A 57671-nucleotide genomic window follows, 5' to 3' on the forward strand; every position below is an offset into this window, starting at 1 on the left:
AAATTGCTACTTTAGGTTTACCACCAATTAATGGCGACTATGCTCCTCATTTGCATTTTCAAATCATTATCGATATGGAAGAAAAAACTGGAGATTATCCTGGAGTTTGTAGTGAAAAAACACTTTCTTTTTACAAATCAAATTGTCCAGACCCTAATTTACTATTAAAAATTATTTGATAGAATTGGCATTAATTTTGTAACTTTATTTTCATAAAACAAATTCAATCATGAAAAAAATATTTTTAGGAATAGCACTCGTAGCTGTCTTATTGTCTTGTAAAGAAGAAACAAAAGAAAAAGTAAAAGAAGCTTCTAAAGCTGTTGGGGCTGATTTAAAACAAGCCGCAGATTCGGCAAAAGTAAAAGCTAAAAAAGCAATTGATTCTTCAAAAGTAGGTGAAAAAGCAAAAGTAATTATTGCAAAAGGAGCTGAACAAGTTGAAAAAGGAGCTAAAAAAGTAAAAGAATCTGTTGAAGAGTAATAAAAAATCCCAAGTTTTAACTACTTGGGATTTTTTTTATTTTACTTTTTCTCAGTATCATATTTCTTTTCAACCGATTTTTCCTGATTTAATTTTTTAGGTCCAATTGGAAATCTTACGTCAACATGTTTTGAAGCTATTGTTCCGTCTTTTTCAAGTACATCTGCTCTATTGGCTACCATATTCCAAGAAAAAGAAACATTAGATTTTCCGTTTTGTAATTCTTTTACTTTAAAACCATTTTTTGTTTTTTCAGTAACGTAAACTCCTTTACAATCGCCTTCTAATTGAATAAAAACTTTCATTGGATGACTTTCATCAACAAAAATATGGTCGCTCATTAATTCATCAATTTTAATATACGCTTCACCATTTACTAATTTTCCTGTTCCAAAATCTTCAAATAGAATTTCTGGTGTTTCCGTTGCGTGAAGAATTCTATTGTTTCCATTTCTATCTTCAACCATAGTAGATAAAGAACCTCCACCTAAAACTTTATAAGAAGTATTGTTATTTCTTGCTCCTACAAAAACAAAATCTGTTGTTGATGTATTGGCATCAAAATAACCTCCGTAAGTAACATCACGTCTTGCAGCAGTACTTCCAGTGAAATAGTTGACATCTTTGCCCGCAATTCTGGCAAAAGGACCATTACTCGTTCCTAAATTATCATCTTGATCATATTCAAAATAAGCTGAAAAATAATCTACTCCAGCACCTTTCCCTACACCTCTAACATGCAAACCTGTAGTCCCTTGACCAGAAACTCCTACCGATTCACCTGGTAATTCTGTAAATGTTGTTCTTCCTCCTACTCCTAAAACTCCCATAACAGTTGAAGTTGCATTTGCTGCTAAATTGGCGCTAATTCCTATAACACCTCTACCTCCATTTGGATCTAAATTACCACCATCAATTACAAATTGTGTATTGGTAGCATTTAAAGCTCTAATAGTTCGTTGTGAATTATTGCTATTTACAAAAAGACCTATTTGTCCTGCGCCTGCATTAATGGTTGTTAACGTATTAGCAATTGGAGTCGTATTTGTTCCTAAAATAACTTGACCGTCATTTTCAACCGTAACTCTATTCGTATTGTTTGTTCTAATTTGGAAATTTTGATTGTCGGTAGTTCCTAAAAAATTAGTACTTGGATTGGTACCTGCATTTCCTGTTAAAGACCAATCTTGACTTGCTGCTAATGGACTAGATTTCAAAGCAACCCATTCTGTTCCTGACCAATAATAGAACCCGGGAGAAACTGCAGTCATTCCAGCTCCAGCAGTTGCCGTATTAAAAATTAGAACTCCTATTGCAATAGGTGCTGGTCCAACTGGTGCCACAACATTGGTAGCCGTAAGAGCAACTCTAGGAATTAATAATCCTCTCGAATTGCTTTCTATTTGCAGTTCAACTCCGTTTTGAACATTCGTTGTACCTATTCCTACTTGAGAAAATACGTTTAAAGTAAATAAGAAACTTGTAACTAAAAGTAATGTCTTTTTCATGATCTGTAAGTTTTAATTACTTGCAGTTACGAAAAGAATAAAAGATTGGTTTTCTTAATTATTAAAAAAGTGGATTTTTAACTTTTGTTTATTTATTCCTGATTTTCATTTCCCATTTCCAAGCACTTGCTAAAGCTTCCTCTAAAGTAGATTGTGCTTTCCAACCTAAAACAGTATTTGCTTTATCAGTATTTGCATAAGCTTCAATTACATCACCTTCTCGTCTTCCTACAATTTGATAATTTAATTTTTGATTAGCTACTTTCTCAAAAGCTGTAATTACTTCTAAAACTGAACTTCCTGTTCCTGTTCCTAAATTAAACGTCTCTACTTTTTCTAAGTTTTGTTTATTCAACAAACGTTGCAAAGCAATTACATGCGCTTTTGCTAAATCTACTACGTGAATGTAATCGCGAATAGCAGTTCCATCTGGTGTAGGATAATCATTTCCAAAAACAGATAGTTTTTCGCGAAGCCCAAATGCAGTTTGTGTAATAAACGGTACTAAATTTTGAGGAACACCTAATGGTAATTCGCCAATTTCAGCTGAAGGATGCGCTCCAATAGGATTAAAATAGCGTAATAAAATAGAATTGATATTGGTTACTTTAGCAACATCTGTAATGATTTCTTCACCTATTTGCTTTGTATTTCCGTAAGGTGACATCGCAGATTGAATAGGCGCATTTTCAGTAATTGGCATTTTTTCAGCTTGACCATAAACTGTGCAAGAAGAACTGAAAATAAAATGAGCTTCAGGTTTTTTCTGTAATTCTTGAAGTAAATACACTAAAGAATTGATGTTGTTTTCGTAATACAACAACGGATTTTCAACACTTTCTCCTACTGCTTTTGAAGCAGCAAAATGAATGACACCTGAAATATCTAGATATTTAGAAAAGAAATTTTGAACAGCCAATTTATCTCGCAAATCGATATTTTCAAACAAAGGTTTTTTTCCTGTAATTCGCTCAATTCCGTCCAAAACATCAATAGATGAATTAGAAAGATTGTCGATTGCAATTACTTCAAACCCTTCATTTTGTAATTCAACAACTGTGTGAGACCCTATAAATCCTAAACCGCCTGTAACCAGTATTTTCATTCTTTTTTATTAAATTGAGAGACGCGATAAATAGCGTCTCTCAATATGAATTAAACAAATTCTAAAACCGAATCTGTAATAAATTTAATTTGTTCGTCATCTAACTCCGTGTGCATTGGCAATGCGATTACTTCTTTTACCAACTGATTGGTAACTGGAAAATCAGCTTCGTTATAACGAGCATCTGCATACGCTTTCTGACTGTGTAATGGAATTGGATAATAAATCGCACAAGGAATTCCTTTAGCTTGTAAATGTTCTAACAATCCATCACGTTTTCCGTTTAAAATACGGATTACATATTGGTGAAATACGTGACAATCACAAGATTCACAAATTGTTGGCGCCCAAATATTAGGATTCACACCCAAAGCCAAACTGTATTTTCTTGCAGCATCTTGACGTGCTTTGTTGTAAGTATCTAAATGTGGTAATTTCGCTTTCAAAACTCCAGCTTGCATACTATCTAAACGAGAATTTACACCTACTACATCATGATGATATCTTTCATACATTCCGTGATTTACGATGCCTCTGATAATATGCGCTAATTTATCATCATTAGTAAAAATTGCACCACCATCGCCATAACAACCTAAGTTTTTAGATGGAAAAAAAGAAGTTGCCGCTACATGACCAATAGTTCCTACTTTCTTTTTAGAACCATCTTTTGATGTGTAATCAGCTCCAATAGCTTGTGCATTATCTTCAATAACATATAAATTATGTTCGCGAGCAATTTCCATAATCGCATCCATATTAGCAGCGCGACCAAACAAATGTACTGGAACAATTGCTTTAGTTTTTGACGTAATAGCTTTACGAATTCCGTCAAGCGAAATATTCATATTGTTCATATCAACATCCACTAAAACTGGAGTTAATTGTAATAACGCAATCACTTCAACTGTAGCTGCGAATGTAAAATCGGCTGTAATTACCTCATCACCAGGTTTCAAATCCAATCCCATCATAGCAATTTGCAACGCATCGGTTCCGTTAGCACATGGAATTACGTGTTTAACTCCCAAATATTTTTCTAAATCGGCCTGAAATTGGTGAACCAAAGGTCCGTTGATGTATGTATTTGTATCTAAAACCTCTTGAATAGAAGCATTTACTTCTTCTTTTATTTTTTCGTATTGACTTTTTAAGTCAACCATTTGCAATTTTTTCATTTGGAATAAAAATTAAGTCTAGCAAAAATAAGAAATTCTATAGTACAAATTTTATCTAACTTAAAAAGAAACGTATTTTAGCACCATAAAATTCAATTATGCTATTTCTATACAACATAATTACGCTTTTAGCAGCCCAACTTTTGAAGATTGTAGCGCTTTTTAGTCCGAAAATGAAACTTTTTGTTGATGGACGAAAATCGACCTTTCAAACTTTAGCTAATAAAATTCAAACTTCGGATAAAACGATTTGGTTTCATGCGGCTTCTTTAGGTGAATACGAACAAGGCTTACCCGTAATTGAAGCAATAAAAGAACAATTTCCAACACATAAAATTGTGGTTACGTTTTTTTCACCTTCGGGTTATGAAGTCAGAAAAAACAATGCAATTGCTGATGTTACAGTTTATTTGCCTTTAGATACGATTTCGAATGCAAAACAATTTGTTGAATTAGTTCATCCAGAAATGGCATTTTTTATCAAATATGAATATTGGCCAAACTATTTAAACGAACTTAAGAAACAACAAATAAAGACTTATCTAATTTCTGGAATTTTACGAGAAAATCAAGCGTTTTTTAAATGGTATGGCGGATTTTACAGAAATGCCTTAAAAACATTTGATTACTTTTTTGTTCAGAATGAAAGCTCAAGAAACCTTCTACAAAGTATTGGATTCAATAACGTAAAAGTTTCTGGCGATACACGTTTTGACCGAGTGGTTTCCATTTTAGAACGAGATAATTCATTGGATTTCATCGAACAATTTAAAAACAATAAAACCACAATAGTCACTGGAAGTTCTTGGCCAAAAGATGAAAGTTTATTGGTGAAATACATCAATCAGAGTTCAGATGAAGTGAAATTTATTATTGCACCACATAATATTAAGTCAGAACAAATTCAGGAATTAAAAAATGTTATTACTAAAAAAACGATTTTGTTTTCCGAAAAAGATAATGTTGATTTATCAAATTCTAACGTTTTCATTATCGACACTATCGGAATTTTAACCAAAATTTATTCCTACGCCGATATTGCTTACGTAGGTGGTGGTTTTGGAAATCCTGGCGTTCATAATATTTTAGAACCTGCTACTTTTGGAGTTCCAGTTGTGATTGGCCCAAATTACTCGCATTTTGCTGAAGCTACCGCATTAGTAAATATGGAAGGATGTATTTCAATTCAGAATCAAACCCAATTAAATGAAGCTTTTGATTTATTACTTCACAACGAAGACGAACGATTAGAAAAAGGGCACATTTGCAGCACATTTGTTCAAATGAATAAAGGAGCGACTAAAACGATTATGAATCATATTTCAGACTAATGACAACCTTCAAACCATTAGAAATAACAGACATTTCAACCATCACTCAAATGATGCAGGATTTTTATGCAATTGATAATTATCCAATGGATGTTGAAGTAGCTAAAAATTTGTTTCATGAATTTATTTCGAATGAACATCTTGGAAAATCTTGGCTGATTTATTCCGAAAATGAAATTGTAGGTTACATCATTCTAACATTTATTTTCAGTTTCGAATATGGTGGAAAAATTGCTTTTGTAGACGAATTATTCATCAAAGAAACCGCTCGTGGAAAAGGAATTGGGAAAGAAGCTATTCAGTTTATTCAGAAAGAAGTTCCTAAATTATCGTTAAAATTACTGTATTTAGAAGTCGAACCGCATAACGAAAACGCACAAAAATTGTATCTTGCACACGATTTTGAATTTCACAATCGAAAATTAATGAAGTACAAAGTCACTAAATAAAATTAAACCTATGAAATTTTTAAAATTACTACTTGTTTTAGTTGTTTTCCAAGTTCAAGCGCAACAAGGAGGCATGTGGATTCCTTCGTTATTAAAAGGAACCAACGAAAAAGAAATGAAAGCTTTGGGAATGAAAATTAGTGCCGATGATATTTATTCGGTAAATAATTCCAGCTTAAAAGATGCCGTTCCTCATTTTGATGGCGGTTGTACAGCGGAAATGATTTCGCCAAAAGGACTTTTATTAACCAATCACCACTGTGGTTATGACAACATTCAAAGTCATTCTACTGTAGAAAACGATTATTTAACGAATGGTTTTTGGGCTTACAAAATGGATGAAGAATTACCAAACAAAGATTTAACGGTAACCTTCATTATTAAAATTGAAGATGTAACTACTAAAATTTTTGAAGGTGTTTTAAATCTTCCTTCGGAAAGTGATAAACAAAAGAAAATCCAACAAAATATTGCGGCTTTAAATAAAAGCTATGCTAGAGAAGCTTGGCAAGAAACAATGATTCGTGCTTTTTACGATGGAAATCAATATTTATTATTTGTAACTGAAACATTTAAAGATGTTCGTTTAGTAGGTGCGCCACCAAGTTCAATTGGGAAATTTGGTTCGGATACTGATAACTGGGTTTGGCCTCGTCACACAGGAGATTTCTCATTATTCAGAATTTATGCTGACAAAAACAATCGTCCTGCTGACTATTCAAAAGACAACGTTCCGTATAAACCAAAACACTTTTTCCCAGTTTCCGCAAAAGGAATTCAGGAAAACGATTTTACAATGGTAATGGGTTATCCTGGAAGAACACAAGAATATTTGCCATCATTCGCTGTGGAACAAATTGTAAATGATTTAAATCCAGCAAAAATTGAAATTCGTGATGCAGCTTTAAAAGTACAAGATGGTTTCATGAGAAAAGACAATGCAATTAAAATTCAGTACGCTTCAAAATATGCAGGTGTTGCGAACTATTGGAAAAAATGGATTGGTGAAACTAAAGGTTTAAAAAAATCAAATGCAGTTGCTGTTAAAAAAGATTTTGAAAAGAAATTCCAAGAAAGAGTTAACAAGGCTGGAAAACAAGCTGAATACGGAACTATTTTAGCTGATTTCGAGAAGAACTATAAAGACATTAGAGAATACGCTATTGCAAGAGATTACTTTACAGAAGTTGTTTTGCGTAATTCAGAAATTTTATCTTTTGGATACCGTTTGTACCAGTTAGAACAAGTATACAATACAAAAGGAGAACAAGCATTTAATGATAGAAAAAATAATTTAATTTCAGGATTTGAAGGTTTATATAAAGATTATAACGCTCAAGTTGATGAGAAAGTTTTTGAACAATTGATCAATTTGTATGCTACAAAATCACCAAAACAGTTTTTACCTGAAAGTTTAAACAATGTTAATGCTTCTGCTTTAACAGCTAGTGTTTTTAGTTCTTCTAAATTAACTAACTTCAATAGTTTGAAAGAATTACTAAATGGTGATGCTAAATCGGTTTTAGAAAAATTAAATCAAGATAAAGGTTATCAATTGGTAAAATCGATTGCAGATAGTTACCAAAAAAATGTAGCTCCTAAGTTTGATGAGATCAATTTAAAAAATATTGCATTACAAAGAACCTACATGAAAGGTATTATGGAATTCTTCCCTAACGATAGAATTTTTCCTGATGCGAACAGTACATTACGTGTAACTTATGGAAAAGTAAAAGGCTACAAACCTAGCGACGCTGTAATTTACGAACCTGTAAGTTATTTAGATGGAGTTATCGAAAAATATATACCTGGCGATTACGAATTTGACGTTCCAAAAAAATTAATCGATTTGTATAATGCGAAAGATTACGGAAGATATGCCGATAAAAACGGGAAAATGCCTTTAGCTTTTATAGCAACAAATCATACTACAGGAGGAAACTCAGGAAGTCCAGCTTTAGATGCAAAAGGAAACCTTATCGGATTGAACTTTGATAGAGTTTGGGAAGGCACAATGAGTGACATTTATTATAGTCCTGAAATATGCAGAAACATTATGGTTGATGCTCGTTATATTCTATTTGTGATTGATAAATTTGCAGGTGCGAAAAACCTTATAGAGGAGATGACGATAGTATATCCTAAGTCTCAAAAAGCCAAATAATTACAAATATTCTTAAAAATAAAAAGTTTGGCACGCCATTTGAAATAAAGCATTTCGGAATCCAGAGAAAAAAAATAAAAAAAAATGTCTAAAAATATTTTGACATGTTAAAAAATTTATATCTTTGCTCCGAATTAATAATTAACCTTTATAATTTAGTAAGATGAAAAAAGTTGTTTTAAGTTTAGCAATTGTTGCTGCTATGTTCGTATCATGTAAAGAAAATGCTGCTGAAGAAACTCCAGCTGTTGACTCAACTGTAGTTGAAACTCCTGCTGTTGAAGAAGCTCCTGTAGCTGATTCTACTGCTGTAGTTGCTGATTCTGCTGCTACTGCTGCACCTGCTGCTGAAGCTGCACCTGCTAAGTAATTTATTGCTGACAGAAAAAATCAAGCTCCACAATGTGGGGCTTTTTTTTAAATATAAAAAAATACAGAATAGTGAAATTCTATTCAAAAAAATTTTAACCTTTTATAATTAAAACAAAATGAAAAAAGTTGTATTAAGTTTAGCAGTTGTTGCTGCTATGTTCGTTTCTTGTAAAGAAGCTGCTGCTGAAGCAGAAACTATGGTTGATTCTACTGCTACTGAAGTAACTGAAACTATTGAAACTGTTGCTGACTCTACTGCTGTAGTTGCTGATTCTGCTGCTGCTAAAGTTGAAGGAGCTGCTGACGCTGCTGTTGAAGCTGTGAAAGAAGAAGTAAAAAAATAATTTTTAATTATTTTACAATAAAAAGTCCCGAAATTCGGGACTTTTTTTATTCTGATGTTCCAAATATATCTTCAGCAGAAGAAAAGTCTAAAAACTCCGCTTTATCTGCATACTTGATAATTTCATCAATCCCTTTTTGAAGCAACAATTGTGTAGTATATCTTCTACTTACCGCCACCTCATGCTCATCCAATATCAATCGGAAGAAAAACTTTCCGCTAGACGATTTAAAACGCATAAAAACACAACGTTCTAAAGAACATTTAAGTTTTTCTATCTCTTCTTCACATTCAAAACGCAATTCAAAATCGTTGCTTGTAAAAATAGTTTTCCCTTTTCTGGAAACAAACTCATATTTATAAACTCCACTTAATCGTTGTGCGATTACAAATGTACCCATAGCTGTGATTGATAATTTTATAAAGAATTCTTTAAAGATAACAGAAAATTCTAAATGGAGAATTTTATAAACAAAAAAAGCTCCGAACAATGTTCGGAGCTTTTGTACTCAAGGCGGGACTTGAACCCGCACGGGCATTACTACCCACTGGATTTTAAGTCCAGCGTGTCTACCAATTCCACCACTCAAGCAAATATTTTGGTATAGAGCGAAAAACGGGGTTCGAACCCGCGACCTCGACCTTGGCAAGGTCGCGCTCTACCAACTGAGCTATTTTCGCGTTTCGTATTGTAATCTCTTAAAGAACGTCGCTATACTTGTTCCGTATTGCGAGTGCAAATATAGTACATATTTTTATTCTTGCAAGTACTTTTTAAATAAAAATTGAAACTTTTTCATAACCTTTTGATAACGAATATTTTATTTTGAAATTATTTTTTAACCAACATTCGTTTTATTTCGTTTAGCTTCATTAAAGCTTCGACTGGCGTTAAAGTATTAATGTCGATATTCATGATTTCTTCTTTAATATCTTCTAAAAGTGGATCATCTAAATTGAAAAAACTTAATTGCAATTCATCATTAGCCGATTTAATTCCGGATAATTCTTCGCTCGAATGTCTTTTTTCTAATTGCTTCAATAGTTTTTGTGCTTTTTGAATTACAATTTGAGGCATTCCCGCCATTTTTGCTACGTGAATACCAAAACTATGTGCGCTTCCGCCTTTCACTAATTTACGAATGAATAAAACCGTGTCTTTTAATTCCTTTACCGAAACATTGAAATTCTGAATTCTATCAAACGTAACTTCCATTTCATTCAACTCGTGATAATGTGTAGCAAAAAGTGTTTTAGGTTTGTTTGGATGTTCGTGCAAATATTCTGAAATCGCCCAAGCAATTGAAATTCCGTCATAGGTTGACGTTCCTCTTCCAATTTCATCTAACAACACCAAACTTCTTTCGGAAATATTGTTCAAAATGGAAGCGGTTTCGTTCATTTCTACCATAAAAGTAGATTCACCCATCGAAATATTATCGCTTGCTCCTACCCTGGTGAAAATTTTATCCACAACACCCATTCTCACGCTTTCTGCTGGAACAAAACTTCCCATTTGTGCCATTAACACAATTAAAGCCGTTTGACGCAAAATAGCTGACTTACCCGACATATTCGGACCGGTAATCATGATGATTTGCTGGGTTTCTCTATCCAAATAAACGTCATTAGAAATATACGGCACACCAACAGGCAACTGCTTTTCAATAACAGGATGACGTCCTTCTTTGATTTCCAAATCAAAACTTTCATCTAAATCAGGACAAACGTATTTATTATCAATCGCTAATTGTGTAAAAGAAGTCAAACAATCCAATTGCGCAATTAAATTGGCATTCAACTGAACGTGTTTGATATAAGTAGCAATCCAATTCACCAACTGCTCAAACAACTGTGATTCTAATTGATGGATTTTATCCTCAGCGCCTAAAATTTTAGATTCGTATTCTTTTAGTTCTTCCGTAATGTAACGCTCTGCATTCACTAAGGTTTGCTTACGAATCCATTCCGCAGGAACTTTATCTTTATGCGTATTTCTAACTTCAATATAATAGCCGAAAACGTTATTAAACGATATTTTCAACGAAGGAATACCTGAAGCAGCGCTTTCTCTTTGTTCTAATTCTTCCAAATATCCTTTCCCAGTTGAAGAAATCGCTCTTAATTCATCTAATTCGGAATGAACTCCAACAGCGATTGCGTTTCCTTTATTTACACTTACTGGTGCATCTTCCTGAATGGTCGTTTTGATTTTTTCGCGTAACAATTCACAAGCGTGCAAACTATCGCCAATTACTCGCAACGCTTCATTTTCACTAGCCAAAGCTAAGGTTTTGATTGGAATAATCGCATCTAACGAATCTTTCAAAAAATTAACTTCTCTTGGCGAAATTTTTCCTGTTGCTACTTTTGAAATCAAACGTTCCAAATCGGAAATTTGCTTAATTTGATATTGAATTTGTTGTAAAACTTCGGGATTGGTTTTCAAATATGAAATCACTTCATGACGACTTCTTATTTTTGAAATATCTTTCAACGGAAGCGCCAACCAACGTTTCAAAAGCCTTGCTCCCATTGGCGAAAGCGTTTTATCAATCACATCTAAAAGTGTAACTGCATTTGGATTATAACTATGATATAATTCTAAATTTCGAATCGTGAATTTATCCATCCAAACGTAAGCATCTTCAGCAATACGCTGAATATTGGTAATATGTTGAATCTTATTATGTTGTGTTTCCGACAAATAATACAAAATCGCACCCGAAGCTATCAAACCTTCGGTTAATTCCTCTACTCCAAAACCTTTTAGCGAATTGGTTTGAAAGTGTTTGGTCAAACTTTCTAACGCATAATCTTCTTTGTACACCCAATCTTCCAAAAAGAAGGTATGAAAATCATCACCAAAAACCGAATTAAACTGATTTTTAAATTGTTTCGGGATTAAAATTTCACTCGGACGAAAGTTTTGCAACAATTTATCGATGTATTCTTCATTACCTTGAGAAACTAAAAATTCACCTGTAGAAACATCTAAAAATGCTACGCCAAGCGTTTTCTTCCCAAAATGAACAGCTGCTAAAAAGTTGTTTGACTTCGATTGCAACACCTCATCATTCATCGAAACCCCAGGCGTAACTAATTCCGTAACTCCTCGTTTTACAATAGTTTTAGTCATTTTTGGATCTTCTAATTGATCGCAAATCGCTACTCGAAGTCCAGCTTTGACTAATTTGGGTAAATATGTATTTATGGAATGATGCGGAAATCCCGCCAACGCCGTTTCGGTTTCAGAACCTGCACCTCTTTTAGTTAATGTAATGCCTAAAATTTGTGACGCTCGCACTGCATCTTCTCCAAAAGTTTCATAGAAATCGCCTACACGAAACAATAAACAAGCATCGGGATATTTGTTTTTTATCTCGTTGTATTGCTTCATTAAAGGCGTTTCCTTTGGTGTTTTATCGGGAGTTGCTGCAGATTTTTTCGCCACAATTTCAAATTTTAAGTATGATTGCGAAGGTAAGAAAATCAAAGACAATGACAATATGATTTTTAAAAATCGAGTTTTCAAGTTTTATAATTAATCTTTACTTTTGTCACATGAGAAAATTAGCCAACGCAGAATTAGAACGCAAAAACATCGACGAGTTTAAAGAAGCTCAAAAAACACCCATTATTGTAATCTTAGATGATATTAGAAGTTTACACAATATTGGTTCGGTTTTTAGAACTTCGGATGCTTTTTTGATTGAAAAGATTTATTTGTGCGGCATTACGGCTACTCCGCCCAACAAAGAAATTCACAAAACAGCTCTTGGTGCTACTGAAACAGTTTCTTGGGAATATGCGAAAGACGTTTTAGAAGTGGTGAATCAATTGAAACTAGAAAATGTAAAAGTGTATTCGGTAGAACAAACCGAAAATGCGATTATGTTGGATGATTTTCTGCCAGAAACCAATACAAAATATGCTTTAATTTTTGGTAACGAAGTTAAAGGTGTTTCTCAAGAAGCTATTAATTTAAGTGATGGCGTGATTGAAATTCCGCAATTGGGCAGTAAACATTCGTTGAATATTTCTGTAAGTGCTGGAATTGTGATTTGGGATTTATTTCAGAAGATGAAATAAACAATAAATATTAATCTCCATAGATAATTCCCCAAAAACCAATTTTCAAAGTATAATTTACAAATTCCTGACCATCGTATTTTTCTGTTCTTAACTTTATTTTTCGATTTAAGTTTTTATCACTAATTTCAATATCATAATAATTTCCACCTTTTCCAGTATGATGGTAAACATCTGTTACATTACCTGAAACTATTATTTGCTCATTTATTATCAAAGCATTACTTACAATTATTGAAAATCGAGTAAAAAAGAACAAACTAAAAAAAATCAATATTGAATATACTAAAGGAGCAAAAACTCGATCAAACTTTTTTGGCTTCTCTCTTTCTTGTTTTACAACTTTAGAATAAAATTTATAAACAAAAAAAGCTAGTATACCCGACAAAATAATAATTGGAAAAATTAAATTTTGAATCACTAAATCTGTTGCTTTACCAATCTCAATAATATTGAAAGGAGAAGTGTAACTTGCGAAGAAAGCTGTAAAAAGACCAAAAACAATAGGAAAAATTATTTCTTTTTTCATCATTTTCTTCAATTAACTAACTTCTTTTTAATACTACCCAAAACTATTATATAATCCTCCTGCTTTTTCACAAAATCTAAATCCGAAACATCAATAATCAAGACATTTAAATTGGTTTGTGTTTTGATGTAATCCAAATAACCTTGATTAATTTTTTCTAGATAATCTGCCGGAATTTCTTGCTCGTAACTTCTGCCACGCTTTTTGATGTTTTCCAAAAGACGGTCGGTGTTTTGATACAAATACACATACAAATCAGGTTTTGGCATTTCTTTGTGAATGATGTCAAACATAGTTTTGTACAAACGAAATTCGTCTTCTTGAAGCGTTACTTTCGCAAAAATCAAAGATTTAAAAATATGATAATCTGCAACCACAAAATCTTTGAACAAATCAAATTGCGCTAAATCATCGGATAATTGTTGGTATCTATCGGCTAAAAACGACATTTCTAATGGAAACGCATAGCGACTTTGATCTTTATAAAATTTTGGTAAAAACGGATTGTCTGCAAAACGTTCTAACACTAATTTGGCATTGCAATCTTCCGCTAATTTGGTTGACAAAGTCGTTTTTCCAGCACCAATATTTCCTTCAATAGCAATGTAATTGAATTGTTGTAATTGTAATTTTTCAATTGGAGAAATTACAGAATGAACAGCTTTAATTTCGCTTTTATCTTCGGTTTGAAGTAATAGTTGCGCAATAGATTTCTTCAACGTTGGATGTTCCCAATTCAATCCCAAGTCCATCATCGGTTGCAAAACAAATTTTCTGTTTTGCATTAATGGATGTGGAACTTGCAGGGTTTCGGTAGAAATAATTTCTTCATCAAAAGCAATGATATCTACATCAATAATTCGAGCTTGATAACCGAAATTTTTGGAACGAACTCTACCTAATTTCTTTTCCACTTTTAAAACCTGCTTCAGAACTTTTTGAGCCGATTTTGATGTGTGAATTAGAATTGCAGCGTTATAAAAAGGTTCGCTCTCAAAACCCCAGGCTTGCGTTTCATAAATTTTAGAAACCTTTATAACTGTTGCTACTTCATTATGAATCAAATCAATACAAGACTGAATCGTTTCTAATCGATTGCCTTGATTGCTTCCTAAAGATAAAATTACCTGATGTTGACTCATATTGGCAAAATAACAAACAATTTTAGACTTATAATTTACCTTTCTTGTTTTTTTATGAACATGTAACAATTTTATGCTTTTAACTACTAATTAGGTAATTAATAAATAAATTGAAATGAGATTTTTAGGAAATGTATTAGCTACAATTGTAGGTATATTTATTTTTTGCATGATTTTTTTCTTCGGAATTATAATCATTGGTGCCATTGCGGGAAGTGGCGAAGATACTGTTAGTGTAAAAAAGAATTCGGTTATTGAATTGGATTTATCAAAAGTATCTTTAGACTACGCTGGAAAAACAAATTACAAAGACTTCAATTACTTTGAAGCGCATCATGATGGTGTTACCGATATTTTAAATGCGATTGAAGCAGCTAAAACAGATGACAAAATTAAAGGAATTTCTATTTTAAATAATCAATCACAGTTAGGATTAGCGCAAAGCAAAGCCGTTCGTGATAAATTAGAAGAGTTTAAAAAATCGGGCAAATTCGTTTATGCTTATGCAAATTATTATAGCCAAGGCGAATATTACTTGAATTCGGTTGCCGATCAAGTGTATTTGAATCCAATGGGAGAAGTTGATTTTAAAGGTCTTTCTTCTGAAATTATATACATGAAAGATTTACAAGAGAAATCGGGTGTAAAAATGGAAGTTATTCGTCATGGAAAATACAAAAGTGCAGTAGAACCATTCTTAGCACAAGAAATGAGTCCGGAAAATCGCGAACAAATGACGGTTTTATTGAATTCAGTTTGGAATACAATTGTTGCCGATATTTCTAAAAGCAGAAAATTATCAGTTGCTCAATTAAATGCTATTGCCAATACTTTAGGTGCAAGAACTCCAGAATTAGCGTTAGCTAATAAATTAGTAGATAAAGTAGCTTATGAAGATGAGTATCACGATATGATTAGAGCGAAATTAAAAGTAGACAAAAAAGAAAAATACGATATTGTTAGTATTACTGATTATGCTAAAAAAGCATCTTCTACTGTTGAAGATTACTCTAAAAATGACATTATTGCTGTAATTTATGCTCAAGGTGAAATTGCAGGTGGTGAAGGTGATGTTAATGTAATTGGCGAAGGTTCTATTAAACGCTCTTTACAAGAAGCTCGTGAAGATAAAGATGTAAAAGCAATTGTTTTACGTGTGAATAGTCCCGGAGGAAGCGCTTTAACTTCTGAATTGATTTGGAGAGAAATCGAAATCACTAAAAAAGTCAAACCAGTAGTTGTTTCTATGGGTAATTATGCAGCTTCAGGTGGTTATTATATTGCAGCTAATGCGGATAGAATTTTCGCTGAACCAAATACGATTACAGGTTCAATTGGAGTTTTTGGTATGTTACCCAACATGAACCAACTAGGTAAAAATATCGGAATTAATGCCGAACAAGTAAAAACACATGAAAACGCAAGCGGATACAGTGTTTTTGAGCCAATAGACGAAAATTTCAAAGGATTTGTTTTAGAAAGCATCGAAAAAACATACGCTACTTTCTTAAAACGTGTAGCTGATGGCAGAAAAATGACAACAGCTCAAGTAGATGCAATTGCACAAGGAAGAGTTTGGACAGGTGTTGACGCACACAAACTTGGTTTAGTTGATGAAATCGGAGGTTTAGATGCAGCAATCAAATACGCAGCTAAACTTGGGAAAACTTCTTCTTATAGAACAGAAAACTATCCAGAATACGAAAAGAGTTTTGAAGATATGTTAGCTAATTTTACCGGAATGGCGATGTTTAAAACCAAAGAACAATTACTAAAAGAACAATTAGGCGAAGAAGGTTTTCAAATGCTAGAACAAATCAAACGTGTGAAGAGCAGAAAAGGTATTCAAGCAATAATGCCTTACGAAATTCAGATTCATTAATCTATACTACAAACATGAAAATCCCAAAGACTATTTGTTTTTGGGATTTTTTTTATAAGTTTCACACAAAATTAATAGATTTTAAGGCAATTGGTATTAATTTTGTAAGGCTTAAATCAAATTCACTTCAAAAAATACAATTATGTTAAAGAAAGTTTTAAAAGGACTTGGGATATTTCTTTTGGTAACCATCATCGCATTGGCAGCAGCGCCATTTTTATTCAAAGACAAAATCAAGGAAATGATTGCTAAAACTTTGAACGAAAATGTAAATGCCAACATCGCGTTTGAAGATGTAGATTTAAGTTTATTCAAAAGTTTTCCGCAAGCTAATGTTACGATTGAAAAATTGAGCATTATTACAAAAGCACCTTTTGAAAAAGACACCCTTTTATATGCTGGTGAAACCAATGTAACCATGAGTGTAAAAGAACTTTTTAAAGGAGATGGCGAAGCAATGAATTTAGAAAGTTTTAGTGTGGTTGACGGAATTGTAAACATCATTTTTAATAAAGATGGTTTAGGAAATTTTGACATTGCATTAAAAGAAGATGAAGAAAAAAAACCTTCTGATAGCAAACCGTTTGCCTTGAATATTCAGGATTATGAAGTAGAAAATTTAAAATTTACTTACATTGACGAAGGTTCAAAAATGAAAATGGTTTTAGACAGCATTAATCATGAAGGAAAAGGAAATTTTGCTGCTCAAAAATTAGATTTAGAAACTAAAACCACAGCAAAACTATCTTTTGATATGGACAAAATGAACTACATGAACAATGTAGCCATTTCATTAGATGCCATTTTAGGAATTGATTTAGAAAAAAGCAAATACGAATTCAAAGACAACAAAGCCTTAATCAATCAATTGCCATTAGAATTCAACGGATTTATTCAAATGGTGGAAGCGGGTCAAACCTATGACTTGACATTCAAAACACCAACTTCTGATTTTAAAAACTTTTTGGGATTAATTCCAGCAGCTTATTCAGGCGATATCAACAAAGTAAAAACAACGGGGCAATTTTCGGTAGACGGAAAAGTAAAAGGTAATTTAACTGATACTACGATTCCTGCTTTTGATGTAAAAATTGCGTCTAATAATGCGTCTTTCCAATATCCAGATTTACCAAAATCGGTTAAAAATATCGTAATTGACACACACATTATCAACGAAACTGGTTTAATGAACGACACGTATGTGAATTTGAACAAACTTTCGTTTTCAATAGACCAAGATGTGTTTAATGCAAAAGCCAACATTAGAAACATCGCAACAAATGCTTTAGTTGATGCCGAATTAAAAGGAACTATCAATTTAGCGAATGTTACCAAAGCCTATCCAGTAAAATTAGACAAACCGTTAACCGGAATTTTAAAAGCAGATGTTAAAACGAAGTTTGATATGAAATCAGTTGAAACTTCTCAATATCAAAACATTCAAAACTCTGGAATTGTAAGTTTAACAGGATTCAATTACGAAGGTCCAGAGATGGCGAAACCTTTCAAAATCAATCAAGCTGCCGTTGCATTTAATCCGAGTCAAATCCGTTTGAATCAATTTGATGCCAAAACAGGAACATCCGATTTACAAGTAACAGGAACGTTAGATAACTTTTATGGATTTGTATTCAAAAACCAAATCTTGAAAGGAAATTTCAATATGAATTCGACAAAATTAGTAGTTTCTGACTTCATGGCACCAACTACGACCACTACAGAAGAAGGTAAAAAAACTACTGAAGCTGTTAAAATTCCTTCGTTTTTAGATTGTAGTGTTACTGCAAAAGCAAAAACCGTAGTTTACGACAATTTGAATTTGCAAGATGTTTCAGGAAATATGGTAATTCGTGACGAAGCGGTAACTTTAAACAATTTAAAAATGAGTGTTTTTGGAGGAAATATCGGTTTAACTGGAACTGTTTCAACTAAAGGAAAAACACCAACGTTTAACATGAATTTAGGCCTAGATAAAGTCAATATTGCCGAATCGTTTACACAATTAGACATGCTAAAATCGATTGCTCCTATTGCTGGTGTGATTAACGGAAAATTGAATTCGACAATTAAATTATCGGGTGATTTACAACAAGACATGACACCAAATTTAAAAACTATTTCGGGTGATTTATTTGGGCAGTTACTTTCAACTACGGTTAATGATAAAAACTCAGCAATGTTGACTGCATTGAGTTCAAATATGAAATTCATCGATTTAAACAAGTTGAATTTAAACGACGTTAAAGCTGCCTTATCATTCAAAGACGGAAAAGTAAATCTAAAACCAATGGATATCAAATACCAAGATATTACAGTAAATGTTGGTGGAACGCATGGATTTGATCAAACTATGAATTACAATTTAAAATTTGATGTTCCTGTGAAATATTTAGGAAAAGACGTAACTAATTTAATTGCAAAATTAACGCCTGCCGACCAACAAAAAATAACCAGTATACCAGTAAATGGTCTAATGACAGGTAACTTTTCGCAACCTAAATTCAATACCGATTTAAAACAAGCTTCTACCAATTTAACTACGCAATTGGTTAAAATGCAAAAGGATAAATTAGTAAATCAAGGAACAAGTGCTTTAGGAAATTTAATTGGCGGAACAAAACCAAACACGGCAACTGACACCACAAAAACAACTACAACTCCAAAAGAAGATATTAAAACCAAAGCAACCGGTGCTATAAAAGATTTATTAGGAGGGAAAAAGAAAAAAGAATAAACACAAAGTTGTAAAGAAAAAAATAAAACCCTTTCAAATTAGAAAGGGTTTCTTTTTATAAACTCATCTTCACCACATAACCTTCATAGGTTCTTACATTAAAAACAGTTCCGTCTTCAAAAAGTAAATATTGGCCTTTTATTCCGGATAACTTACCAGTAAAATTTGGTGTTTTATCTAAATTCAAACTTGTTACTTTTTTAGGATATTGTAAAACTGGAAAATCGAGTTGAATGATTTTTTCTTCCTTTGGAAAATAATCTTTTACTTCATTGGGTAACCAATCCAATACTTTATTACGTTCTGAAATTAAATCCATGTTAGGTACTTCATTTTTTAGCATTTTCTGCCAATTGGTTTTATCTGCAAAATGGTTTTTCAATGCTACTTCGGTAATTCCAGCTAAATATCTATTTGGCACTTCTACAATTGGAATAGCTTGCACAGCACCTTGGTCAATCCATCGCGTTGGCACTTGGGTTTTTCTTGTAACTCCTACTTTTACTTCACTAGACAAAGCTAAATATACCACATGAGGTTGCAATTGCACACGTTTTTCATAAGCTAAATCTCTATCTTCAATATCTAAATGCGCGGTGCTTAATTCGGGTTTCATAATCCAATCGCCTACTGCTGGGCTGCTCATAAAACAATCGTAACAAAATCCTTGTCGAAAAATCTTTTTAGCTTTTCCGCAATTTAAACATTGGTAGCCTTGAAACTCAATTTCGATGTCTTTTCCTAAAAGTTGGTTGATGTTTAAAAAACTATTTTCAAAAACCAAATAATACTGAATTGGGTTACCAAATTCAGTTTGCATTTTTGAAAGTGTGCCTTGATATATCATTTCGTCTAAAGATTTTCTTTTTTGTACAATTATTTGAAAAAAATACTATTTTTGGTAAAGTTATTATTCCAATTTAATAATTCAAAATTAGCAATAGGTAAATGCCATTACAAATAATAAATTCTTTTGCCACTTGGATTTTAAAAAAGCGAATTCATCAAATGGAATTGTTTTTAAAATATCCGCATGAAGTGCAAGAAGAGTTACTTTTCAGCCTTATAAAATCATCCGAAAATACACAAATAGGGAAAAAATACGACTTTTCTTCTATGAAGAGTTATACTACTTTTTCAGAAAGAATTCCTGTTTCTAGCTATGAAGAATTAGAACCTCTTATTGAAAAAACCAGACAAGGCGAACAGAATGTTTTTTGGCATTCCAATATTAAATGGTTTGCAAAATCGAGCGGAACAACTAATGCAAAAAGCAAGTTTATTCCCGTAAGTTCAGAAGCATTAGAAAATTGTCATTACAAAGCCAGTAAAGACTTATTATGTTTGTACTTGAACAACAACGAAGAGTCGCAAATGTTTACTGGAAAGAGTTTGCGTTTGGGCGGAAGCAAACAATTATACGAAAACAACAATACTTTTTTTGGTGATTTATCAGCAATTTTGATTGATAACATGCCCATTTGGGCTGAATTTAGTTCTACACCAAGCAGTAAAATATCGTTAATGGGCGATTGGGAAACCAAACTTCCAGCAATTATCAATGAAACCATCAACGAAAACGTTACGAGTTTGGCAGGCGTTCCAAGTTGGATGTTAGTTTTACTTCAAAAAGCATTAGAAACCACTGGAAAATCTAATTTATTAGAGCTTTGGCCAAATGCAGAAGTGTATTTTCATGGTGGTGTCAATTTTGACCCGTATAGAGAACAATACAAGAAATTATTTCCAAAAGAGAGTTTCAAATATTACGAAATTTATAATGCTTCGGAAGGATTTTTTGCCATTCAAGACCAAAATGATTCTAACGAATTATTATTGATGTTAGATTACGGAATTTTCTACGAATTTATTCCGATGGATACTTTTGGTACATTAAACCAACGCGTTATTCGATTAAATCAAGTAGAATTGAACAAGAATTATGCTTTAGTAATCACTACAAATTCAGGTTTATGGCGCTATTTAATTGGCGATACGATTCGATTTACTTCATTAAGTCCGTACCGAATTAAAGTTACCGGAAGAACCAAACATCACATCAATGTTTTTGGAGAAGAGTTAATGGTTGAAAATACCGATGCTGCTATTACTAAAACGTGTAAAGAATTTAATTGCGAAATCACTGATTATACCGTTGCTCCTATTTTTATGACTGAGAAAAAGAAAGGAGCTCACGAGTGGATCATTGAATTTAAGACCAAGCCAGACAACATAGAAAATTTCAGAAAAGCTTTAGATGAAAACCTTCAGCATTTAAATTCGGATTACGAAGCAAAACGATACAACAATATGACACTAAATCCGTTAGTATTAAATGTTGCGAGAGAACAATTGTTTTATGATTGGTTAAAACAGCAAGATAAATTAGGTGGTCAACACAAAATCCCTAGACTTTCAAATGAAAGATTGTATTTAGAAAGTCTATTAGCTTTACAATAAAATTGTATGAAAAATAAAACCTTACTTTTATCCTTATTGATTTTACTTGTTTCGACTCTTTCGTGCGGGCCAAGACGCTATAAATGTGGACCATACAGAAAATGTGATAATTTTAAAGAAAAAATCAAAAACAACTCAATTTACAAAGAATTTAACAAAGACTATTACTGTTAATCGGATATAATTACAGAATTCACAATAAAATCGATTTACTTAAAATGCAGTAAATCGATTTTTTTTGCGTTTTATCGAAAAAAAGGAAGAAAATATAACAAAAAAAATATTTTTTGTGTTTGTTTAATAAAAATAACACTAATTTTGCACGCGTTTTAACGAATCATTAACTAATTATTATTTAAGCAATTAAATTTATGAAACTAACTAAAATCCTTACATTATTTTTACTTTTAGGAAGCCTAGTATCTTTTGGACAAGAACCAAAACGTTCAGAAGGAGCCGAAGCTATTGTGAATGCTATTAATAAAAATACAAAAGGAATTAGCTTCATTACAAGTGATACAGGAATCAATTCTGAGTTAAATGAAATAGGCACTACTTTCTTTAAAAACAAATATATCATTTTGTCTAACAAAAAAAGAAGACATGCTGATGTGACAGTTAATCCAATAACTAATACCCCAAACAATAATTTATATTGTGTAGATGTAAAAGAAGACGGAAACTTATCTTTTCCTTTACTTTTCTCTCAAGCATTAGATTCTGAAAATGATGAAGGTTCAATTGGATTTTCTTCTGATCAAAGAACAATTTTCTATACTCAAGAAAACCCAAACAACAAACAATTATTTACCTTACATAAAGCAACTCTTAACGAAAAAGATGCTAAAAAATGGACAAACATTACTAATTTAAATGTAGTTCCAGAGCAATATTCAGCTGAAACTCCTAGTGTTTCTCCTGACGGTAAGAAAATCTATATTGCATCAAATATTCCTGGTGGATTTGGAGGATTTGACATTTACGAAGCTACAATAGCTGAAGACGGAACAGTTGGTAAATTAGTAAATTTAGGTCCAAATGTAAACACAGCTGATGATGAAAAATACCCATATATGTCTTCTGACAACAAGTATTTATATTTTTCTTCAAAAGGTCACTTAAATTTAGGTGGTTATGATGTATTTAGATCGGCTTACGTTGATAATTCATTCTTAACCGCAATGAATTTAGGAACTGATTTAAATTCTAGAAGAGACGATGTTGCTTTTGTAATGACGTCGCCTTCTAAAGGTTATATTTCTACTGATAAAAAACAATCTGGTAATTTTGATATTTTAAAATTCGAAATTAAAAAACAAGAAAACTTACATTTCAACTACACAATTGTTGAAGAAGTTACTAAAACAGCTTTACCAAACGCTATTGTAGTAGTTACAGATGAATTTGGAACTAAATTAACAGAGACACAATCTGATAACAATGGTAAAATCAAATTAACTTTAGAACCATTAACTTTTTATAACGTTGAAGTTATGAAAGATGGTTACGAAACTAAGAAAACAAACATTGCAACTGGTGATACAGATAAAAATATTGCTTTAACTCAGAAGAAAGCTGTAGTTACTGATGATGCGATTGTAATTGAAAACATCTATTTTGATTTTAATAAATCTAGTGTTAAAAAAGAATCAGAATTATCTTTAAATAAAATTGTTGAAGTTTTAACCAACAATCCTAATATGAGTATTACAATCAACGCTCACACGGACAGTAAAGGTTCTGAAACTTACAACCAAACATTATCAGAAAGCAGAGCAAAAGCAGCTTACCAATATTTACTTAAAAAAGGAATTCCTGCAAAGCAGTTAACTTATAAAGGTTTTGGAGAAAGCGAATTGTTAGAAAAATGTGAGAAATGCTCAGCTAAACAAGACCAAACGAATAGAAGGGTTGAATTCAAAATCGTAAAATAAAAAAGTACACTCTCAATTAAATACAACTATAAAAAAATGAAAAAAATCTCTCTAGTATTAGCCTTATCATCAGTAGTATTATTAACATCATGTTCTAGCGGATGGAGTTGTCAAAAAAGATATTGCAACGCCAAACAAACAAAAACAATCGAGCAAAAGAAAAATGCTTAATCATAAAAAAAGGCCGCCAATTGGCGACCTTTTTATTTCTATTACTTTCATTAAGAAACTGCTTTCAAACGTTGTAATAAGTTTTTACTCAAACTGTTTTCTGCATATTCTTTCGTAACTTGAAGATGTTTATCATCAGAACTAGGTAATTCGTACATAGCATCAGTTAAAATGGCTTCACATAACGAACGTAAACCTCTGGCTCCTAATTTATATTCTAAAGCTTTTGCTACAATGTAATTCAAAGCTTCTTCCTCAATTTCCAAGGTTACTTCATCCATTTCAAACAACTTCTTGTATTGTTTTACTAAAGCATTTTTAGGCTCAGTTAAAATAGCTCTTAATGTTTCTGCATCCAAAGGATCCATATGCGTTAGAACTGGTAAACGACCTATAATTTCTGGAATTAATCCAAAATCCTTCACGTCTTTCGGAATCAAATATTGCAACAAATTATCTTTATCAATTTGGTCGGTTCCAATAGAAGAACTATAACCAACTGCTTGTCTGTTTAAACGTTTTGAAATAATTCTTTCAATTCCGTCGAAAGCACCACCTGCGATGAATAAGATATTTTGTGTATTAACTTCGACAAATTTTTGGTCGGGATGTTTTCTTCCTCCTTTTGGTGGTACGTTTACAACCGTTCCTTCTAACAATTTCAACAACGCTTGTTGCACACCTTCACCGGAAACATCACGAGTAATTGAAGGATTATCACTTTTACGAGCGATTTTATCAATTTCATCAATAAATACAATTCCTCTTTCAGCTTTAGCCACATCATAATCAGCCGCTTGTAATAAGCGAGTTAAGATACTTTCTACATCTTCCCCAACATAACCAGCTTCGGTTAAAACGGTTGCATCCACAATAGCCAATGGAACATTCAACATTTTAGCAATGGTTTTTGCTACCAATGTTTTTCCAGTTCCAGTTTGACCCACCATTAAGATGTTACTTTTTTCAATCTCAACTTCGTCTTCTAATTGAATTTGCATCAAACGTTTGTAGTGATTGTAAACCGCTACACTCATTACTTTTTTAGTTTGATCTTGTCCAATAACGTAATCATCTAAAAACGCACGAATTTCTTTTGGTTTTAACAGAATCAAATCGGCAACCAAATTGGAATTACTCGATTGTTTTAATTCTTCTAATACAATTCCGTGAGCTTGTTCGATACATTTGTCGCAAATATGCGAATTAATCCCTGCAATTAATAAATTGGTTTCAGGCTTTTTCCTTCCGCAGAATGAACACTCTAATACTTCTTTAGCCATTTTTTTGTGATTAGTGAAAAGTGATTAGTAAGTAGTTTATCACTATTTACAAATCACTTTTCACTTTTTAAATTATCTTGTTAAAACCTCATCAATCATTCCGTATTCTTTTGCTTCAGCAGCAATCATCCAATAATCGCGCTCAGAATCTTTGTGCACTTTTTCGAACGATTGTCCAGAATGTTTAGAAATGATTTCATATAATTCATCTTTTAATTTCAACATTTCTTTCAAGTTGATTTCCATATCAGTTGCAACACCTTGTGCGCCTCCTGATGGTTGGTGAATCATAACTCTTGAATGTGGTAAAGCTGAACGTTTTCCTTCTGCTCCAGCACATAATAAAACAGCACCCATTGAAGCCGCCATTCCTGTACAAATTGTAGCTACGTCTGGTTTTACGAATTGCATTGTATCGTAAATTCCTAATCCAGCATACACACTTCCTCCTGGAGAATTGATATAAATACTGATATCTTTAGAAGCATCAACACTTTCTAAAAACAATAATTGTGCTTGAATAATATTTGCCACATAATCATCAACTCCAGTTCCTAAGAAAATGATTCTATCCATCATTAAACGTGAGAAAACATCCATTGAAGCTACGTTTAATTGGCGTTCTTCAATAATATATGGAGTCATACTTCCAACAATTTTATCGTAATATAAACTGTTTACTCCGTGATGCTTAGTAGCATATTTTTTAAATTCTTTTCCGTAGTTCATTTTTGTATGGTTTAAATAATTAATATTTAGAAATTCTGCTCTTGAATACAGAATAAAAAAGCGCCAAAACTAGTCTGACGCTCAAAGATAATTATTTTTTGTGAGATATTATTCTCCGTACATTTCTTTGATGAATTGCTCGTAATTAACTTCTTTAGTTTTTGTTTTTACTTTTTCTTTGTAAAGACCTAACATTTTTTCGCTCATTACTTGCTCTGATAAACGTTTTACCTCATCTTGGTTAGACATAACACGAGCTACAATTCCGTTAATTTCATCTTCTGAAGGATTTAACTGACCAAATTGCGCCATTTGTTTCTTGATTAATTCAGCAGTATGTGCCTTTAAATCTTCGAAAGTAATTTGTAAATTATTATCAGCCATTACTTTTCCTTCGATTAATTGGAAACGTAATCCTTTTTCAGCTTTTGCATATTCTTCTTCCGCTTGTTCAGCAGTTAAAGGAGTTTCACCTACATTTTGAATCCATCTTTTTAAGAAAGCTTCTGGCAAATCAAATTTTGTAGTTTCAATTAAGAAATCAGTAACATCATTTAAGAATTTTTGATCTGCTTGTTGAGCAAATTGTGCTTCAGCGTCTTCTTTGATTTTAGCTTTAATTTCTTCTACAGACGAAACAACTCCAGGTCCGAATAATTTATCGAATAATTCTTGGTTTAATTCAGCTTTTTCAATTTCATTGATTTCTTCAATTGTAAAATCAACATTGATATCCAAACCATGAACATCATCATGACCTACTTTTAAGTAATCCATTAATTTGTGATCGTCATCGAATAAACCTTTAGTTCCGATAGTTACTACATCACCTACTTTTTTTCCTATGAATGATTTTGCTACTTTTTTATCAGCAAAAATATCTAAACCGAAGTTAGCTGGAGCGTTGATTCCTTTTTCTTCGTTTGTAAAAGTTCCTCTAACTTCAAAGTCAGCTTTTACTTCTGCTTGAGAAATTAATTTTCCGTATTGTTTTTGGATTCTTTCTACTTGATCATTCAACATTTTATCATCTGCAATAACGTTGAATTTTGTAACGTTGTTTTTAGCTGTTAAATCAACTGAAAACTGAGGTGCTAAACCTAACTCAAAATCAAAAGAAAAATTTTCCGCATCCCAATCGATACTATCTGTTACTTTTGGAAGTGGATTTCCAAGAATATCTAATTTTTCAGTAGTTAAATAGTTATTAAGAGAAGTTTGTAATACTTTGTTTACTTCTTCTAACAAAACAGCTTTACCATATTGTTTTTGGATTAAACTCATTGGAACAGCTCCTTTTCTGAAACCAGAAATAGCAGCATTTTTTCTATAGTCAGCTAATACTTTTTCTACTTTATCCGAATAATCTTCTTTAGTGATTGCTACTGTTACAATAGCATTTAATGCATCAACTTGCGTTTTTGTAATGTTCATTATCTGTTTATTTAAGTACCATAAAATTTGGGTTGCAAAATTATAGAATTTTTACAACCCAAACAAGTTTTTAATTTATTGAAATTCAATTCGCTATAAATTTATTTTTCGTCGATAAAGATTTTATTCAAAATTGATTGAGTAATTGACAATAAAACACTAAACAATAAGGCATCTAAAAAACCATCAACACTAAATTCTACTATAAAATAATCGCAAATTATAATGATAATTGCGTTGATTACTAATAAAAAAAGGCCTAATGTAAAAAAGGTAACTGGGATTGTAAGTAGCACGAGTATTGGTTTTAGAAAAGTATTTAATAAACCTAACACGACAGCTACCATTAAAGCCCCTGTTAAACTAGTAACATGCACACCTGGTAAAAAATAAGAAAGTACAAAAACTACAACTGTACTAATAAAAAGTTTAATTATTAAATTCATTTTTATCTTTTTTAGAAATTTAAAGTTACAAAAAAAGGCATCAATAATGATGCCTTTTTTAAATATTTATATCAAACTTAGTTTGAACCTACAATATTAATTCCAGGGAAATAAGATGGGTTATGTAAAGGTAAATTTGCATTGTAGTATCTATTGATAACTTTTAATACTTCGTTTGCAATTACTGCATAACCTCTCGCATTTGGATGCACACCATCTAACGAGAATAATACAGTTCCTTCAGTAGCTGAACCACTAAAATAATTTGCTGTATACACTTGACCTGTTTCAATTCTTAATCCACTAACCAATTGACCTAAAATTGCATTCATATCTGCAACAGCTAAATCATTAGCGTCGGCAATAGAAACAATAGCTGCATTGTAAGACGCTGTAGCGTTAGCTACTTTTAATTTTTCATTTGCAGTTAAAACCCATTTGTTTGCCATTGGATAAGAAACTCCGTTAATATTAATTAATGTTGATGGAGAAGAAGTGTTTGGTGTACCAATAACAGAAGAAGCTGGTAATACAACTAAATCTGCAGCAGTAGTTTGACGTGCTTTTCCAAAAACAGCACCAAATGCAGCAGCAGTTGGCGCCCCAAGAGTACCTGTCAATGCTGCAGTAATTTCCGCACTTCTGTCAATTGCATCGGCATCATATATTAATATTGGATTTGCCGATGTTGCTGAAAGTAAATTCACACGATTTGGCTCTCCATAAGCTGAAAAAATACCGTCTAAAGGACCATATAATTGAGCGTTCAAAGCATTAATATTTGTAGCTCCACCTAAAGCTGTTGGAGATAATGGTGCAAATGGAACCGTTGTAAAATATGGAATAGACGTTACACTTGGAACTGTTGCTACAACTCCCTTAGCGCCACCTGAAATTAAAGTATTAATAATTGTTGAATAAACACTTGCAAAAACTCCCGAATTTGTTATGTCATTTCCTCCATAAGTAGCTGGATTCATATTACCTGTAGAGTTGTGATCTGCCGCTGCAGTTACACCATCAGATTGTGCCCCACCATTAGTTGCATAAGATAAAACATCATTTGCTCCAATCCAATTCGTGAAAAATGTAGGGTTTTTTGTCATTGCGTCACCTAACACTGTAGCAGTAGGAGATGTAGCATGTCTTACAAAATAAGGATTAGACTGCCCTAAAGCCACACCAGCAATATTTCCATAACCCGGCGCAACTAAATGGAACGATTTTGCCCCAGGAACTCCCATGTTATTATAGGCAGTTGCTTGTAAATTAGAAACCTCAATTGTTGAAGTCCCGGCGATAATTTCTACTGCACCAATAGAACCATTTGGATTAACTTGAGTTGCATCAAGAACTCTTCTTCTGTCAGCAATTGGAATACCTCCTAACATTAATCCACCTAAATTATTAACATCCTCTGCATAAGATGGCTGAGTAAATTCACCTCCACCCACTAATGCAAATTGTTGTGCTAATAAATTTGGAAAAGAATAAGTCTGCCCTACTCTAGAAACCGTTCCGTCCATATAACCAGCAGTTAATGAATTTCCGATTGCAACGTATGAAGTAAAATCAGCATCCCCTGAAGTGTATTCAGCATTTACTTCGTTTTCAAATTCTGGCTCGCAAGAAGCGAAACCAGCAGCTAAAATAGCTAAGTATATAAAATTATTTTTCATTTTTCTGTTTATTAAAATTAGAAACCGTAAGTTATACCAATACCTGGTGAGAAAACTGAAGATTTATAAGTTCCACCAAATGGCAGTGTATTTCCGTTTTCTTGATAGTAATTATAAGAATTATCTGTTTCGTCAAAATGTAAATATAAGAATGAGAAATCAATTCCTAACTTGCTATTTACTTGGTATGTTAAACCTCCTGTATAACCCATTGAATCGTTTCTAGGTGTTTCAGGTGCGAAATAACCATCTTGAACTGGACTTTCATCAAAATACCAACCTGCTCTGAAAGTAAACTTATCATTAGCTTTGTATTGAGTACCTACTCTATAAGTACTTGCGTTCTTATAATTTCTTGGATTATTTGAAGTGTTTCTAATTGACCCATCAGCGTTAAGAAAATCAACTGTTAAAGCCTCATAAACACCCCACATTGCTCTATTATAATCAAAAGCTAACATCCATTTGTCTGTAACTTGATACGACATACCTACTGTTAATTCTGCAGGCAAAGGTAAGTCTGCGTTAAAAGTAGTGTTTTGCAATGTTGGAGAAGTTGAAGCAAAATCAGGCACATCGTTAAAATTTGCATCACCATCACGAGCTTCCATAATGATTTCAGAACGGTAATTCATACCAATTCGCAGCTTATCAGTTGGGTTAAACATAAAACCTGCTGTATAACCAAATGCAGTAATTCCTTTAGCATCTAAAGTAACATCTGTACCACTTCCATCAACTGACAATAATGGATTAATTGCCACATTTCTATTAAAATTAACCGAACCTGAAGCAAAAATCGGACCACCACCTACACTAAAATGCTCCCCAACTCTTATAGAGATTGAAGGTTGAACAAAAATAGCAGCCAAATCAATATTATTTACTAAATGTGCTCCTTGCCAATCCTGATCCCATTCTACAGAACTTCCATATGGAGTATAAACAGCTAAACCAGCCGTAAACCAATCGTTTAATCTATAAGTTGCATAAACACTAAATGGAGTTCCAACGTTTTTAGTTTCCGCTTCCCAATTGTATTGAGAATTTTGAAATTTTGTATTTGCAAATAATCCGTTTCCACCTACTGATAAGTTGAATTTTTTATCTAAATAAGCCATCCCTGCCGGATTGAAAAAAGCAACCTCTGCACTATTCACCACAGCAACACCCGTGTGCCCCATAGCCAATTGCTTTTGTCCTTGAATGCTTACTCTATATCCACCTGCAAAAGCAGTAGAGCCAGCCAAAGCCAATAATGTTAAAGAAAGTAATTTTCTCATAATGTAAAAATGTGTTAGTTTTTTTCTTTGTTTGTTATAATCAATACTTCAAAATTATAACAAAATATGAATTTTACAATTTTTTTAACTAAAAAATTATGCATGCATAATTTTTTAGCTGTTTTATTTAATAAAATCTAGTACGAATGAATAAAAATCTTTTGGATTTTCAGCATGCAACCAATGTCCTGCATTTTTAACTGTTTCAATCCTCGCCATTGGAAAATGATGGTAAATAGTTTCAAAATCACTATCTAAAATATAATCTGATTTATCACCTCTTAAAAACAATGTTTCATTAGAAAAAACATTTTCAAATGGTAAAGCCGTTCCAATAGTTTCTATTTTTTCATTGAAAACTTTTAAATTAAATCGGAATGCCAATTGCTCTGAAGTTTCCCAGTATAAGTTCTTAAGTAAAAACTGTCTTGTTCCAAAGTCTTTAATATAACCTGAAACCTGTTCTTCCACTTCTGCTCTACTTGGTTTTTTTGAGAAATCGACTGCATTTAATGCTGCTAAAATCGTTTGGTGATGTGGCGCATAATATTTTGGACCAATATCAGCCACAATTAATTTGGAAACCAATTCAGGATAAGTTGTAGCTAAAAGCATCGCAACCTTTCCGCCCATAGAATGTCCAATTATTGTGATATCTTTTAATTGATGAAATTCGCAATATTGTTTTACATCCTCTACCATGATTTCATATGAAAAATCTTCAGAATGGAAACTTTTTCCATGATTCCTTAAATCTAAAGCATGTACTTGAAAACCTTCATTAGCAAATTGCGTTCCTAATGTTTTCCAGTTATCAGACATTCCTAAAAAACCGTGAATAATTACTAGTGGCTTGCCTTCGCCTTCTATTCTTGAGTGCAACAACATCTTATTTTAATTTTTGAAGATACATATTCACTACATTTTCTAAACCTAAATATAAAGATTCGGAAATTAAAGCATGACCAATGGAAACTTCAAGCAATCCTGGAATATTATCTTTAAAAAATTTGATATTATCCAAACTTAAATCATGACCTGCATTAATTCCTAATCCTAATTCATTCGCTTTTACAGCTGCTTTTACATACGGCTCGATTCCGTTTTTATTTCCTAAGCCATATTCATGAGCGAATGATTCGGTATATAATTCGATACGTTCAGTGCCAGTTGCTTTTGCTCCTTCAATCATTTTTTCATCAGCGTCTACAAAAATGGAAGTTCTAATTCCGTTTCTTTGAAATTCTTGAATTACTTCTAATAAATACGATTGATGTTTAACTGTATCCCAACCTGCATTTGAAGTCAAAGCACCAATAGCATCAGGCACCAAAGTAACTTGAGTTGGCTTACATTCTAAAACCAAATCAATAAAATTGTGTTGCGGATTTCCTTCAATATTGTATTCGGTATACACAACCGATTTTAAATCACGTGCATCTTGATAACGAATGTGTCTTTCATCTGGTCTTGGATGAATGGTAATTCCATCTGCTCCAAAATGCTGAATGTCTTTTGCAACTTTCAATAAATCAGGCACATTACCTCCTCTTGAATTACGAAGCGTAGCTATTTTATTAATATTTACTGATAACTTTGTCATAATAATTTTTAATTTATACAAAAATACAAAGTATAAGTTAGCTAGCATGTGGTATTTTTTGATTATTTTGCGATATATTTTCATCACATCCACAATGAATAATCTTACAAGCTACATAAACAACGAAATAAAACCTCTAAAGCACACCGATTCTATTGCTGAAGCTCAGGATTTGTTTTTGGATTTTCCTTACACGCATTTCCCAGTTACCGAAGATGGTATATATATAGGATGCGTGAGTAAAGAGAACGTTGAACTTTTAAATAGCGATGCCATTGTAAACGAAACTCGCTTTCATTTTGAACGCTTTTTTGTTCGCACATCTACTATTTGGCTTGATGTGTTGGAAATTTTTGCTAAAAATGAAAGTAATTTGATTCCGGTTTTAGACGATAAAAACACCTATTTAGGTTATTATGAATTAGAAGATGTTATTCGGTTTTTCCATGAAACTCCTTTCTTAAAAGAAGAAGGCGGCATTATTGTCGTAGAAAAAGAAACAGATAAGTTTTCTATGAGTCAAGTGGCTCAAATTATCGAGAGTAATAATGCGAAGATCTTAGGTTTATTCATTTCGAATGTAGTAGGAAACAAAGTAGAAATTACTGTAAAAATTAGCCAAAGCGGTTTAAACGATATTATTCAAACTTTCAGACGTTATGAATATGAAATTATTTCAGAACATCAAGATGATTCTTACTTAAACAGTTTAAAAGAACGCTCTGATTATTTAGATAAATACTTGAACATTTAAAAGAGACAACAATGAAAATAGCGTTATTTGGCCAATATTACCAAAACAGTACCGCTGAAATCGTACAAAAAGTAGTTACTTTTTTAGAATCAAATGCTATTACAATTGCTTTTGAAGCGAGTTTTTTAGCTAGTCTTAAAGAAAAAAATATCATTTTAAAAGAGTACGAAACCTATTCCAATTACAATAATTTAGATGCCGATTTCAAAGCGTTAATTAGTATTGGCGGAGATGGAACTATTCTAAAAGCAGCAACTTTTGTCAGAGATAAAAACATTCCGATTATTGGAATAAATGCTGGGAGATTAGGGTTTTTAGCAACTATTCAATTTGAAAATATTGAAACGCTTTTGCAAAAATTACTTAATGACGATTATGCAATTTCAAAAAGAACATTGTTAAGCATTGAAACTACACCAGAATATGATAATTTTAGCGAATTAGATTTTGCCTTAAACGAAGTTACTGTCGCTAGAAAAGATACTACTTCGATGATAACGATTGTCACCTATTTAAATGGAGAATATCTTACTTCATATTGGGCAGATGGTTTAATTGTTTCAACACCAACAGGCTCAACAGGATATTCACTTAGTTGCGGCGGACCAGTTCTTACGCCAAATGTAGAAAGCTTAGTTATAACTCCAATGGCACCTCACAACTTAAACGCAAGACCTTTAGTTATAACGGATGACATGGAAATTGAACTTCGAATTTCTGGACGAGAAGAACAATTTTTAATTTCATTAGATTCGAGAATTTCTGCGGTTTCAAAAGATACGATTGTTCGAATTAAAAAATCGCCTTTTACCATTTCGATAATTGAATTTAAGGAAGAATCTTTCCTAAATACTATCAGAAAAAAATTACTTTGGGGAGAAGACAAAAGAAATTAATATTAGAAATTATATTATTTTTCATTTTTTAGCGTTTTCAAGTACAAATAAACAACAAAAAAAATCCTTAAAATAGGGATAAGTAGTCAATATTGTTATATTTGCAAACTATTTCAAAAAATGAAGCACTTTTTATTCTATATTGTATTGATTTTCTGCGGAATTAATTCACAAGCTCAGATTAATGAACTTGGTGTTTTTGTTGGCGGAACCAATTACATAGGTGATATTGGTCCTACTGATTATATTGCTCCGAATGAGCCTTCAATTGGAATAGTATATAAGTGGAATAGAAGTCCAAGACACGCATATAGATTTTCTTACACTCAAGGAAAACTATCTGCAAAAGACATTGATAGTGATGTCCCAAGCAGATATCTAAGAGGAAATTCATTTGAAAATAGTGTAAAAGAGTTTTCTGCGGGTTTAGAATTCAGTTTTATGGATTTTGACTTACATGATGGAGATCCAAAATTTTCTCCTTATGTTTATTCAGGATTGAGCTACTTCATATATGATGAAATTTACATTTTAGACAATAATAGCGAAGAAGACTATCAAAGCAGTACATTTGCAATTCCAATGGTTTTAGGATTAAAAGCTAGATTATTTCAAAATTTCATTATAGGTGCTGAAGTAGGATTTAGATATACTTTTACAGATAATTTAGATGGAAGTAATCCAGAGAATGATAACTTTGAAAGCTTACGCTTTGGAAATAAAAACAGTAACGATTGGTATGTATTTACTGGTTTAACATTAACTTATACATTTGGGCAAAACCCATGTTTTTGCGCAGAATAAAATGGAATTATTACAAAATATAAATACTGATTATTTACCTAGCCATTTAGCAATTATAATGGATGGCAATGGAAGATGGGCAAAACAAAAAGGATTGCTTAGAGCGCTTGGACACGAAAGCGGCACAAAATCAGTAAGAAAAACAGTTGAAGCATGTGCTAAATTAGGGATTAAAAACCTGACTTTATATGCTTTTTCAACTGAAAACTGGAATCGTCCAAAACTTGAAGTTGACACCTTAATGAAGCTTTTAGTTTCTTCTTTGAAGAAAGAAATTAAGACTTTACAGACCAATAATATAAAATTAAACGCCATTGGAAATTTAACAAATTTACCTGATGGTGTACAAAAAGAATTACAAGAAGTAATTGACAAAACCGCCGAAAACACTAGAATGACACTCACACTAGCACTTAGTTATGGGGCTCGTGAAGAACTCATTCAAGCTGTTAAAAAAATTTCGAACAAAGTTAAAAATAATATAATTTCTGAAGAGGCTATTGACGAATCAATTATTAATCAGCATCTTTACACACACAATTTACCTGATGTAGATTTAGTGATTAGAACCAGTGGCGAACACAGGATAAGTAATTTCCTATTGTGGCAAATAGCATACGCCGAGTTTTATTTCACAGATGTACTTTGGCCAGATTTTTCAGAAGACCATTTATATGAAGCAATTATTAGTTATCAAAAAAGAGAACGCCGATTTGGAAAAACAAGCGAACAAATTATACCTTAAAAAGATGTTTAAAAAAGGATTACAATTATTTACACTATTTACAATACTATATAGCTCTTCACTTTTTGCTCAAGACACAAAACTAGAAAGTGGTAAAGAATATATCTTAGCCAAAATTGATGTTACAGGAAAAATAAGTTATAACGAACAAACCGTAACCACGTTTACTGGATTAGAAAAAGGACAACAAATAATTGTCCCTGGACAAGACATTAGTAATGCCATCAAAAAACTATGGAAGTTAGGTTTATTTTCAGATGTAAATTTTTATGTAAATAAAATCGAAGGAGACAGTATCTTTTTAGAACTAAATATTAATGAGTTACCTAAACTATCTGATATAAAAATACAAGGTGTAAAAAAAGGTAAAATTGAAGAATTAACTAAAGAAGCCGATTTAAAAAAAGGAAAAATAGTTAACGAAAATTTAATTACTACTACAAAAAATTACTTCGAAAACAAATATAAAAAAGAAGGGTATTACCAAACCAAAGTAACCATAAACACTATACCAGATAGTTTAGACACCGAGGTTAAAATGGTTATAAATATTGACAAAGGTGATAAAGTTAAAGTAAAAAGCATTGATTTTGAAGGAAATAGTCAAATTAGTGATGCTAAACTAAAAAAAGCTTTCAAGAACACAAAACAACGTAATCCAATCCGATTTTACAAAAAATCAAAGTATATCAAAGAAAAATACAAGGAAGATTTAACCGCTGTAATTGATAAATATAAAGAAAAAGGGAATCGAGATGCGAGAATCATATCTGATTCTGTTACCTACGATAAAAATTCAAATACTGTTTCCATCAAAGTAAAATTAGAAGAAGGAAGAAAATATTATTTTGGTGATATTAGATACCTAGGAAATACCGTTTATACAGAACGCCAACTTAATTCAATTTTAGGAATTAAAAAAGGTGACGTTTACAACGGTACTATTCTTCAGAAAAGAATAGCAGACCAAACTAAACCTGACGGAGAAGACTTAACAAACTTATACCAAAATAATGGTTATTTATTTTCTAGCATTAACCCTGTTGAAGTTAGAACAGCAAACGACACAATCGATTTTGAGATAAGAATTACTGAAGGTCCAATTGCATACTTTAATAAAATTACAGTGGTTGGAAATGATAAAACAAACGACCATGTAATTTACAGAGAGCTTAGAACAAAACCGGGACAAAAATACAGCAAAGAAGATTTAATTCGTTCTATTCGTGAAATTGGCCAATTAGGATTTTTCGATGCTGAAGCAATTAAACCCGATTTTAAAAATGTCGACCCACAAGCTGGAACGGTTGATATTGAATATAACGTAGTTGAAAAAGGTTCTAGTCAAATTGAATTGCAAGGAGGTTATGGAGGTGGAGGATTTATTGGAACGTTAGGTTTATCGTTCAATAATTTCTCGGCTAGAAAAATGTTCAAAAAAGACGCCTACAAGCCACTTCCTATGGGAGACGGTCAGAAAATGTCATTACGTTTACAAGGAAGTTCATATTTCCAAACCTACAGCTTATCTTTCTCAGAACCTTGGTTTGGAGGAAAAAAACCTGTTAGTTTCTCAACATCATTATCTCATAGTAAACAATATCTATTTAATGGAAGATCAAGAGATGTAAATAGAGATCAAAGTTTCAATATTACTTCGTTATCGGTTGGTTTAGCTAAAAGACTTACTGTTCCAGATGATTATTTTGTTTTATCTCAATCAGTATCATTTCAATACTATGATTTGAACAATTACAACACTGGATTATTTACATTCGGAGATGGATCTTCAAGAAACTTAGCTTACACTGTTGGTTTATCAAGAAATAGTAAAGGTGTAAATCCAATTTTCCCTACTACAGGATCTGAATTTAGTATTTCAGGAAAATTTACTCCACCATATTCTTTATTTAATGGAGTTGATTATGCTAATTTAGAAAATTTACCAGAATACAAAGTTATTGCAACCGAAGCTGGAGAAGCTCCTGATGGCACCAATTATCCTGCAGGAAGTTATTTAAACACGGAAGGTTATCCAGTTACAGACCCAGCTGATGCAGCCGTTGACCAAGGAAAAGTTGATCAAAAGAAATTTAATTGGTTGGAATACTACAAAATTAAATTTAAAGCAGATTGGTATACAAGAGTCTATGAAAAATTAGTATTAAGAACTAATGCAGAATTTGGGTTCATGGGAGCATATAACTCAGATAGAGGTTTAGTTCCATTTGAAAGATTCTTCTTAGGCGGAGATGGTTTAGCTAACTTTGCTTTAGATGGAAGAGAAGTAATTCAATTAAGAGGGTATCCAAATAACTCACTATCATCACAAGATGGTGGTACCATATATAATAAGTTTTCATTAGAATTAAGATATCCTATAACATTAAATCAGTCAGCTTCTATTTATGCCTTGAGTTTCTTGGAAGCAGGTTCAGCATTTGATTCATTTAAACAATATAACCCTTTCAAACTTCAACGTTCGGCGGGAGTTGGTTTACGTGTGTTTATGCCTGCATTTGGATTGTTAGGAATTGATTTTGCTCATGGGTTTGATGCCATTCCAGGTGAAACTATTAAAAGTGGTTGGCAAACACACTTTATTATTGGACAACAATTTTAAGGTTTGTTAGTACTTTTTTGTTAAATTCGTAAAAATATTTTACTATTTATTACGTTTGACATTTATAAAAGTTGAATCCAAACAGATTCAACCACTAAACAAAATTAAATTGAAAATGAAAAAACTGTTATTTATACTTGCCTTAATCTCTTTTTCTTCTAACGCTCAAACCGCTAGAGGAGTTAAAATTGGTTATATAGATATGGAATATATCTTAGAAAAGGTACCAGATTATGCAGAAGCAAATAATCAATTAGAGCAAAAAGCTCAAAAGTGGAAGCAAGAAATAGAAGTTAAAAAAACAGAAATAACGAAGTTAAAAGACGCTTTAAAAACAGAAAGAGTTTTATTAACAAAAGAATTAATTGAAGAAAGAGAAGAAGAAATTGCTCATTTAGACAAAGAACTTCTTGACTATCAAGAAAAACGTTTTGGACCAAAAGGAGATTTAATAATTCAAAAATCAGTATTGGTTAAACCAATTCAAGACCAGATTTTTACTATTGTACAAGATGTTGCTGAACAAAGAAAATACGATTTTATTTTTGATAAATCTTCAGATTTAACCATGTTATTTGCTGCTCAAAAATATGATATTAGTGATTTTGTTGTGAAAAAACTAACTGCTTCTCAAAAAAGAGAAGAAATGTCTAAAAAGCAACTTAAAGCTTTAGAAGCAAAAGAGGCTTTAGAAGAAGGTGTTGAAGAAAATCCAGCATTTACAGAAAGACAACGAATTTTAGAAGAAAAAAAATTAGCAAGAGAAAAACTTATTGAAGAACGCAAATTAGCTAACGAACAAAAGAAAGCTGATGCAGCAGAAAAAAGAAAAAAATTACTTGAAGAACGCGATGCTAAAAAAAATGGCACAGTAATTGAAAATAAAACTTCTGAAGACAAAAAAGAGTCAGATAAAAAAGAAGACGTAAAAGATAGTGATGAAGAAAAAGTTACTTCTGAAGAAAAAAAACCTACGCCTGCCGAAATAAGACAAAAAGCAATTGACGAAAGAAACAAAAAATTAGAAGAGCGTAAAAAAGCATTAGAAGAGAAAAAGAAAAAAATAGCTGAAGATAAAGAAGCAGCTAAAAAAGCAAAAGAAACCAAAACAGAAACAGAGAATAAAGATTAAATAACTTAAATTTTAAAATTAAAAATGAAACAATTAAAAACATTAGCAATCGCAATCGTACTTTTCATTGGAACGCAAGTTTCAGCTCAATCAAAAGTTGCTCATATAGATGTTCAAGCATTAATGACAACTATGCCAGAAATGAAAACAGCGCAAGATCAAATGAAGAAAATTCAAGAAACTTACGACAAAGATTACAAAAACATGGTAACTGAATACCAAACAAAATTACAAAAATACGAACAAGAGGCTCCTACGGCAGGCGATGCTTTAAACGAAACTCGTTCTAAAGAAATGCAGGATATGGGAAGCCGTATTCAACAATTTGAACAAACAGCTAAAAAAGAATTAGGTCAAAAAGAATTAGACTTAATCAAACCAATCATGGAAAAAGCTCAAAAAGCAATTCAAAAAGTAGCAAAAGCTAAAGGCGTAAACTATGTGTTAGATGCTACAACTGGATCAGGAGTTTTATTTGCTGAAGGAGGAATCGATTTACTAGCTGATGTTAAAAAAGAACTTGGTTTCTAATTAATTCAACTTAATAATTTAAAAACTGCTCAATCAAAATTTAGATTGAGCAGTTTTTTTTTATTTTTGTTCTTATGAAAAATGAAAATCCTATAGGTTTATTTGATTCTGGTATTGGCGGCACGTCTATTTGGAAAGAAGTACATGCGTTAATGCCTTATGAAAACACTATCTATCTTGCAGATAGCAAGAATGCCCCTTACGGATTAAAATCTAAAGATGAAATCGTAGCACTAAGTTGTAAAAACACAGAATTTCTATTAGAAAACAATTGCAAAATTATTGTTGTAGCATGCAATACTGCCACAACAAACGCTATAAAAGAATTAAGAGCAAAATACGATGTCCCTTTTATTGGAATTGAACCAGCTATAAAACCAGCTGCTCTCCATTCAAAAACACAAACAATTGGAATTCTTGCCACAAAAGGAACCCTTAATAGTGAGTTATTCCATAAAAGTGTAGAAAACCATCCAGATGTCAAAATCATTGAGCAAATAGGTCACGGATTAGTTCAGTTAATTGAGAATGGCGATATCAATTCCCCTGAAATGGAAGAATTATTAAAAAGCTATCTAAATCCGATGGTGGAAAAAAACATTGATTATTTGGTTTTAGGATGCAGCCACTACCCGTATCTAATTCCTCAGATTCAAAAAATCATTCCATCCCATATTAAAATTATCGATTCTGGTGAAGCTGTTGCCAAACAAACTCAAAAGATAATTGAACAAAATCATTTGCTTAATTCGTCAAAAGAGAAAAGCTCGCAAATATTCTATACGAACAGCGAGCCTGAAGTTTTGGAAACCATCTTAAATCATAATGAAAAAGTGATTTATAAGAACTTTTAATTATTCGTCTTTAAACCAACCCGAATACATTACGTAATTATTTGAAATACGCTCAATTTCACCAGCAAAATCGCTTTGATCAATATCTTTTACTTTCTTAGCTGGAACACCTGCATAAATACAACCTGATTCTACAACCGTATTTTGTATAATTACTGAACCAGCCGCTACGATTGAATTACTTTCGATTACGCAATTATCCATTACAATAGCTCCCATTCCAATTAGAACATTATCTTTAATGGTACAACCATGTACAATGGCATTATGCCCTATTGAAACATTATTTCCAATAACAGTAGGATGTTTTTGATAAGTACAATGAACCACTGCTCCATCTTGAATGTTTACTTTGTTTCCGATTGCAATAGAATTAACATCGCCTCTAATTACAGCATTAAACCAAACACTACAATTTGATCCAAAAGAAACATCACCAACAATAGTGGCATTTTCAGCAACATAACAATCATCTGGAATTTGAGGAAATTTTCCGTTTACTTCTTTAATTAACATATTTATTCTTTTAAAAAAAATGTCCCGATAAAATCGGGACAAATATAATTGAAATATTTATTTTTAGTTAACAGCAGGACAATTACAATCCCAAGCTTTGTCTTTACAGAAGATATTCATACCTATAGTAATTTGATGAAAACCCCCATTATCAAACTTCACATCACCCATAATATGAGAATAAGTGTATGAGAACATGAATTTATCGTAATTTAAACCTACAATAGGAGTAATCCACTGTAGTTTTTGTTCTTCTAAAGAGCCATCAGAAGCATATTGTGCTCCATCAAAACTTCTACGATAAGACAAACCTCCCCATAATCTTCCGAATTCTAATTGTTTATAAACCTTTAAGTTTAAATCAATTGCTTTTTCTTTTGTTTCTGAAGTATATTGAAACATAAAAGATGGTTCAAATAATAAATCATTCTCATTTCCAAAAACAGCACCAGCACTCCAAAGGTATTTACTTAAATTATCAGATTCTACATCTGTGTATAACTCTCTTTTGTTTGCTAAAAAGTTTTTGATTGTAAAATGAGTAAAGAAATCCATATAATGGTAAGAAACTCCTAAATCAACATTAAAATAAGCATCTTTAGTTATTACTCCTTGAACAATATTAGGATCAAATCCGGTAAACTCAGTTCCATCTAACGTACTTTGCACAAATGCAGCACTTAAACCAAAAGATAACTGATTTAAATCTAAAGTTCCTCTTGAAAATCTTAAGTGATGTGCATAGGTTAATTTAGCTCCTTTTTGAGAATGATATCCATTTTTATCATTAAACAAAATCATACCAACACCAGAAACTCCATCTTCGTCTAGTGCAGTATTAAAACTAATTGTTTGTAAAGATGGTGCGTCTTCCTGGCCAAACCATTGTTGACGACCTGTTAATCTGATTTTTCCACAATTAGCAGCTCCTGCCATTGAAGGGTGAATCAAATAATAATTATCCGACAAATAATCCGAATAAACAGCTACTCCTTCTTGGGCAAATGAAAATTGTGCCAATAAAAACGCTAAAATAAAATAACTCTTTTTAAAATTCATTGTAGTTATTGTTTAATGAAAACATACTTCTTACTATTCTAATCAAACTTCTAGGTTTTAAAATTAGAACATTATTAATAAAAAACAACTAAAAATGTGGTTTTTTACTACGAACTTGCCAAAGATATAAATTTTTAGGTTTCTTTTACAATTCGCTTAAAATATTCTTAAGTTAAATTTACATTTTTTTAATGATTAGAATACAAAAAGAGCTTTTCTAACATTTTTGTTCATCAAAATCTAATAAAAAGTTAAATAAAAAAGTCCGTGAATAAAACAAACCTCAAATCTTTTGAACTTTGTATCTTTGCAAAAAATTAATTATCATGCAAGTAATAGCAACTAAAATAACTCAAAATCCAGCCATTGTAAAATTTGAATTGGATGAAATAATCGTAAGAACAGAGAATTTTGAATTCAAAAACATTGACGAAACGCAAAATTCACCATTAGCCAAACAATTATTTTTCCTTCCTTTTGTAAAAACAGTTTATATTTCTGGAAACTTCATTGCTATTGAAAAATTTTCAATAGTAGAATGGGAAGATGTTCAAGAAGATGTGGCAAATCAAATTAATGAGTTTATATCAAATGGTGGCGTTATCATCCAAGTTGATGAAAACAAAACAAAAAAACAACCTATAACCGTTTATGCCGAAACAACTCCTAACCCATCGGTTTTGAAATTTGTTTGCAACAAACTACTAACAAAAACGGCTTTAGAATGTAAAAACATTGATGAAACAAGTGCTTCTCCTTTAGCGAAAGAATTATTTAAGTTTCCGTTTGTGAAAGAAATTTTTATTGACGAAAATTACATTTCAATTACCAAATTTGCTGTAACAGAATGGGATGAAATTACTTTAGAGTTAAGAACTTTCATTAAAGAATACATCGAAAACGGAAATACTGTAATTGACGAAACTGCCATCGTAAAAACAGAAATCCACCAAAAACAACAAGAAGCTTATTTTGATACGCTTGATGTAACTTCTCAGCAAATCATCAACATTATTGAAGAATATGTAAAACCAGCTGTTCAAAGCGATGGTGGAAACATCATGTTTGAATCTTTTGATCCAATAGAAAAAAGAGTCAAAGTGGTTTTACAAGGTGCTTGTAGCGGTTGCCCTTCTTCTACCTTTACTTTGAAAAACGGAATTGAAAACATGTTGAAAGATATGTTAAAAGACGAAGCTATCAAAGTAGAAGCTATTAACGGATAATTTCTAAAGTTTATAAAAACAAAAAAGAGCCTTACGGCTCTTTTTTTATTTCTTATTATTTTGCTGATTAAATTCTTTAAACAATTCTAATAAATTCATAATAGACTTAATTAAATCGTTTGTTTCAAGAAGTAATGAGAAATACAATTTACTGTTTTTTGGACTCGTTTCGGTTGTTCTAATTCTGGTAATCTGTTTTGTAATTAATTCAGATACTGTATCTAAGAACACTTTTTTATCTCTTAAAATTTCATCTAATTTAGAGAAATCTTCTGTTTTAAAACTTTCCTCTAAACGGCTAAACAATTCTTGCAATTGCGTATCAACAATTTTAAGATCGCGAATTTGATTAAATTTTAATTTCTTATGATTATTATTTACATGCGAATGACTGCTAGACGTGATGTAATCAATCGACTGCACCATGTCTTGTAAGTATCCTAAAATTAAAATATAAAATTTACTCGCTTCAACTGAATTCTCATCTAAGTTTCTAATAAAATAGAAAACATTACTTTTCAATTCATCAATCTCTTTTTCAAGTTTCTTAAGCGATTTCTTATTTTCTTTAAGCTTAGCTAAATCTTGTAAGCCTAAATTATCAACCACATTAGAATACAATGTACTTGTTTTTCTTAAAACCTTAGAAATTTGAGAAGAACTTTCTGTAATCATTTCTTTTAATGTTACAATATCTTCTTTTCTTAAACTTTTAATTTCTTCTTCTTCTTTTACTTTCTTTTTGTGAATTTGGTTACTTCTGTAAAAGAAAATTGCTACAATAATCATAAATGCAAAGAATGCAAATACTTCCCCAACAAATAAGATGTAGGCAATGATAGCAGACGATAAGAAAGCCGCTAAAGCGGTTACAAACCAACCTCCAATTACATTAAATACTCCAGCCACACGATATACAGCACTTTCTCTATCCCAAGCTCTATCAGCAAAAGACGAACCCATTGCCACCATAAAAGTTACATAAGTAGTAGATAATGGTAATTTCATAGAAGTTCCGATAGAAATCAGAATCGAAGCCACAATTAAGTTTACAGAAGCTCTAACCATGTCAAACATAGGTTGCTCATCTCTTTTTCCAGTATATTCTGGCTGAACAAACTGCGCATCTAATTTTCTTTGTAACGATTTTGGCAAAATAAAACTAATAATGTTACCTAAATACATCATAGCACGAACTAAATTTCTTGATAAATTATTCGCGTTGTATTTTTCGTTTCCTTCTCCTTGTCTTGATAAGTTCTGTTCTGTTTCAATTACAGATTTTGCTTTTTTAGATGTCCATAATGTGTAAACCATTACTAATCCAGCTAAAGCTAAAAAGATGAAAGGCGCTGGTAAATTTTCCTTTTCTAAACCAGACATCATAAATTCAGTTGCTCCAACAGTTTGTCCAGGTGCAGCCCAAATTTCAAAAGCTTGATAAGCAGCAATTGGAACACCAATAAAGTTAACCAAATCATTTCCTGCAAAAGCAAGTGCTAATCCAAAAGTACCAACTATGATGATAAATTTAAAAACACTGTATTTAAAAACACTTATTAATAATTGACAAACAATTGTCCATAAAATTAATGAATAAGCAATAATTGTAAATGGACTTTCTTTAATAAAATCTTTTACTTCAGAAGGCACAAATGTTATTGATTTTAATCCTTTTACCAAAATGAAAAAAGTAATAGCTGTCATAGCAACTCCTCCAAAAAGTGCCGCAACATATTTATATCTTTTTTCGATATGGAACGTAAAAATTAACCTTGAGACATATTGTACTAACGAACCTAAAGCAAAAGACAATGCCACAGAAAGCAAAATACTATAAACAATTTCTGAAGCTTTCTCAGTGTTGATATATTTCCCTAAAGTACTAAAACTATCATTACTTACATATACTTTATAAACAGCTAATGCTACAGAAGCTCCTAATAAAGAGAAAATCACAGAAACCGTTGTTGAAGTAGGTAATCCTAGAGTATTAAAGACATCAAGTAACAATACATCGGTAATCATTACCGCTAAAAAGATGATAATTACATCATTAAAGCTAAACATACTAGGTGTAAAAATACCATTTCTGGCAATTTCCATCATCCCGTTTGAATAAAGCGCTCCAACTGCAACACCTAAACTCGCAACAATCATAATTGTCTTAAACGAAACTGCTTTTGAACCAATTGCTGAATTTAAGAAATTAACCGCATCATTACTTACTCCTACCATTAAATCGGTAACCGCAAGGATAGCTAATGCAATTAACATAATAATATAAATCTGCTCCATTTTTTTATGAATTAATTTGGTGCAAAAGTCCTCCAAGATTTTTAATCTAACGTTAATTTAATGTTATCAATTTTAACAAAAAAGTGTTCTTAGAAAAAAATCCTTAACTTTAATTTAAAATTAAATCTATTCTTATGGCAGTATTAAAAGTAATTGAAGTTCTGTCTAGCTCAACAGTAAGTTGGGAAGACGCAACAAGAAAGGCAGTAGCTCATGCAGCAAAATCATTAAAGAAAATTCGTTCTGTTTATGTACAAGATCAAAGCGCTTCGGTAAAAGACAACGAAGTAACCGAATTTAGAGTAAATTTAAAACTAACTTTTGAAATTGAATAAGTTTAAAAAAAAATATTTTTAAGTAAGCGTTCCTAAAAAAGAACGCTTTTTTTATGCTTTTTATTCATCTTAAAAAAATCTCTGAATATCTTTGCAAAAAAAATTAAGCATGAACCCAACAGAAATCCAAAATTACATCGAAACCATAAAGAAATTAATCTTAGAATATTCTCCCAAATTTGTAGTAGCCATTATTATCCTTGTAGTTGGATTGTGGGCGACAAGTTTTATCACTAAGACAGCTAAAAAAGTAATGATAAAACGCAATGTAGAATTAACACTTTCTAATTTTATAGGAAACTTAATTTTTTGGACATTACGTGTTTTACTTTTTGTAACCGTAATTTCAAAATTAGGCATTGAAACATCAGCATTTGTAACCATTTTGGGTGCAGCTGGTTTAGCGATTGGTTTATCATTACAAGGTTCGCTTTCTAATTTTGCTGGTGGAATTTTAATTATTCTTTTCAAGCCTTTTAGATTAGGAGATACTATTGAAGCACATGGAGAAACAGGAAAAGTAGATGAAATTTTGATTTTTTCTACAAGATTAATCACCGCAACTAATCAAGTAATTTACATTCCAAACGGAATTTTATCGAATGGGAAAATTAAAAACTATTCGCAATTAGGAATTAGAAGAGCCGATTTAGTTTTAAAAACAAACTATGATTCTAATTTTTCTAAAATTAAAACTAGCATTTTAAATTTTGTCTCATCTCACGACTTAGTTTTACAAGATCCAAAACCAGAAATTTTAGTCACTGATTTGTCTGAAACTACAATTGTATTTACAGTAAAAGTTTGGACAAACAATAACGATTACCTAAAGGCAACTTCTGATATTTTAGAATTTAGTAAAAGTGAAATATCGCTTTAACTATTTACTCAAAACGAAATCTTTCAAATAATAAGGTTCAAAATAAGCGACATCAACAAAGTCTCTTATTTGATATTTATCAAACGATAACTGACTCATTTCGTTAGCCGAAGGAAAAACCACATCCGAATGAAAAACAAATTTAGTGTCAATTAAAGTGTTTTTGAATTTTTCAGTACCATCGCCTACTAAATGAATTGTTTCTGTAATTTCTTGATAAGAAGTTTCATCAATAATTTCCGCCTGAGTATTTCTAATTTGATTGTGATTTTTATCGTAAAATGCTGAGAAAACTTCCATTCTACGAGCGTCAATCATTGGAATGATGATTCCGTCTTCAATTTGAATTTGTTTTGCCAAAAGTTGCAATGTATCAATAGCAATCATTGGAATATTCAACGCATAACAAAATCCTTTTGCAGAAGAAACACCAATTCGTAAACCTGTATAAGAACCAGGTCCTTGACTTACAGCAATAGCATTCAAGTCAGAAAACTGCAAATTATTTTCAGCAAGTAATTCTTCTATAAAAACGTGTAATTTTTCGGCATGAGAAAAATTTTGCTCAGCAATTTCTTTGCATGCTATCGTTTTTCCTTCATTTGCTAAAGCTACAGAACAATTTTTTGTTGCCGTTTCTATGTTTAGAATAATTGACATAATCAGATTTTTGAAATGCAAAGTTAAGAAGATAAACCCGTAAAAAAAATAAGGCGCAGTTACCTACGCCTTATCTACCCAAATTAACTAATAAGAAATCTATTTCTTACTTTCTTTTTTATCTTTTTCGGTTTCCACTCTAATTTTATCATTAGAAACTAAATCTTTGGAAACAGTTGTATAAGGTCCAATAATGATTTCTTCACCCGATTTTAATCCTGAAATAATTTCAATATTAGTATCATCTTGAATTCCAGTTTTAACAACTCTCAATTTTGCTTTATCACCCACTTTCACAAAAACACACTCGTATTTTTTATCACTTTTAGGAGCCGTTCCTTTTTGCTCTTGCTCCTTTTTCTCTAACTCAGCAACAATATCTTTTTTAACTGAAGTGGTATCATCTTTAATCACAACTGCGCTAATTGGCACAGCTACAATATTTTCTTTACGTTTCGTAATAATATCAACTGTAGCAGTCATTCCTGGTCTGAATGGCGAGAAATTAGCTGGTTTTCCTTCTAATAAATCTTGGTATGATTCTTTTAAAATTCTAACCTTTACTTTGAAATTCGTAACCTGATCAGCTGTTAAAGTTGAACTTGCTGAATTAGAAATACTCGTAACAATTCCCTTAAACTCTCTTTTTAAATAGGCATCAACTTCAATATTTGCTGAATCTCCAATGCTAACTTTTACAATATCGTTTTCGTTAACATCAACTTCTACTTCCATATTGTTTAGGTTAGCAATTCTAAGAATTTCTGTTCCCGTCATTTGTTGCGTTCCTAAAACTCTTTCTCCTAACTCAATATTTAATAGCGATATCGTTCCATCTGCTGGAGCGTAAATTGTGGTTCTACCTAAGTTATCTTTTGCCTCAGTAACTGTTGCAGAAGCACTTTGTACTTGATAATAAGCCGATTGTTTGCTTGCAACTGCAACTTCATAAGCCGATACAATTCTATCCCATTCTGATTTTGAAATAATTCCTTTATCAAACAATTTTTTATTTCGGTCGTAATTGGCTTTTGCTTCTTTTACTTGAGCATCAGCCTGACTTAATCCAGCTTTTGTAGTTGACATAGAAGCTACAGAACGATTTACTCCAGACTCATATAAATCAGGATTGATTCGCACTAATAAATCGCCTTTTTTAACTTGTTGCCCTTCTTTAACTGGTAAAGCGATAACTTCTCCTGAAACTTCAGATGAAATTTTCACTTCAATTTCGGGTTGGATTTTTCCAGTTGCCGAAACCGTTTCTACAATTGTAGTTTGAGCAACTTTTGACAATTCAACAATTTTTGAATCATCATTATTTCCGATAACGCCACCTTTTTTAAGTCCAACTAATAACAAGATTAATCCGATTGCACTTCCTAATAAAATGAATATGGTTTTCTTTGACATGACTAGGTATTTATGTTTTATTATTGTTTTTTAATTAATGGAATTCCGAAATAGAATTCTAATATTTTGGTTCTAAAAATATAATCGTATTTGGTTCTTAACACGTCTGATTGCGCATTCTCGTATGCAAATGACGCTTGTGAAAAATCGAATGAATTCATTAAACCCACATCAAATCTTTCTTTTGAAAAATTGAAAGATTGTTTTCTAGCTTCTAATGTTTTTTGTGCTGCTTCAAAAGATTTTTTTGCATTGATAACATCATTATAAGCTTGATAGACATTTCGTTCTAAATCTAATTCGGCTTGTTTTAACTGAAACTCTGAACGTTCTTGATTTATTTTTGCACGTTGTACTCTTCCTCTTGTTGCAAATCCATTTAAAATAGGAACATTTAGTTGTAACCCAATTGCTGTTCCATCAAACAATGACAACTGATCTGCAAAATTAAAAGGTGTACTTTCTGCCCAGCGTGTATTGTATCCAAAAAATCCAGATAATGTTGGCAAATAAGACGAACGCGAAATAGAAACATCTTTTTTAGCGATATCTACATTTGACATTGCAATTTTCACATCTTTAACCGATTCTTTAGCTTTGGTTAAAATAGCTTCTTGTGTTTCATTTGTAACATTAGACATTGGTAAATCTATAATTTCATCAGAGATATCAAACGTAGCATATTCTTCTAATAATAATGTTTGGCACAAAGCAATTTTTGAAATTAAAAGCGCGTTTTCCGTACTAATAATTTGTTGTTGCTGAGTAGCATCAGTAGCTTGAAGTTCATAAATATCTCCTGCTGGAAGAGTACCCGCTTCAATTAGCTCTTGTGTTCTTTTAATATTTTCTTTAGTAACTAAATTTTGATTTTTTTGAACTTTCAATTGCTCTTTATTGAACAAAATTTGCAAATAAGAATTGGCTACTGAAAGTGCAATATCATCTTTCATCTTATCTAATCGGTAAGAATTTGCAATTTTGTTTAGCTTAGTTCTTTGTAATGTTTTCCAATTAGCCAATCCGTTAAACAATGTAATATTTGAATTTGCTCCTGCTGAAAACGATTTAAATGTTTCGTTTTGGAATTGGTTAGTAACTGGGTTAATACTCGCTCCCGTATTAATACTATAATTTGCATTAGCATTCAAAGTTGGTAAAAAACCACCTACAGCTTCTAATTTTTCAATATCAGAAGTTTTCAAATCCAATTCAGACTGCTTAACTGAAATATTATTTTTGATGGCGTAATCCACACATTCTTCCAATGTCCATTTTTTCGTTTGTGCCGATAGTTGAAAACCAATCAACAATAGAAAAAGAACTATTTTTTTTGTTATCATTTTATGTGCTTTAATTCTCATTTCTTATAAGACCTCTTTTTCATTATTTTGTTACAGCATATCGATTAAAATTTTACTTTTACATCGAAAAAAACCGAACTTATATTTTGCTGTAATGAAAACAATTATTGCTTTTACTCTTATTTTTAGCTTGTTTTTTGTAGTGATTTCTTGTGGAACCACTAGTAAAATTGAGGCATTAAAACCTTTGCCGTCAAACAATTCACCAGTAGTTTATAAAAACAAAACTTCGTTTGTGGCCATGCCTGTTGAAGTTACATTAAAAGAAATTGAAAGCCAGCTGAACAAAAATTTAACTGGACTAATTTATAACGATTCGATTTTGAGCGACGATAAAACCGAAATGAAAATTTGGAAAACAGCTCCTATCAAATTAACTGAAAAAGATGGAAATATTGTTTCGGTTATCCCAATGAAAATTTGGGCAAAATTCAAATACGGAACCGATTTTATGGGTTTAAATGACACTAGAGAGGTAAATTTAAACGGAACCATCACTTTAAATAGCAAAACTCATTTATCCAATTGGAAACTTACTACGGTTTCAAAATTAGAAGATTTTGAATGGAGTGAAAGCCCAAGTATTCTAGTTGCAGGGAAAAATGTTCCAATTACTTACATTATTAATCCAACACTGAGCATTTTTAAATCGAAAATTGCAAAAAAAATTGATAAAGCTATTGACGAAACTTGCGATTTTAAACCTCAAGTATTATCGGTTTTAGAAAAATTAAGCACGCCTTTTTTAACCAGCGAGCAATATGAAACATGGTTTAAAATGGTTCCAATGGAATTATATGTAACTGAAGCCAAGCTATCAAAATCAAAAATCACATTGAACATGGGTTTAAAATGTAACATGCAAACCATGGTGGGACAAGAACCTAAAAATAGTTTTGATGCTGCAAAAATTGTATTAAAACCTGTAGCTTCAATTCCAGAAAATACGACAGCTTCTGTGGTGGCAGTTTCTACCTATGAAAGTGCGAGTAAAATTGTAACTAAAAATTTTCAAGGTCAAGAATTTGCATCAGGAAGTAGAAAAATTGTCGTTCAAAAAGTAGATTTATGGCAAAAAGATGGTAAAATGATAATTGCTTTAGATGTTTTAGGAAGCATTAATGGCACTATTTATTTGTCGGGAATTCCGAATTACAATCCTATTTCGAAAGAAATTTACTTTGATCAAATGGATTATGTGTTAAATACAAAAGGGATTTTAACCAAATCGGCAAATTGGCTTTTACAAGGAACCATTTTAAGAAAAATTCAAGAAAACTGCCGCTACTCGATAAAAGGTAATTTAGAAGAAGGTAAGAAAAGCATGAATCCATATTTATCAAATTATTCCCCTATGAAAGGGGTTTTTGTAAACGGAACTTTAAACGATTTCGAATTTGAAAAAGTAGAATTAACGGATAAAGCTATCATTGCATTCATCACCACTTCTGGAAAAATGAGCATTAGTATTGACGGAATGGAATAAAAAAAGGCGTTTCAGTTGAAACGCCTTTTTTTATTTAAAGTTCTTTCTTCTTTCCGTATTTTAATCGATAAATGGCGTAACCTAAAATACCAACTAAAAAGTATGGAATTGCCATTAAATATACAATTCCGTCGTTAACGGCTTCTGCTTTTACTCCGCCCTCTTCGCTTTCAAGAGCCGCACGACACATGGCGCATTGGGCACTTAAAATATTAGAAAAAAGAGAAAAGACTATAGTAAAAACTACTATTAGTAAACTTTTGAATTTAGTTTGCATAATACGGAGAAATCATTAAATACACCACAACTCCTGTAACGGCAACATATAACCAAATTGGGAATGTAATTTTTGCAATCTTTTTGTGTTTATCAAATCGTTGTGACCAAGCTTTTACATACGTAGTTAAAACCAATGGAATAATAATAATTGATAATAAAATATGAGTAATCAATATAAAATAGTACACATATTTAATCGCTCCTTCTCCACCAAATTTTGTAGAATCAGAAGTCATGTGATAGGCAACATACATACCTAAAAAAGCAACCGAACATGCGATGGCAACTTTCATTAAATTTTCGTGTAATTTTCTGTTCCCATTTTTGATGGCGATAACTGCAGCCACCAAAACAACAGCTGTTAATCCGTTGATTGTTGCATAAATTGGAGGTAAAAATGATAGTGGTTGCACATCATAACCTAATTTTCTTAGATTAACTCCAAAAAGCAAAGCCACAACAGCTGGAATAGCAACTGATAATACTACAATTAGTTTGTTATATTTTGTTTCTTTATTCGTTTCCATATTATTCTGCTAATAATTTTTTAATATCTTCTTTGATGGCTTCAACCCCTGATGCTTCTAATCCGTCGTAATACAAAATTGGATTGCCTTGAGCATCTTTTCTGCATCTGATTTTTCCGTCTTTATCTACTAAAGCGAATAAACCTGAATGTTCAAATCCTCCAGCTGCTTCATTGTTTTCACCGGCATACAGATTGAAACCTTTATTGGCTAAACTGTAGATGTATTCTTTATCACCGGTTAAAAAATGCCAATTATAATGTTTTACCCCTAATAAATTAGCATGTTCCTTCAATACTTGAGGCGTATCTTTTGCAGGATCGATTGTGATTGATGCCAATCCAAAGTTTGGATTTCCATAAAATTCTTCTTGCAATTGCAGCATGCTTTGATTCATTTTTGGGCAAATCGTAGGACAAGTTGAAAAGAAAAATTCCAACACATATACTTTACCCATATAATCTTTATCAGAAATGGTTTTATTGTCTTGATTCGTTAATTTGAATGCTGGAACAGGACCAATTTCTACTAAATCTGATTTTTGAAATTTTGCAATAATTTTAGGCACTGCCCAAATTCCGAAAATCAGTATAATAAAGGAAATTCCTATGTATGACTTATTTTTCATGACAAATTACTTTTGTTTTTCAATGTTTTCTTTGATATTATCTCTAAAAGCATCTTTTCTTTCGTTCTTATTCTTTTTAAGTGCCAAACGATATTCGCGTAAAATAATCTTTATATCATCTGTCATTTCATTGTGTAAATCGGCAGCCGAAATGGTGTTATAACTTTCTTTATACTCGTTCTCACCTTTTCGATTTTTTCCGTTTCTACCGCGATGATTCAATTCTTTATCAACAATAATAACCGCTGGAGTTCCTTTGTTATCATCTAACTGACCGTTCAATTTGTAACTATCATAGAATTCCTGAATTTTTTCTGGAGTTGAAAAAACAAACTTCCAACCACTCATATCTCCTGTAATGGGATCTAATTCATCTATGATTTGTTGACATTCTTTTTCCTTTCCTGAAGGAACCACCATAATCATTTGGAAATCTTTAAACCCTTTATATTTATTATAAATCTTCTGATTCAGATTGAAAAAGTTACCGCGATTTGTAATTACTTCTGTACCTACAAAACCTAAAACAGTAATTTTTCCTTTCATTGCCTGTTTTGTTCCGTCTAAACTTGACCAATCGGAAGGAATTTCTTGATTGTTTTTAGAAATCGTTGGTAAAAAAAGAGAATTATGAGATGCCGTAGAAAACACCAAATAAATGGCAATAGGCAATATAAAAAGAGATATGAGGACTAATTTATTTTTCATTAGATGAAACTAATTTTGTTCATACAAAAGTAAAAAAAATCCCGATGTAAATCGGGATTATATATTAGAAACAAGTGTTAAAATATCCACTTTAAGTGACCTGTTTTGAAAACTTCGTAAACGTAATCTCCTTCTACTAACAAAATAAAGCATAAGTAAAGGATTAAGAACGTAACTGTCCAAACAATTGATCTTCTAAACCATTTTTTTTCACCTTCCATGTGCATGAATGCCCAAGTAATGTAATATGCTTTTACAATAGTTAAGATGATGAACAACCAGTTCAATAAGTTCATTCCTAAAAAATTAGTAAAAAATAATGATTTAGGTTTATAGATTCCGAATAAAACCTCTACGATAGTAATTACAGATAGAATTCCAAAAACTATCCAAATTCTCTTTGTATTTGATTCGTGTGCGTGTGCCATGATATACTTTTATTATATAATTATACTAAATAGAAGAAAGTAAATACGAATACCCACACTAAATCGACAAAGTGCCAGTATAATCCAACTTTTTCAACCATTTCGTAGCTTTTTCTCTTTTCGTAAGTACCTAATAACACATTAAAGAAAATGATGATATTAATCAATACTCCTGTAAATACGTGGAATCCGTGGAAACCTGTAATAAAGAAGAAGAAATTAGCAAATAATTTATGACCGTATTCGTTTCTAACTAAGTTAGCACCTTCAACTACATATTTAGCGTCTGCTAATCTTTTTAAAGACTCTTCTCTTGATAAAACTGTTTTATGTTTTTCAGCATTCAAAAATTCAGAACGAATTAAAATCGACTCATCAGCTTTGAAACCTTCTACTACTTCATTAACGGAATAGGTTGGCAATGTAGCTTCGTCCATGAACCAAACTCCATTATTTCTTTCGTGTTGTGTTCTTTCTTCATGTAATGTAGCAGAAAAATCAGCAAGAGCTACTCTTTTAAAAGTACCATCTTCTTGTTTTTTAACAAACTGTAAGATTGAACCTCCTTTAGTTTCTAATGCACCATATTCTCCTTTGATGAAGTTTTTCCATTCCCAAGCTTGAGAACCTAAGAAGATAAAACCTCCGATAATAGTTAAAAACATGTAGAACGCTACTTTTGATTTTTTCATGTGATGACCAGCATCAACAGCTAAAACCATAGTAACTGAAGAGAAAATTAAGATAAAAGTCATTAACGCTACATAATACATTGGCGCATTTACACCATGTAAAAATGGAAAGTGGTTAAAAACTTCATCGGCGATAGGCCAAGTTTCAATGAATTTAAATCTTGAAAAACCATACGCGGCTAAGAAACCAGAAAAAGTTAATGCATCTGATAAGATGAAAAACCACATCATCATTTTACCATAGGTTGCTCCTAATGGTCCTGGACCTCCGTCTAAAGCGTGTTCGTCTGAAATAACTGTCGCTCCCATAAATTTTTTAATTGTTAAAAAGTTCCCAAATTTATTATTTTTTTTCTATTTGAAAAAATAGAAAAATAAAAACAAATAAACCCAAATAAAATCCATAAAGTGCCAATACATCGCACTTAGCTCTATACCAAGGGTTTGAGCCGAATTGTATTTTTGTTTATAATGATTATAAATTACTACTAAAAGCGAAATAATACCTCCTAAAAGGTGAGCAATGTGAACCAAAACAGCAATATACAAGAATGAAGTTGTTACATTACTTTCACTTCCTGTAAAGAAATAACCATTTTCGATTACTTGTCCAAATCCTTTAAATTGTAATACTATAAACGCAATTCCAAGCGCTAAAGTAAGCAATAAAAAGGTTGTAGCCATACTTCTGTTATCTTTTTTTGTAGCTTGTAATGCTAAATAAAAAGTAAAACTACTTACTAACATAGCTACTGTACTGATTACAAAAGCAGAAGGCAATACAAAATCTTTTAACCAATCAGGTCTTGACTTACTTACAACGTAAGCACTAGTTAATCCTGCGAAAATCATACAAATGCTAATCATTCCAAACCACAATAACAATTTGTAGGTTTTGCCTTTGCGAGCTTGTTCTTCTTCCAATGTCATTCTATTTTCCATAACTATCGTAAAAATTTATCTATCACATATATTATTTGCAACAAAGAAATATAAGATACACTTACTATCATTAATTTTCTTGCTGCTTTTGCATCCATTTGTTTGTGTAATTGTACCGCATAAAACAACATCCACAATCCTAATAAAAATACGATTACCGCTGCAGTTTTCGATAAAATTAAGTTTCCGGTGAATCCGAAAGCTGGAATTATCGAAGCTAAAATCATCCAAATGGTGTATAGTATCGTTTGAAGAGCAGTTTTTTTGTCTTTTTTACCTGTTGGTAACATGAAAAAACCTGCTTTTTTGTAATCGTCGTATAAAAACCAACCAATTGCCCAAAAGTGTGGAAATTGCCAAAAGAATTGAATGATAAACAATGTTCCTGCTTCAATACCAAAATGACCTGTAGCCGCTACCCAACCTAACATGAAAGGAATAGCTCCAGGAAAAGCTCCAACAAATACAGAAAGTGGCGTTAAAGTTTTTAAAGGCGTGTACAAACTCACATACATGAAAATCGAAATCGCGCCAAACATTGCAGTTTTAGGATTTACATTGTATAAAATAGCTAATCCTAAAACGGTTAAAACGCAACCTAAAATAAAAGCATTTTGTTTTGTAATTCGACCAGAAGGTAATGGACGATTTTTAGTTCGGTCCATTTTGGCGTCTAATTCAATTTCGATGATCTGATTGAAAACATTGGAAGCACCAACCATGCAATAACCTCCAACGATTAATAGCACTAAAACTAGCCATTGAAAAGGTTGTTCCTCATTAAATCCTAACAAATAACCTGCAATAGTTGAAACCACTACACTAATAGATAAGCGCGCCTTTGTAATTTCTACAAAGTCTTTGTAAAGAGATTTTTTAATTTGAGGTTGTGTATTCGTGTCCACTTTAGTGTTTTTCGCTGTGAAATTGCGTGCAAAGATACAAATAAGATTATTGATTTCCTTTTAACAAATTACAGAAAATAGTTAAATCTACTAATAATCAAAATACCAGTTAAATAAATCGCTTCTTAACCCAATGGAAAACCAAGTAGTATTCGATTGAACTGTTGCCGCAGTTTCCGCTGTTGGGTCAAAATTTCTTAACATTACATTTCCAAAAACTTTCAGGTTGTAGGCTGGATTTACTAGGTATCCAACTTGCAAATCAGCAATCATAACAGTAGTTTTATTTCCTTGAGCAATAGAAACTCCTGTGTCATACGGACGATTTTCGTCGTAATCTAAATAGATATTTCCTCCGTAGTTGAAATTATCGGTTCCGTTGTTGAAATCAAATCCGCGTTGGCCGTAAATTAATTTGGCATCAGCAAAATATCTTCCTCTGTAATAACGAGCGATTGCCACAAATTCTCTAAAATTTGCTCCCCATAAATGCCCCATACTTTGATTGTTATGACCGTAATTCGTAATTGGGTTACTATGCGAATAGACATAAGGACGCACTTGATTGTATTCTACCTGAAGTAACAAATTCTTTATTTTGAATGCATCGTAATATTTAGCCCCAACTTGGTAAGCAAATTTATTTCTCCA

The 57671-nt window shown here is 31.9% G+C and carries 56 protein-coding genes and 2 tRNA genes (2 of these 58 only partly in view); 25 read left to right on the forward strand and 33 right to left on the reverse strand.

The features are described from left to right. Together C8D80_RS05720 and C8D80_RS05725 are read left to right on the forward strand one after the other, a co-directional pair. Positions 1–179, forward strand: partial view of a peptidoglycan DD-metalloendopeptidase family protein gene (locus tag C8D80_RS05720; RefSeq protein WP_133608300.1) — the 3' portion only. Its footprint begins 499 nt before the window's first position; only the last 179 of its 678 coding nucleotides appear in the window; its start codon lies beyond the left edge, outside the window; its stop codon occupies positions 177–179. 50 nt (positions 180–229) lie between these two features. Next, positions 230–484, forward strand: a complete 255-nt coding sequence (locus C8D80_RS05725) for a hypothetical protein (protein ID WP_242004809.1) — start codon at positions 230–232, stop codon at positions 482–484. Between the two features lie 41 nt (positions 485–525). On the opposite strand, the gene C8D80_RS05730 is transcribed toward C8D80_RS05725, so the two are convergent. The 3 genes from C8D80_RS05730 to C8D80_RS05740 all read right to left on the reverse strand — a co-directional run bounded on the left by C8D80_RS05730 (position 526) and on the right by C8D80_RS05740 (position 4275). Next, positions 526–1992 (reverse strand): hypothetical protein, encoded by a 1467-nt coding sequence (locus C8D80_RS05730; protein ID WP_133608304.1) that lies wholly within the window; start codon positions 1990–1992, stop codon positions 526–528. A gap of 88 nt (positions 1993–2080) precedes the next feature. Further along, positions 2081–3097 (reverse strand): UDP-glucose 4-epimerase GalE, encoded by a 1017-nt coding sequence (gene galE, locus C8D80_RS05735; protein ID WP_133608306.1) that lies wholly within the window; start codon positions 3095–3097, stop codon positions 2081–2083. A 50-nt stretch (positions 3098–3147) separates the two neighbouring features. After that, a complete protein-coding gene (locus C8D80_RS05740; protein WP_133608308.1) occupies positions 3148–4275 on the reverse strand; it encodes a DegT/DnrJ/EryC1/StrS family aminotransferase in 1128 nt (375 codons plus the stop codon). 98 nt (positions 4276–4373) lie between these two features. Between C8D80_RS05740 and C8D80_RS05745 the strand changes: the two genes are divergently transcribed. The 5 genes from C8D80_RS05745 to C8D80_RS05765 all read left to right on the forward strand — a co-directional run bounded on the left by C8D80_RS05745 (position 4374) and on the right by C8D80_RS05765 (position 8935). Further along, positions 4374–5606, forward strand: coding sequence for a 3-deoxy-D-manno-octulosonic acid transferase (locus C8D80_RS05745; RefSeq protein ID WP_133608310.1), 1233 nt, complete (start codon positions 4374–4376; stop codon positions 5604–5606). Continuing rightward, positions 5606–6055 (forward strand): GNAT family N-acetyltransferase, encoded by a 450-nt coding sequence (locus C8D80_RS05750; protein WP_133608312.1) that lies wholly within the window; start codon positions 5606–5608, stop codon positions 6053–6055. The genes C8D80_RS05745 and C8D80_RS05750 overlap by 1 nt, the downstream gene beginning before the upstream one ends. 10 nt (positions 6056–6065) lie before the next feature. Beyond that, positions 6066–8219 carry a S46 family peptidase gene (locus C8D80_RS05755; protein WP_133608314.1) on the forward strand — a complete coding sequence of 718 codons (2154 nt, stop codon included), beginning with the start codon at positions 6066–6068 and terminating at the stop codon, positions 8217–8219. Positions 8220–8382: 163 nt separating this feature from the next. Next, entirely contained in the window at positions 8383–8589 is a 207-nt protein-coding gene (locus C8D80_RS05760) for a hypothetical protein (protein ID WP_026724294.1), read from the forward strand. Positions 8590–8707: 118 nt separating this feature from the next. Beyond that, on the forward strand, positions 8708–8935 hold the full coding sequence (locus C8D80_RS05765; RefSeq protein WP_133608316.1) for a hypothetical protein: 228 nt from the start codon (positions 8708–8710) through the stop codon (positions 8933–8935). Positions 8936–8981: 46 nt separating this feature from the next. Here the strand turns inward: C8D80_RS05765 and C8D80_RS05770 are convergent, their stop codons facing one another. The 4 genes from C8D80_RS05770 to mutS form a co-directional block, all read right to left on the reverse strand. Beyond that, positions 8982–9335, reverse strand: a complete 354-nt coding sequence (locus C8D80_RS05770; protein WP_133608318.1) for a YegP family protein — start codon at positions 9333–9335, stop codon at positions 8982–8984. A gap of 105 nt (positions 9336–9440) precedes the next feature. Next, positions 9441–9526: transfer RNA gene (locus C8D80_RS05775), tRNA-Leu, on the reverse strand. 16 nt (positions 9527–9542) lie between these two features. After that, positions 9543–9615, reverse strand: a tRNA-Gly gene (locus C8D80_RS05780). A 151-nt stretch (positions 9616–9766) separates the two neighbouring features. Then, positions 9767–12334, reverse strand: coding sequence for a DNA mismatch repair protein MutS (gene mutS, locus C8D80_RS05785; RefSeq protein WP_133609432.1), 2568 nt, complete (start codon positions 12332–12334; stop codon positions 9767–9769). 164 nt (positions 12335–12498) lie between these two features. Here mutS and C8D80_RS05790 point away from each other — a divergent pair, with 164 nt between their 5' ends. Then, positions 12499–13026, forward strand: a complete 528-nt coding sequence (locus tag C8D80_RS05790) for an RNA methyltransferase (RefSeq protein ID WP_133608320.1) — start codon at positions 12499–12501, stop codon at positions 13024–13026. 10 nt (positions 13027–13036) lie between these two features. Here C8D80_RS05790 and C8D80_RS05795 read toward each other — a convergent pair whose 3' ends face one another. Together C8D80_RS05795 and folK are read right to left on the reverse strand one after the other, a co-directional pair. Beyond that, positions 13037–13555: a hypothetical protein gene (locus C8D80_RS05795; protein ID WP_133608322.1), complete on the reverse strand. Its 519-nt coding sequence runs from the start codon at positions 13553–13555 to the stop codon at positions 13037–13039. A gap of 8 nt (positions 13556–13563) precedes the next feature. Continuing rightward, a complete protein-coding gene (gene folK / locus C8D80_RS05800; protein WP_133608324.1) occupies positions 13564–14697 on the reverse strand; it encodes a 2-amino-4-hydroxy-6-hydroxymethyldihydropteridine diphosphokinase in 1134 nt (377 codons plus the stop codon). Between the two features lie 115 nt (positions 14698–14812). Here folK and sppA point away from each other — a divergent pair, with 115 nt between their 5' ends. Both sppA and C8D80_RS05810 read left to right on the forward strand, forming a co-directional pair. Further along, on the forward strand, positions 14813–16579 hold the full coding sequence (sppA, locus tag C8D80_RS05805; RefSeq protein ID WP_133608326.1) for a signal peptide peptidase SppA: 1767 nt from the start codon (positions 14813–14815) through the stop codon (positions 16577–16579). 142 nt (positions 16580–16721) lie between these two features. Continuing rightward, a complete protein-coding gene (locus tag C8D80_RS05810) occupies positions 16722–19313 on the forward strand; it encodes an AsmA-like C-terminal region-containing protein (protein ID WP_133608328.1) in 2592 nt (863 codons plus the stop codon). A 55-nt stretch (positions 19314–19368) separates the two neighbouring features. Here C8D80_RS05810 and C8D80_RS05815 read toward each other — a convergent pair whose 3' ends face one another. Further along, a complete protein-coding gene (locus C8D80_RS05815; protein WP_133608330.1) occupies positions 19369–20160 on the reverse strand; it encodes a DUF2797 domain-containing protein in 792 nt (263 codons plus the stop codon). 101 nt (positions 20161–20261) lie between these two features. Between C8D80_RS05815 and C8D80_RS05820 the strand changes: the two genes are divergently transcribed. From C8D80_RS05820 to C8D80_RS12865, 3 genes are all read left to right on the forward strand, one after another. Beyond that, positions 20262–21773: a GH3 auxin-responsive promoter family protein gene (locus C8D80_RS05820; protein ID WP_133608332.1), complete on the forward strand. Its 1512-nt coding sequence runs from the start codon at positions 20262–20264 to the stop codon at positions 21771–21773. Between the two features lie 371 nt (positions 21774–22144). After that, positions 22145–23707, forward strand: a complete 1563-nt coding sequence (locus C8D80_RS05825; RefSeq protein WP_133608334.1) for an OmpA family protein — start codon at positions 22145–22147, stop codon at positions 23705–23707. 36 nt (positions 23708–23743) lie between these two features. Next, the gene (locus C8D80_RS12865) at positions 23744–23878 is read left to right on the forward strand and encodes a hypothetical protein (protein ID WP_262709736.1); all 135 of its coding nucleotides are present in this window, start codon (positions 23744–23746) and stop codon (positions 23876–23878) included. A gap of 50 nt (positions 23879–23928) precedes the next feature. Here the strand turns inward: C8D80_RS12865 and clpX are convergent, their stop codons facing one another. The 8 genes from clpX to C8D80_RS05865 form a co-directional block, all read right to left on the reverse strand. After that, positions 23929–25161 (reverse strand): ATP-dependent Clp protease ATP-binding subunit ClpX, encoded by a 1233-nt coding sequence (gene clpX / locus C8D80_RS05830; protein WP_133608336.1) that lies wholly within the window; start codon positions 25159–25161, stop codon positions 23929–23931. Between the two features lie 72 nt (positions 25162–25233). After that, entirely contained in the window at positions 25234–25890 is a 657-nt protein-coding gene (clpP, locus tag C8D80_RS05835; protein ID WP_111566130.1) for an ATP-dependent Clp endopeptidase proteolytic subunit ClpP, read from the reverse strand. 108 nt (positions 25891–25998) lie between these two features. Beyond that, the gene (tig, locus tag C8D80_RS05840) at positions 25999–27324 is read right to left on the reverse strand and encodes a trigger factor (protein ID WP_133608338.1); all 1326 of its coding nucleotides are present in this window, start codon (positions 27322–27324) and stop codon (positions 25999–26001) included. A 101-nt stretch (positions 27325–27425) separates the two neighbouring features. Continuing rightward, positions 27426–27770: a phage holin family protein gene (locus C8D80_RS05845; protein ID WP_133608340.1), complete on the reverse strand. Its 345-nt coding sequence runs from the start codon at positions 27768–27770 to the stop codon at positions 27426–27428. Between the two features lie 77 nt (positions 27771–27847). Next, the gene (locus C8D80_RS05850; protein WP_133608342.1) at positions 27848–29449 is read right to left on the reverse strand and encodes an SGNH/GDSL hydrolase family protein; all 1602 of its coding nucleotides are present in this window, start codon (positions 29447–29449) and stop codon (positions 27848–27850) included. 17 nt (positions 29450–29466) lie between these two features. After that, positions 29467–30732 (reverse strand): OmpP1/FadL family transporter, encoded by a 1266-nt coding sequence (locus C8D80_RS05855; RefSeq protein ID WP_199757197.1) that lies wholly within the window; start codon positions 30730–30732, stop codon positions 29467–29469. Between the two features lie 123 nt (positions 30733–30855). Continuing rightward, entirely contained in the window at positions 30856–31617 is a 762-nt protein-coding gene (locus C8D80_RS05860; RefSeq protein ID WP_133609434.1) for an alpha/beta fold hydrolase, read from the reverse strand. A gap of 4 nt (positions 31618–31621) precedes the next feature. Then, on the reverse strand, positions 31622–32335 hold the full coding sequence (locus tag C8D80_RS05865) for a pyridoxine 5'-phosphate synthase (protein ID WP_133608346.1): 714 nt from the start codon (positions 32333–32335) through the stop codon (positions 31622–31624). 94 nt (positions 32336–32429) lie between these two features. Between C8D80_RS05865 and C8D80_RS05870 the strand changes: the two genes are divergently transcribed. From C8D80_RS05870 to murI, 8 genes are all read left to right on the forward strand, one after another. Beyond that, positions 32430–33089, forward strand: coding sequence for a CBS domain-containing protein (locus tag C8D80_RS05870; protein WP_133608348.1), 660 nt, complete (start codon positions 32430–32432; stop codon positions 33087–33089). Positions 33090–33100: 11 nt separating this feature from the next. Next, positions 33101–33985, forward strand: coding sequence for an NAD kinase (locus C8D80_RS05875; protein WP_133608351.1), 885 nt, complete (start codon positions 33101–33103; stop codon positions 33983–33985). Between the two features lie 120 nt (positions 33986–34105). Continuing rightward, positions 34106–34789, forward strand: a complete 684-nt coding sequence (porG, locus tag C8D80_RS05880; RefSeq protein ID WP_133608353.1) for a type IX secretion system protein PorG — start codon at positions 34106–34108, stop codon at positions 34787–34789. Position 34790: 1 nt separating this feature from the next. Continuing rightward, positions 34791–35534, forward strand: coding sequence for an isoprenyl transferase (locus tag C8D80_RS05885; protein ID WP_133608355.1), 744 nt, complete (start codon positions 34791–34793; stop codon positions 35532–35534). Continuing rightward, positions 35464–38157 carry an outer membrane protein assembly factor BamA gene (bamA, locus tag C8D80_RS05890; protein ID WP_133608357.1) on the forward strand — a complete coding sequence of 898 codons (2694 nt, stop codon included), beginning with the start codon at positions 35464–35466 and terminating at the stop codon, positions 38155–38157. Before C8D80_RS05885 ends, bamA begins: the two co-directional genes overlap by 71 nt. Before the next feature lie 115 nt (positions 38158–38272). Continuing rightward, positions 38273–39289 carry an OmpH family outer membrane protein gene (locus C8D80_RS05895; RefSeq protein ID WP_162845040.1) on the forward strand — a complete coding sequence of 339 codons (1017 nt, stop codon included), beginning with the start codon at positions 38273–38275 and terminating at the stop codon, positions 39287–39289. Positions 39290–39313: 24 nt separating this feature from the next. Further along, entirely contained in the window at positions 39314–39820 is a 507-nt protein-coding gene (locus C8D80_RS05900; protein WP_133608361.1) for an OmpH family outer membrane protein, read from the forward strand. A 74-nt stretch (positions 39821–39894) separates the two neighbouring features. Further along, entirely contained in the window at positions 39895–40674 is a 780-nt protein-coding gene (murI, locus tag C8D80_RS05905; protein WP_133608363.1) for a glutamate racemase, read from the forward strand. Here murI and C8D80_RS05910 read toward each other — a convergent pair whose 3' ends face one another. Together C8D80_RS05910 and C8D80_RS05915 are read right to left on the reverse strand one after the other, a co-directional pair. Next, on the reverse strand, positions 40675–41190 hold the full coding sequence (locus C8D80_RS05910) for a gamma carbonic anhydrase family protein (RefSeq protein ID WP_133608365.1): 516 nt from the start codon (positions 41188–41190) through the stop codon (positions 40675–40677). 63 nt (positions 41191–41253) lie between these two features. Further along, positions 41254–42249 carry a PorP/SprF family type IX secretion system membrane protein gene (locus C8D80_RS05915; protein ID WP_133608367.1) on the reverse strand — a complete coding sequence of 332 codons (996 nt, stop codon included), beginning with the start codon at positions 42247–42249 and terminating at the stop codon, positions 41254–41256. 326 nt (positions 42250–42575) lie between these two features. Here C8D80_RS05915 and C8D80_RS05920 point away from each other — a divergent pair, with 326 nt between their 5' ends. Next, entirely contained in the window at positions 42576–43475 is a 900-nt protein-coding gene (locus C8D80_RS05920; protein WP_133608369.1) for a NifU family protein, read from the forward strand. Between the two features lie 45 nt (positions 43476–43520). On the opposite strand, the gene C8D80_RS05925 is transcribed toward C8D80_RS05920, so the two are convergent. After that, positions 43521–45773: an inorganic phosphate transporter gene (locus C8D80_RS05925; protein ID WP_133608371.1), complete on the reverse strand. Its 2253-nt coding sequence runs from the start codon at positions 45771–45773 to the stop codon at positions 43521–43523. A gap of 134 nt (positions 45774–45907) precedes the next feature. Between C8D80_RS05925 and C8D80_RS05930 the strand changes: the two genes are divergently transcribed. Together C8D80_RS05930 and C8D80_RS05935 are read left to right on the forward strand one after the other, a co-directional pair. Then, positions 45908–46108: a dodecin family protein gene (locus tag C8D80_RS05930; protein ID WP_133608373.1), complete on the forward strand. Its 201-nt coding sequence runs from the start codon at positions 45908–45910 to the stop codon at positions 46106–46108. A gap of 109 nt (positions 46109–46217) precedes the next feature. Then, positions 46218–46988 (forward strand): mechanosensitive ion channel family protein, encoded by a 771-nt coding sequence (locus tag C8D80_RS05935; RefSeq protein ID WP_133608375.1) that lies wholly within the window; start codon positions 46218–46220, stop codon positions 46986–46988. Here C8D80_RS05935 and tsaB read toward each other — a convergent pair whose 3' ends face one another. The 3 genes from tsaB to C8D80_RS05950 form a co-directional block, all read right to left on the reverse strand. Further along, positions 46989–47648: a tRNA (adenosine(37)-N6)-threonylcarbamoyltransferase complex dimerization subunit type 1 TsaB gene (tsaB, locus tag C8D80_RS05940; RefSeq protein WP_133608377.1), complete on the reverse strand. Its 660-nt coding sequence runs from the start codon at positions 47646–47648 to the stop codon at positions 46989–46991. 99 nt (positions 47649–47747) lie between these two features. After that, positions 47748–49061, reverse strand: a complete 1314-nt coding sequence (locus C8D80_RS05945; RefSeq protein WP_133608379.1) for an efflux RND transporter periplasmic adaptor subunit — start codon at positions 49059–49061, stop codon at positions 47748–47750. A 20-nt stretch (positions 49062–49081) separates the two neighbouring features. After that, positions 49082–50401: a TolC family protein gene (locus tag C8D80_RS05950; protein ID WP_162845056.1), complete on the reverse strand. Its 1320-nt coding sequence runs from the start codon at positions 50399–50401 to the stop codon at positions 49082–49084. Positions 50402–50519: 118 nt separating this feature from the next. Between C8D80_RS05950 and C8D80_RS05955 the strand changes: the two genes are divergently transcribed. Continuing rightward, positions 50520–51911 carry a DUF4403 family protein gene (locus C8D80_RS05955; protein WP_133608383.1) on the forward strand — a complete coding sequence of 464 codons (1392 nt, stop codon included), beginning with the start codon at positions 50520–50522 and terminating at the stop codon, positions 51909–51911. Positions 51912–51945: 34 nt separating this feature from the next. Here C8D80_RS05955 and C8D80_RS05960 read toward each other — a convergent pair whose 3' ends face one another. The 9 genes from C8D80_RS05960 to C8D80_RS06000 all read right to left on the reverse strand — a co-directional run. Then, positions 51946–52188: a hypothetical protein gene (locus tag C8D80_RS05960; RefSeq protein ID WP_133608385.1), complete on the reverse strand. Its 243-nt coding sequence runs from the start codon at positions 52186–52188 to the stop codon at positions 51946–51948. Continuing rightward, on the reverse strand, positions 52178–52717 hold the full coding sequence (locus C8D80_RS05965; RefSeq protein ID WP_133608387.1) for a DUF420 domain-containing protein: 540 nt from the start codon (positions 52715–52717) through the stop codon (positions 52178–52180). The genes C8D80_RS05960 and C8D80_RS05965 overlap by 11 nt, the downstream gene beginning before the upstream one ends. Before the next feature lies 1 nt (position 52718). Beyond that, positions 52719–53345, reverse strand: a complete 627-nt coding sequence (locus C8D80_RS05970; RefSeq protein ID WP_133608389.1) for an SCO family protein — start codon at positions 53343–53345, stop codon at positions 52719–52721. Between the two features lie 6 nt (positions 53346–53351). Beyond that, positions 53352–54053: a hypothetical protein gene (locus C8D80_RS05975; protein ID WP_133608391.1), complete on the reverse strand. Its 702-nt coding sequence runs from the start codon at positions 54051–54053 to the stop codon at positions 53352–53354. A 77-nt stretch (positions 54054–54130) separates the two neighbouring features. Beyond that, complete coding sequence (locus C8D80_RS05980; RefSeq protein WP_133608393.1) at positions 54131–54481, reverse strand: cytochrome C oxidase subunit IV family protein; 351 nt, start codon at positions 54479–54481, stop codon at positions 54131–54133. Between the two features lie 20 nt (positions 54482–54501). Then, positions 54502–55482, reverse strand: a complete 981-nt coding sequence (locus C8D80_RS05985; RefSeq protein WP_133608395.1) for a cytochrome c oxidase subunit 3 — start codon at positions 55480–55482, stop codon at positions 54502–54504. A 45-nt stretch (positions 55483–55527) separates the two neighbouring features. Further along, the gene (locus C8D80_RS05990) at positions 55528–56115 is read right to left on the reverse strand and encodes a cytochrome c oxidase subunit 3 (RefSeq protein ID WP_133608397.1); all 588 of its coding nucleotides are present in this window, start codon (positions 56113–56115) and stop codon (positions 55528–55530) included. A 2-nt stretch (positions 56116–56117) separates the two neighbouring features. After that, positions 56118–57020 carry a heme o synthase gene (gene cyoE / locus C8D80_RS05995; protein WP_133608399.1) on the reverse strand — a complete coding sequence of 301 codons (903 nt, stop codon included), beginning with the start codon at positions 57018–57020 and terminating at the stop codon, positions 56118–56120. Between the two features lie 90 nt (positions 57021–57110). Beyond that, positions 57111–57671, reverse strand: partial view of a gliding motility protein RemB gene (locus C8D80_RS06000; protein WP_133608401.1) — the end only. The gene runs 1542 nt beyond the window's last position; only the last 561 of its 2103 coding nucleotides appear in the window; the start codon falls outside the window, past its right edge; it ends in the stop codon at positions 57111–57113.

Source organism: Flavobacterium cheniae, assembly GCF_004363695.1.
GTDB classification, from domain to species: Bacteria; Bacteroidota; Bacteroidia; order Flavobacteriales; family Flavobacteriaceae; genus Flavobacterium; species Flavobacterium cheniae.

What these genes read in the sequence shown, in the direction of transcription:
- C8D80_RS05725 (WP_242004809.1), top strand. Translation starts at nt 230, where the DNA reads ATGAAAAAAATATTTTTAGGAATAGCACTCGTAGCTGTCTTATTGTCT.
- C8D80_RS05730 (WP_133608304.1), bottom strand. Translation starts at nt 1,992, where the DNA reads ATGAAAAAGACATTACTTTTAGTTACAAGTTTCTTATTTACTTTAAAC.
- galE (WP_133608306.1), bottom strand. Translation starts at nt 3,097, where the DNA reads ATGAAAATACTGGTTACAGGCGGTTTAGGATTTATAGGGTCTCACACA.
- C8D80_RS05740 (WP_133608308.1), bottom strand. Translation starts at nt 4,275, where the DNA reads ATGAAAAAATTGCAAATGGTTGACTTAAAAAGTCAATACGAAAAAATA.
- C8D80_RS05745 (WP_133608310.1), top strand. Translation starts at nt 4,374, where the DNA reads ATGCTATTTCTATACAACATAATTACGCTTTTAGCAGCCCAACTTTTG.
- C8D80_RS05750 (WP_133608312.1), top strand. Translation starts at nt 5,606, where the DNA reads ATGACAACCTTCAAACCATTAGAAATAACAGACATTTCAACCATCACT.
- C8D80_RS05755 (WP_133608314.1), top strand. Translation starts at nt 6,066, where the DNA reads ATGAAATTTTTAAAATTACTACTTGTTTTAGTTGTTTTCCAAGTTCAA.
- C8D80_RS05760 (WP_026724294.1), top strand. Translation starts at nt 8,383, where the DNA reads ATGAAAAAAGTTGTTTTAAGTTTAGCAATTGTTGCTGCTATGTTCGTA.
- C8D80_RS05765 (WP_133608316.1), top strand. Translation starts at nt 8,708, where the DNA reads ATGAAAAAAGTTGTATTAAGTTTAGCAGTTGTTGCTGCTATGTTCGTT.
- C8D80_RS05770 (WP_133608318.1), bottom strand. Translation starts at nt 9,335, where the DNA reads ATGGGTACATTTGTAATCGCACAACGATTAAGTGGAGTTTATAAATAT.
- mutS (WP_133609432.1), bottom strand. Translation starts at nt 12,334, where the DNA reads ATGAAGCAATACAACGAGATAAAAAACAAATATCCCGATGCTTGTTTA.
- C8D80_RS05790 (WP_133608320.1), top strand. Translation starts at nt 12,499, where the DNA reads ATGAGAAAATTAGCCAACGCAGAATTAGAACGCAAAAACATCGACGAG.
- C8D80_RS05795 (WP_133608322.1), bottom strand. Translation starts at nt 13,555, where the DNA reads ATGAAAAAAGAAATAATTTTTCCTATTGTTTTTGGTCTTTTTACAGCT.
- folK (WP_133608324.1), bottom strand. Translation starts at nt 14,697, where the DNA reads ATGAGTCAACATCAGGTAATTTTATCTTTAGGAAGCAATCAAGGCAAT.
- sppA (WP_133608326.1), top strand. Translation starts at nt 14,813, where the DNA reads ATGAGATTTTTAGGAAATGTATTAGCTACAATTGTAGGTATATTTATT.
- C8D80_RS05810 (WP_133608328.1), top strand. Translation starts at nt 16,722, where the DNA reads ATGTTAAAGAAAGTTTTAAAAGGACTTGGGATATTTCTTTTGGTAACC.
- C8D80_RS05815 (WP_133608330.1), bottom strand. Translation starts at nt 20,160, where the DNA reads ATGATATATCAAGGCACACTTTCAAAAATGCAAACTGAATTTGGTAAC.
- C8D80_RS05820 (WP_133608332.1), top strand. Translation starts at nt 20,262, where the DNA reads ATGCCATTACAAATAATAAATTCTTTTGCCACTTGGATTTTAAAAAAG.
- C8D80_RS05825 (WP_133608334.1), top strand. Translation starts at nt 22,145, where the DNA reads ATGAAACTAACTAAAATCCTTACATTATTTTTACTTTTAGGAAGCCTA.
- C8D80_RS12865 (WP_262709736.1), top strand. Translation starts at nt 23,744, where the DNA reads ATGAAAAAAATCTCTCTAGTATTAGCCTTATCATCAGTAGTATTATTA.
- clpX (WP_133608336.1), bottom strand. Translation starts at nt 25,161, where the DNA reads ATGGCTAAAGAAGTATTAGAGTGTTCATTCTGCGGAAGGAAAAAGCCT.
- clpP (WP_111566130.1), bottom strand. Translation starts at nt 25,890, where the DNA reads ATGAACTACGGAAAAGAATTTAAAAAATATGCTACTAAGCATCACGGA.
- tig (WP_133608338.1), bottom strand. Translation starts at nt 27,324, where the DNA reads ATGAACATTACAAAAACGCAAGTTGATGCATTAAATGCTATTGTAACA.
- C8D80_RS05845 (WP_133608340.1), bottom strand. Translation starts at nt 27,770, where the DNA reads ATGAATTTAATAATTAAACTTTTTATTAGTACAGTTGTAGTTTTTGTA.
- C8D80_RS05850 (WP_133608342.1), bottom strand. Translation starts at nt 29,449, where the DNA reads ATGAAAAATAATTTTATATACTTAGCTATTTTAGCTGCTGGTTTCGCT.
- C8D80_RS05855 (WP_199757197.1), bottom strand. Translation starts at nt 30,732, where the DNA reads ATGAGAAAATTACTTTCTTTAACATTATTGGCTTTGGCTGGCTCTACT.
- C8D80_RS05865 (WP_133608346.1), bottom strand. Translation starts at nt 32,335, where the DNA reads ATGACAAAGTTATCAGTAAATATTAATAAAATAGCTACGCTTCGTAAT.
- C8D80_RS05870 (WP_133608348.1), top strand. Translation starts at nt 32,430, where the DNA reads ATGAATAATCTTACAAGCTACATAAACAACGAAATAAAACCTCTAAAG.
- C8D80_RS05875 (WP_133608351.1), top strand. Translation starts at nt 33,101, where the DNA reads ATGAAAATAGCGTTATTTGGCCAATATTACCAAAACAGTACCGCTGAA.
- porG (WP_133608353.1), top strand. Translation starts at nt 34,106, where the DNA reads ATGAAGCACTTTTTATTCTATATTGTATTGATTTTCTGCGGAATTAAT.
- C8D80_RS05885 (WP_133608355.1), top strand. Translation starts at nt 34,791, where the DNA reads ATGGAATTATTACAAAATATAAATACTGATTATTTACCTAGCCATTTA.
- bamA (WP_133608357.1), top strand. Translation starts at nt 35,464, where the DNA reads ATGAAGCAATTATTAGTTATCAAAAAAGAGAACGCCGATTTGGAAAAA.
- C8D80_RS05895 (WP_162845040.1), top strand. Translation starts at nt 38,273, where the DNA reads ATGAAAAAACTGTTATTTATACTTGCCTTAATCTCTTTTTCTTCTAAC.
- C8D80_RS05900 (WP_133608361.1), top strand. Translation starts at nt 39,314, where the DNA reads ATGAAACAATTAAAAACATTAGCAATCGCAATCGTACTTTTCATTGGA.
- murI (WP_133608363.1), top strand. Translation starts at nt 39,895, where the DNA reads ATGAAAAATGAAAATCCTATAGGTTTATTTGATTCTGGTATTGGCGGC.
- C8D80_RS05910 (WP_133608365.1), bottom strand. Translation starts at nt 41,190, where the DNA reads ATGTTAATTAAAGAAGTAAACGGAAAATTTCCTCAAATTCCAGATGAT.
- C8D80_RS05915 (WP_133608367.1), bottom strand. Translation starts at nt 42,249, where the DNA reads ATGAATTTTAAAAAGAGTTATTTTATTTTAGCGTTTTTATTGGCACAA.
- C8D80_RS05920 (WP_133608369.1), top strand. Translation starts at nt 42,576, where the DNA reads ATGCAAGTAATAGCAACTAAAATAACTCAAAATCCAGCCATTGTAAAA.
- C8D80_RS05925 (WP_133608371.1), bottom strand. Translation starts at nt 45,773, where the DNA reads ATGGAGCAGATTTATATTATTATGTTAATTGCATTAGCTATCCTTGCG.
- C8D80_RS05930 (WP_133608373.1), top strand. Translation starts at nt 45,908, where the DNA reads ATGGCAGTATTAAAAGTAATTGAAGTTCTGTCTAGCTCAACAGTAAGT.
- C8D80_RS05935 (WP_133608375.1), top strand. Translation starts at nt 46,218, where the DNA reads ATGAACCCAACAGAAATCCAAAATTACATCGAAACCATAAAGAAATTA.
- tsaB (WP_133608377.1), bottom strand. Translation starts at nt 47,648, where the DNA reads ATGTCAATTATTCTAAACATAGAAACGGCAACAAAAAATTGTTCTGTA.
- C8D80_RS05945 (WP_133608379.1), bottom strand. Translation starts at nt 49,061, where the DNA reads ATGTCAAAGAAAACCATATTCATTTTATTAGGAAGTGCAATCGGATTA.
- C8D80_RS05955 (WP_133608383.1), top strand. Translation starts at nt 50,520, where the DNA reads ATGAAAACAATTATTGCTTTTACTCTTATTTTTAGCTTGTTTTTTGTA.
- C8D80_RS05960 (WP_133608385.1), bottom strand. Translation starts at nt 52,188, where the DNA reads ATGCAAACTAAATTCAAAAGTTTACTAATAGTAGTTTTTACTATAGTC.
- C8D80_RS05965 (WP_133608387.1), bottom strand. Translation starts at nt 52,717, where the DNA reads ATGGAAACGAATAAAGAAACAAAATATAACAAACTAATTGTAGTATTA.
- C8D80_RS05970 (WP_133608389.1), bottom strand. Translation starts at nt 53,345, where the DNA reads ATGAAAAATAAGTCATACATAGGAATTTCCTTTATTATACTGATTTTC.
- C8D80_RS05975 (WP_133608391.1), bottom strand. Translation starts at nt 54,053, where the DNA reads ATGAAAAATAAATTAGTCCTCATATCTCTTTTTATATTGCCTATTGCC.
- C8D80_RS05980 (WP_133608393.1), bottom strand. Translation starts at nt 54,481, where the DNA reads ATGGCACACGCACACGAATCAAATACAAAGAGAATTTGGATAGTTTTT.
- C8D80_RS05985 (WP_133608395.1), bottom strand. Translation starts at nt 55,482, where the DNA reads ATGGGAGCGACAGTTATTTCAGACGAACACGCTTTAGACGGAGGTCCA.
- C8D80_RS05990 (WP_133608397.1), bottom strand. Translation starts at nt 56,115, where the DNA reads ATGGAAAATAGAATGACATTGGAAGAAGAACAAGCTCGCAAAGGCAAA.